The following is a 41,899-nucleotide window of genomic DNA, read 5'->3' on the forward strand; positions in this document are numbered from 1 at the left end:
CGGATGCGAGACCTTGAGCGTGCCGGATACCATGCCGCCGTTGCGCGTGCTGCCGCCTTCGCCGAGGTCGCCCGCCTCGACGACCAGCACCTTGGTGCCGGCGCGGGCCAGCCGCAGCGCGGCGTTCAGACCGGTATATCCGGAGCCGATGACCGCGACGTCGATCGCGCCGGATGGCAGCGGCTGGTCGGTGCCGCGGTCTCGGGCCTCCCACCAGTACGGACTTTGAGATATAGCTGAGCCGGTTCCGCCCTCGAGCCGCACGACATTCCCCTCCGATTCACGATATGCGAACAAAGTTCGTCTATAGCGAAATTGACGCATAGGCAAGGGCGCGCGTGCGGGCTTGAGCCGCCGTTCACGGCCGGTTTTTGGAGGCGGACGGAGGGCGGGCGGCCCTCCGTCCCATTCTCGCTCAGTTCAGCGCGGCGCGGACGAACGACTCGTCCGTTTGGGTTTCCGCGGCCAGGAAGGCGGCGACTTCCGGGCTGATCTCGCCACCACCGGCACCGGCGACGGCCTTGCGGATCAGGCTGGTGCGCAGCCGGGTCATGTCCATGTCGCGGACCTTGATGCGGCCCGGATGATCCGGAATGATCACGTTCTTGCCGGGCACTTCCTGTTCGGAATCGCCACGCAGGATCTCGACGCCGCGGGCACGGGCGAAGGTCAGCTGGGCCGAGGGCTGCTTGCCGGCGCCGGCATACTCGGTCTCCTGCACGACGATCGTCCGGTCCTCGTCCATTTCCTGGGCGAGGGCGAACGCCGCCGCCAGCGACACGTTGCCGGCGGGGCCGCGCTCCAGGCCCTCCAGCCGCGCCAGCGCTTCGGTCACGTAGAACACCTCGCCCTGCTTCAGCAGCAGGTAGCGGTCCATGTAGCGCAGCACGCGGGCAGCGTTGCGGGGCACGTCGGTGCGGTCCGGCCAGCCGGCGAACGGGATGCCGAAGCCGGTGTGGCCGGTGGTGAAGTGCTTGCGGTTGAAATCGACGTCGCTTGCCATGTGCAGGCCGGAGAGATCGACGCTGGCGCCGATCACCTGCGTGGCGGTGGCGCCCGCCTTGCGCAGGCCGCGCGCCGTGCCGGTGAGGTTGCCGCCGCCGGCATGGGTGCAGATCACCACGTCGGGCATGCGTCCGACGACGCTCTGCATCTGCTCGACGATCTCGAAGCCGAGCGGCTCGACGCCGGCGATGGCGAAGGGCGTATAGAGCGAGGCGTTGAAGAAGCCCGTCTCCTCCAGCACGCGCAGGAAGCTGTAGAAGAGCTCCGGCCCGACCGACATCTGGCGGACTTCAGCGCCGTAGATCTCGCAGGCGCGCCCTTTTTCCAGGATCTCCGGCTGGCCGATGCCCAGGCTGTCGAAGACCTCCTGCACGACGATGCAGCTCATGCCGCGGCGTGCCGCCTGGCTGGCGACGGCGGCTCCATAATTGCCGCTGGTGGCGGAGACGACGCCCTTGAAGCCGGCGCGCTGCGCGTGATGCAGGCTCAGCGAGGCGCGCCGCGCCTTGTAGCTTCCCGACGGATTGGAGGCCTCGTCCTTGACGAAGATGCGCGCGCCCTTGCCCTTCGGCGCCAAGCGACGCGCCAGCTGCGTCAGCTGGCGCAGCTCGATCAGCGCGGTGCTCCCGATGCCCGAGGCGGCCTGGACCTGGCGGATCTCCTCGATCGAATAGGGGACCAGCCCCATCAGCGCCTCGTAGTCGAAGGCGATCGGGTCGCGCATGAAGGGCTGGTAGTCGAGCCCGAGCGAGCCCAGCATGATCGCGGGCTTGCGCGCCATGACGCTGTCATAGTCGTGCTCAGTCATGTCAGGCCTCCGCGCCGTTCGATTTCATCAAGGCGACGAGCTCGTCGCCGGCAGCCAGCAGCTCGGGCACGGCCCGACCGAAGTCATGGCCATAGGCGGGATTGTCGGCGATCAGGACGCCCGACAGGATCGTGCCGATCGCCGTGCGGATGCGGACCGTGTCGCCGAGCTCGGCCGTTTCCTCCAGCAGCCAGCCCTTCACGCGCATCTCGAGCGGCACGCGGCGGGTTTCTTCGGGCAGCGAGGCGGGCCGCTGATGCGGCTCCAGGATGATGTCGTGGATTTGCACCCAGTTTCCAAGTTTGGACAAACGCCGCTCTCCTCTCCTAGCTGGCAAAATGACGGGGGCTGTTCACGGGCAGGTCCGTCACAGCGAGCAGCCCCGGCTGCGCCGCGGACAGGTACTCGATCGCGTTCACGGCAGCCGCGGCGGTGCCGTCGCCGCCCTTGATCTCGGGAGTGATCGTCATGCGGATGACCTGGTCCCCGGTGATGACGATCTCGTCCGAGGTCTGCAGTCCCTCCGTCTCCGGGCAGATCTGCTGGGGATGCTCAAGCCGCAGCACCTCGCGGCCATCGGAAAAGGCGGTGATGCAATGCACGCAGCCGGCGACCTGGCCGGGCTCGACGGTGACATGGGGGGTCTCGCGCCGCGCGGTGGCCAGGATCGGCGCCCGCGTCTCCTCGAGCCGATCGATCGTCCAGTTCAGATGGCGGGCGATGAGGGCGACGGATTGGAGGAAGCCGACATGACCGACCACCGAGCCGTCGGCGACGGCGGCTTCGAATGCTTCGGGGCTGAGGCCGACGCCCTGGCTGGTCAGCACCGTCGGACCGAAGGCGGAGAGGCTGTTTCGGCGCACGGCGCGAATGTGGCTGACATGGCCGCACGGCACCGTCAGCGCCAGGACGAGCATATCCATGGCGAAGCCGGGGTTCACGCCGGTGCCCATGATCCGCACGCCGTGCCGGCGCGCCGCCTCGTCGAGCCGCAGCGCGGCCGCCGGATCGGCCGCCGACGGGCAGGACATCTCCTCGGCGATCGAGATGACGTCATGGCCGTGCGCGGCGCATTGCTGGATGGCCGGCTCCACACTGGCGAGGAAGGATGCCGTCGCCTGCAGCACGACCCCATGGCGGATGCTCGCCAGCACGGCCTCGGCGTCATTGCTGACGCGGACGTCGCAGGCCGGTGCGTCGGGGCCGAGCAGCTCGGACAGCGTCTTGCCGACCGACTGCGGATTGAAGTCGATCGCGCCGGCGATGACGTAGCCGCGCTTGAGTACGAGCGTGGCGATCTTCCGCCCCATGGCGCCCAGACCGAAGATGATGATCTGGCGGCGTTCTTCTTGTTTCATGTCTTCCTCGACAGGTTTGTCGCTTGTCCCGTGTCGCTGGCCCGGTGGAGAACGCGACAGCCGCGTGCGCGCAGCCGCCCGCCTCGGCAGAGTGCCGAACGACCGAAAGTCTTGTTGTTCGAATGCTTTGGTAGTCAGTGTCTCTTGGCGATGAAGCGCGCGAATTCCTCGCTCTTCGGCGCCGAGAACATCGCGTCGGGCGCGCCTTGCTCGGCGATCCGCCCTTCGTGCAGAAACACGACTTCGCTCGATACCGCGCGGGCGAAATCCATCTCGTGCGTGACGACGATCATGGTCCGGCCTTCCTCGGCCAGGTCGCGCATGACCTTGAGCACCTCACCGACGAGCTCGGGATCGAGCGCCGAGGTCGGCTCGTCGAACAGGATGGCGTCCGGCTCCATCGCCAGGGCGCGGGCGATCGCCACGCGCTGCTGCTGTCCGCCCGAAAGCTGCGAGGGATACATGTCCATGCGCTGACTGAGGCCGACGCGGGCGAGCAGCGCCTCGGCCCGCTCGCGCGCCTCCGCGACCTTCTGCTTCTTCACATGGACCGGCCCTTCCATGACGTTTTCGAGGACGGTGCGGTGGCTCCAGAGGTTGAACTGCTGGAAGACCATGCCGAGCCGGGCCCGGATGCGCTGCACGTGTCGGGCGTCGGGGCCGCGATCGCCACCGAGCTTCACCTCTTCGCCATGCACGACGAGGCGGCCGGAGGTTGGCGTTTCCAGCAGGTTGAGGCAGCGCAGGAAGGTGCTCTTGCCCGAGCCCGAGGCGCCCAGGATCGAAATCACGTCATGCGTGCGGGCCTGGAGCGAGATCCCCTTCAGCACTTCGACGGCGCCGAAGGACTTGGTGATGTCTTCCGCCTTCAGGACGAGTTCGGGCTGGCGGTCGGCAGGCTTGGCCGCGGGCGACGAAATCATGGCGAGGCTCCGGGAAGGGGGGAACTGGGGTGCATGTGGCGCGCCAGGCGCAATTCGATCAGGCGCCACAGCAGGACGATGCAGGCGGTGATCATCAGGTAGATCGCTGCCGCCCAGATGTAGATGGCGAAGTCGAAGCTATGCAGGAAGATCTGCCGCGATCGGCCCATCAGGTCGAAGACGGTGACGACCGAGGCTAGCGCCGAGCCCTTGACGAGAATGATCATCTCGTTGCCGAGACCCGGCCAGGCGAAGCGCACGGCGTGCGGGAAGATCACCCGGCGCAGGATCTGGCGATAGGTCATGCCGACGGCCTGCGCGGCCTCGACCTCGCCGCGCGGGACAGCCTGGATGCCGCCCCGCAGGATCTCCGCCTGGTAGGCGGTCGTATACATCACCAGCACGAGCACGCAGCAGTTGAACGGCTCGCGGATGAAGCCCCAGAGGCCCCATTCCTGGAAGAACGGCCGGAACTGGCCGGATCCGTAGAAGACGAGGAACAGCTGCGCCAGAAGTGGCGTGCCGCGCACGAAGGACACGTAGAGCCGCAGCAGGCCGCCGGCCACCGGGCCGGCATGGACCCGCCCGAGCGCCAGCAGCGGCGTGATCACGACCGAGATCAGGGCCGCCGTCACCGTCAGTTTCAGCGTCATCGCCGTGCCGTCGAGCAAGCGCGGCCAGTTCGCCAGGAGAGTGCCGATGAGATCCATGGGTCAGGCCCTCGCCACGCCGCGGTTCGCGCGTCGCTCCATGCGCGCCAGGGCCGTCTCTGAGAACAGGCAGAGGACCCAGTAGATGGCGCAGGCGACGAGATAGAAGGTGAAGGGCTGCTTGGTGACGCCGACGGCGACCTTCGTCATCCGCATCAGGTCGTTGACGGCGATGATCGAGACCAGCGACGTGTCCTTGAGCAGTCCGAGCCACAGATTGCCGAGCCCCGGCAGGGCGAAGCGCCAGAGCTGGGGGAGCTTGATGCGCCAGAAGATCTGCGCCGGGCTCATGCCGATGGCCTGGCCCGCCTCGATCTGCCCGCGTGGAATGGCGATGAAGCCGCCGCGAATGACCTCGGCGGCGAAGGCGCCGAAGACCAGCGCCAGCGCCGTGGTGCCCGCGACGAAGGGGCTGATGTCGAACCCGGCGCCGCCCGGCGCGAAATGCTGCGAGAACGACTTCAGCGCCAGGCCGACGCCGTTATAGACCATGAACAGCGTCAGGATCTCCGGCAGGCCGCGCATCAGTGTCGTGTATCCGACACCGACGGCACGGAGCATGAAGCTCCGCGCCATCAGGAGCTGCGCAACCCCGAAGCCGATCAGCAGCCCCACGGGCAGGGTCGCCGCGGCCAGACGGACCGTCACGCCCAGCCCGCTGAGCAATTCGTCGCCCCAGCCGGTGTTCCCGAAAGAGAACTGATCAAACATGCAAACCGATCCCCCGGCCGGAGCGCATCGACTACTGAAGCGTGTAGATGTCGATGGTGAAGTACTTGTCGTTCAGCTTCTTGAAGGTTCCGTCGGCGCGGATCTCGGCGATCGCCTTGTTCACGCGCTCGCGCAGGGCGGTGTCTTCCTGGCGCAGCGCGATGCCGGCGCCTTCGCCGACAAAGGCCGGGTCGACGATCGGCGGCCCGGCGACCTCGCAGCAGGCGCCTTCCTCGGTCTTGACGAAGTCGATCGAGGGCAGGAGATCGCCCAGCATCACGTCGATGCGGCCGTTCGACATGTCGAGATTGAGCTCGACCTGCGAGGGGTAGAGGCGGATATCGGCGTCCGGATACTTGGCCTGAACGTATTCCGCCTGCGTCGATCCGGTCTGGGCGCCGATGACCTTGCCCTTCATCGTCTCGTTGCTGAATTCCGTCATGCCGGAATCCTTGGCGACGATGTGGGTCATGGCGGTCTTGTAGTAGGGATCGCTGAAGGCGACCTGCTTCTTGCGCGGCTCGGTGATGTTCATCGAGGCGACGATCAGATCGTACTTCTTGGTCAGGAGACCGGGAATGATGCCGTCCCAATCCTGCGCGACGAACTCGCAGTCGGCGCCGATGCGCTTGCAGAGTTCCATGCCGAAATCGATGTCGAAGCCCTCGATCTTGCCGTCGGTGCCGACATAGTTGAATGGCGGGTAGGCCGCTTCCGTGGCGAGCTTCAGCGATTCAGCCGAGGCCGTGGAAAGGGACGCGCACAGAGCCGCGCCGCGAAGCAGCGTCTTCAGATAGGTCTTCATGATATCTCCGGTTGGTGTTTGTTCTTGTTGTTATGTTGCGATGTGGACGAGCGGGTTGCCGACATGGCCAGTGAACGCGCCGTAGAGCCGCGCGGTCTTGAGCAGCCGTTCCTCGGCCTCTTCGCCAAGGGCGAGGAAGATGTCGTTCAAAAGCAGGTTCGAGAGGATCGCCAGATGGGCGGTCGAATCCCAGAACTGCTTGAACTGGGTCGACACGGAAAACATCTCGTCGCTGTTGTCGGCGCCCCAGTTGCAGAACTGGTCGGTCATCAGCGTGACGGCAACGCCATGGGCGCGGGCCTCTGACGCCAGCACCTTGGCCTGGCGGGAATACCGCCGGCCCTCGAACATCACGAGGCAGGCTTCGCCTTCATGGGCGAGCAACTCGGCGAAATTGCCGGCGGCCAGATCCAGCAGCTGCACGCCGTCGCGCAGATATTGCAGCTGGTTGGCGAAATACATCGCGAGGCCCCGATCGGTCTGGAAGCCGACGACGAAGACGCGCGGACACTTCGCCAGCCGCTCCACCACGCGCGGCCAGTTCGGGCTGTGGGCATATTCGTAGACGTGCACCAGCCCAGCCATCTCCATCTCGAGCGCCTGGGCGATGCGCTCCTCACGCTGGCTCGAGGCGTTGCGCAGCTGGTCGAGTTGATCCTTGATCAGCCAGGGCTGGTCGCCGATGTCGTCTTTCAGGTGTTCCTTGAGATCCTTGAAATTGGCGTAGCCGATCGCCCGGCAGAAACGTCCGACGCTGGCTTCGCTGACCTGGATGCGCTCCGCCAGGCTCGCGGCGGTTTCGAAGGGGAGATCCTTCAGGCTGTTCAGCATGAACGTCGCGATCGCCCGCGCGGAGCGCGTTCCGGTGTTCGCCGCGTGCGTCAGGCGCGTCCTGATGGAGTGCGTGGTCTGCATGTCGGTCACGTCGGTCCTCGTTCGATCTTGAAAGATTATCGTCAGAATTTTGATTCTGCAAGTTTTACGTCATTATGGCGATGTTGCGGTTTGCGCCATGGATTTCCGGCGAATAGCACGTCGCGCCGCACGGGGCGGCGTGCAGTGACGTCAGGCCGGTTCGTCGGGGGAGGGAGGATGACTGGCTTCGAGGAGCGGCGGGGATTTCCCCGGCCGGCTCAGCGGGCAAGGCTCGCGCTGGTTGCCGCGCGCGGCCCGGCCGTGGATAGTTCGGCCTTCTCCATCACCCACCCCGAACGATTCTCGAACGAGAGAGGACATTTCATGATCACTCGCCTGCACCAGAACCAGCGCATGAGCGGCGTCGTCACCTGGCCCGCCAGCGGCTCGATGGTCGTCGTCTCCGGCCAGGTCGCCGATGACAAGACGCTCGACGTCGCCGGCCAGACCGCCGACGTCCTGGCGAAGATCGACCGCCTGCTGGCTGACGCCGGCGTCTCCAAGGCCGATGCCCTCTACGCCTATATCTGGCTGCCGGACATTGGGGATTTCGACGCCATGAACGCCGTCTGGGACAAGTGGCTCGCCCCCGGCTCGGCGCCGGCCCGCGCCACCGTCGAGGCCAAGCTCGCCGATCCGGCGCTCAAGGTCGAGATCCAGGTCTTCGCCCACAAGGCGTCGTAAGGATTGACCGGCCGGACGATCGCGTCCCGCCGGCACCGTCTTGAGATGGGAGGACGGCCCGAGGGCCGTCCTCTTTCTGTTTCAGGCTCTCAGCCGCATGCGGGCGTTCTCGAAGGGCAGGCCTTCGTCGTCGTGCTCGCGGCGCGACAGTTCCGTGAAGCCCAGCCGGCTGTAGAACGACATCGCCTGAAGGTTGCGCGTGTAGACTTCCAGCTCCAGCTCGCCCTTGAGCGCCAGGGCGTGCGCGACCAGCCGTCTGCCGGTGCCGAGGCCCTGGTGCCGTGGCGAAACGAACAGGCCGCCGACGAAATGGTCGAGCAGGCTGATGAACCCGACCGCCTGTCCCTGGTGGCTGGCCACCCAGGTCTCGGCGCTGGGAAGATAGAGCGTTTCGATCAGATGGCGCTGCGCTTCCAGGCGCTGCGCGCCGAGAAAGTCGTGTGCCGAGGTGGAGGCGTCGAACCAGATGGCCGACAGCGCCTCGAGGTCCGTGGCCCCGTCATAGGCACGGATCGTCAGATCTGCGGAGTGCATGATTTATCCAAAGAAGTGAATGCGAACAAAGACAGCGTCCATTCGGACGCCTCGGATCCCGCGTCGGGCGGTTCAGATGAGGTCTCTGCGCATTCGTCTCCTTCTTCTGGATCCGTCTCTAGAGCAGGCCGGCGGCGGGGGCAAGCACGGCTCCGTGAAATTGACGCGCCCGGATGGCGATGGTCCCTCAGAGGTCGACTTCGTCCTCGAGGCCGAGCGCCGCGATCTCGGCGACGGCGCGCATCAGGATCGCGGCGGTGTGGTGCTGGGCGACCGACGAGGCGCGGATCTTCGTCGCGATCGCCGCCTTGAGGGCGCGCCGGGCGTCGTTCAGTTCGGGTACGACGCCGGGAATGTCGCGGTCGGGGCGGTCGTCGCGCTGGCCCGTCTCGCCGCGGCCGAGCCAGGCGCGGGTGCGGGCGATGCGCCGGCCGATGGTGTCGAGATGCTCCAGGATCGCGTCCGCCGCCGCCCGCTGGTCGGCGAGATGCCGCCGGCCGGCCGCCGAGATCACGTAGACCCGCTTCTGCCCCTCGGGCGAGACGCGGGCGTGGCCGGCTTCGTCGATGGCGGCCAGCGTCGGGTAGACGACGCCGGGGCTCGGGCTGTAGCTGCCCGAGGTCAGCTCCTCGATCGCCTTGATGACCTGGTAGCCGTGGCAGGGGGCCTTTTCGAGCAGTGCGAGCACGACGAGGCGCAGGTCGCCATCCGCCACCATGCGGCCGATGCGCAGGCCGCCCGCCCGGCCGCGATAGGCGCCGCCGGCCGCGCCGCCCGGATCGGTCTCGAAGGCGACCGGGCGCCTTCCGCCGTGTTCGAGGCCGGCATCGTCGCGTCGGTCGTCCGTCGCTCTCGGGTCCATGGTATCGATTTCTGCCGGGTGTCGTGCCCGGCGCTTCGCGGAGGCTGTGTCGTTACGATATATCGTACGATATGTTTCTTCGCAAATTCCGCCGCGGTTCGGGCCGGGGGGGGGGGCGTGGCGGGTCGTGGCGGGACGTCGCGGCGCGGATGGGGCGGTCCGGCAACGCGAAAGGCATCCTCGCGGGCCGCCGCGCGGCCGAACCCGTCGGACCTCGCCATGCTCGGCGGTCCCGCTTTTCCCAAGCTTTCCGCGCATCGGCGCGTCGGCGCTCGCATGTGTGGCGGCCGTCATTGTAAGATGGCGCGCCGTTCCCATGATGTGCGGCGGGTCCGACACCTGAGATGAGCGACGCAGCGCAAATGGACATGCCGACCGCGATACCGAGCCCCGCCACCCGGGAGATCCCGCTCGACGAGCGGCGCTGGCGCAAGACGCTGTTCGGCATGCTGCTCGATTCGCGCGACCGATTCGGCGGCAAGCGCGAAGTGATCGAGGACAATCAGCGCAAGCCGCTCACCTTCGATCGCGTCGTCATCGGCGCGATGGTGCTGGGCCGGGTCTTCGCCCGCCTGACCGAGAAGGGCGAACGCGTCGGCGTGCTGCTGCCGAACGTCGCCACCGTGGCGCCGGTCTTCTTTGGACTCGTCGCCTTCGGCCGCGTGCCGGCCATGCTGAACTTCTCGGCCGGGCCGAAGAACCTGATGGTCGCCTGCAAGGCGGCGAAGATCCGCCATGTCGTCACGTCGCGGCGCTTCATCGCCGAGGGCAAGCTCGACGAGCTGATCACGGCGCTCGGCGAGCATGTCGAGATAATCTGGCTCGAGGACATCGGCAAGTCGGTCAGCAGCTTCGACAAGGTGCGGGGCGTGGTCTCGGCCTGGTTCGCCCGCCGGCTGCATGGCTGGTCGGGCGCGAAGCCGGACGATGTCGCCGTGCTCCTCTTCACCTCCGGCTCGGAGGGGGCGCCGAAGGGCGTGGCGCTGACGCACGCCAACGTGCTCGCCAATGTCGAGCAGTTCCTGCGCACGCTTGAGCTTCGCCCCGACGATTCGCTGTTCAACCCGCTGCCGGTGTTCCATTCCTTCGGCATGACGGTCGGCCTGATCGCGCCGTTCGCGATCGGCATGCGCGTGTTCTTCTATCCGACGCCGTTGCACTACAAGCAGATCCCGGCGCTTGTCCGCGACAGCGGCTCCACCATCCTGATCGGCACCGACACCTTCGCCGCCGGCTGGGGTCGCATGGCCGAGGACGGCGATTTCGCGAAGCTGCGCCTCGTCGTGCTGGGCGCGGAGAAGATCAAGCCGACGACGCGGACGCTCTGGCGCGACCGCTTCGGCATCGAGCTGTTCGAGGGCTATGGCGCGACCGAGGCGGCGCCCGTGGTTTCGGCCAACACGCCGCTCTACCACAGGGACGGCACCGTCGGCCGGCTGCTGCCGGGCATGTCCTATCGCATCGAGGCGGTGCCGGGCCTCGACGAGGGCGGCCGGTTCTGGATCACGGGACCGAACGTCATGCTCGGCTACATGCGCGAGAGCGCGCCGGGCGCCCTGGAACGCACGCCGGATGGCTGGCACGATACGGGCGACATCGTCAGCCTCGACGCCGAGGGCTACATCACCATTCGCGGTCGCGCCAAGCGCTTTGCCAAGATCGGCGGCGAGATGATCTCGCTCGCCGCGGTCGAGGCCTATGCGGCCCAGGTCTGGCCGGACAACGTGCATGCCGCCGTCTCCGTGCCGGACGAGCGCAAGGGCGAGCAGATCGTGCTGGTGACCGAGCGGCCGAATCCGGACCGCAACGCGCTGATCGCGTCCGCCAAGGCGCATGGCGTGCCGGAGATCATGGTGCCGAAGCGGATCGTCACGGTCGCCGCCCTGCCGATCCTCGCGACCGGCAAGACCGACTACCCGGCGATCGCCGAGCTGGCGCGCGGCTAGCGCGGGCTGGCGATCTCGTCCGGCTGCCAGCCATAGATCCAGTCATAGCGGCGCAGCAGCCGTTCGCCGCCGAGCGCCGTCATGGTGACGTCGCGCGCCGCCGCCATCGGGCCGCCGAGGTGATAGATCTGCCCGGCCTGGCGAGCCATCCGCCAGACCCGGGTCGCGCGCGGGCGGCGGATCGCCTCGTAGCGCCGGAGCGCCTCGGGAACCGGCGCCGCCGCCAGCTTTTCCGCGAGAACATCGGCATCCTCGATCGCCATGGCGGCGCCCTGCGCCAGGAAGGGAACCATGGCGTGCGCCGCGTCGCCGATGAGGGCCACGCGCCCCTGCACCCATTGCCCGCGCGGGTCGACCTCGGTCAGGCACCAGCGCGTCCAGTTGAGGTCGAGCGCGGTGATGCGACTGATGAAGCGCGTGCTGTCGCGGTCGAAGCGATGCCGCAACTCCTCGGCATTGCCCGGCGCGCTCCAGTCCGGCCCGTCCCAGTCCTCCTCGATGACGAGGATGACATTGACGAGGCGGCCGCCGCGCACCGGATAGATGACGACATGGGCGGCGCGGTTCAGAAGCACCGTGGTGCGGCCCTGCGGCAGGTCGCGCGGCACCAGGCCGATCGGGATCGTGGTGCGCCAGGCGGTGCGGCCGCCCGGCTTCGCCGCCGACGCGCCGGAAACGGCGGCCCGCAGCGTCGAGCGGACGCCGTCGGCGGCGATAAGGCAGTCGAGTTCATGCGGGGTGCCGTCGGCGGTCAGCGTGACGGCGCCGGCGGACTGGCTGGCGGTAGTGGCGCCGGCACCGAGCTTCAGCGTGATGCGCGGCTCGGCGCGCGCCGCGTCGAGCAGCAGTCCCTGGAGATCGGCGCGATGGAGCAGGCGATAGGGCGCGCCATAGGCCGCGCGTGCCGATGCGCCGAGTGGCAGGCTGACGAGCGGCTCGCCGGTGCGGCCGGAGCGCATGTCGATCGCTTCGGGCAGCACGGCGGCGCGGTCGAGCGCCTCGGTAAGGCCCAGCCGCTCCAGGATCCGCCCGGCATTGGGCGAGACCTGGAGGCCGGCGCCGACTTCCGACAATTCGCTGGTTCGTTCGAAGATCGTCGAGGCGATGCCCCGACGGGCAAGGGACAGGGCCGTCGTCAGACCGGCGATGCCCGCGCCTGCGATGCCGACGCGGAGGGACGTCATGGCAGGGTCAGGCGGCAACCGGTTCGACGAAGAGGTGGCCCGGCGGCAGCGTCTCGGGGCCGTGCAGGCGATCGTTGAAGCGGTACAGCGTCGAGCAGTAGGAGCAGACCTTCTCCGCGTCGTCGCCCATGTCGATATAGATGTGCGGATGGTCGAAGGGCGGCTTGGCGCCGACGCACATGAATTCCTTCACGCCGATCTCAACTTTCTCGACGCCGGAATCATTGTGGAAGTGGGGAATCACATGGGCGGCCATGGCGCGGATCCGTCGGTTTGAAGCAGTTGTGGCGGGACCATAGCGTCGCGGTGGCGCAATGAACAGGGCGCCCGCGCCGCCGGCGCGGCGACACCTTGGCGCGGTCGGCACGATCCGGCATAAGGACGGGACCTCGATCGCGGATCCCCCCATGCAAAGCTTTTCCTCCAACGGCGTGTCGCTTTCCTATCTGGACGAGGGTGCCGGCCCGCCGATCCTCCTGATCCACGGCTTCTCGTCGAGCATGAAGGTCAACTGGATCAATCCCGGTTGGGTCGACACGCTGGTCAAGGCTGGCCGGCGCGTCATCGCCTTCGACAATCGCGGCCACGGCGCCAGCGACAAGCCGCATGACGTCGCCGCCTATCGCGTCGCCGTCATGGCAGAAGACGCCCGCAACCTGTTGAACCATCTCGATATCGCGCGTGCCGACGTGATGGGCTACTCGATGGGCGCACGCATCGCGACGATCCTGGCGCTGACGCATCCGGCGATGGTCAAGTCGCTCATCCTGGGCGGCCTCGGCTACGGCATCGTCACCGGCGTCGGTCCGTGGGGGCCGGTCGTCGACGCGCTCCGTTCCGAAGAGCCCGAGACGATCACCGACCCGGTCGGGCTGATGTTCCGCAAGTTCGCCGACCAGACGCGCAGCGACCGCGTCGCGCTCGCCGCCTGCATGCAGGCGACGCGGCAGCCGATTTCGGCCGATGATCTCGCGACGCTGCGGGTGCCGACCCTGATCGCGGTCGGCGAGAAGGACGAGATCGCCGGCTCCGCCGCCGACCTCGCGGCGATCATTCCCGGCGCCGAGGTGCTCGATATCCCGAAGCGCGACCACATGCTCGCCGTCGGCGACAAGGTCTACAAGGCCGGCGTGCTCGAGTTCCTGACTCGGCGGGGGCTCGGCTGAGCGAGAAAAACCACGTTGCGCCAGAGGGTTGGCGCATGCGGCGGACATTCTGATTCATCCCGGCGGGCGGGCGGCGCGAGGATCTTGCGCACCGCTTTGCCGGGCGATCCCTCGGAATTCCGTTGCAATTTCGCGTCTGGCCGATATGTCTTCGGGCCTCCGTGGACCGCCTTCGCCAGGAGGCGATCGGACGCATCCGGGCCCCGGGGATGTCGGTTTTTCGACATCGTCACCCCATGTTAGGGTGGGCCCACGAAATGGCTGCGATGATGGATGGCAGCGAAGGAGACATCAATGTCGGCCGTGAATTCCCGCATGATCGGCGAGGCGCTCGCCAGCTTTGATCCGCTCTGGTCCGACATGCGGAACCAGGCCGAGGAGATCATGCGCGCGGAGCCGGCGCTGGCGAGCTTCGTCTATGCGACCGTCCTCAATCACGAGCGGCTCGAGGACGCGGTCGCGCACCGGATCGCCGAGCGCCTGCACCATCGCGACCTCTCCGCCGAATTCATCCGCCAGGCCTTCGCCGAGGCCTTCGCCGCCGATCCGGCGATCGCCAGCGCCGTGCGCGTCGACATCCAGGCCGTCTACGACCGCGATCCCGCCTGCAACCGCATCATCGAGCCGGTGCTCTATTTCAAGGGCTTCCACGCGATCGAGACGCATCGCCTGGCCCACTGGCTGTGGAGCGAGGGCCGCAAGGACTTCGCCTATTACCTGCAGAGCCGCTCCTCGACGATCTTCCAGGTCGACATCAATCCGGCGGTGCCGATGGGCAAGGGCATCTTCCTCGACCACGCCACCGGCCTCGTCGTCGGCGAGACTGCCGTGATCGAGGACGACGTCTCGATCCTGCAGGGCGTGACGCTCGGCGGCACCGGCAAGGAGACGGGCGACCGGCATCCCAAGGTCCGCCATGGCGTGTTGATCGGCGCCGGCGCCAAGATCCTCGGCAATATCGAGATCGGCCATTGCTCGCGCGTCGCGGCCGGCTCGGTCGTGCTGCATTCCGTGCCGCCGAACACCACCGTCGCCGGCGTGCCGGCCCGGGTCGTCGGCAAGGCGCCCTGTGCCGAGCCCGCGCGCATGATGGACCAGATCCTGCCGGATCAGGCATAATAGTGCCATTGTTTTCATGGGTTGTGGCGGCGCCGCCGGGGTGTGCCGCGACGGGTCGTGACGCCTGATGCGCCGCGCCAATGCCCCTTCTTTCCCCGCATGAGCAGGAGATCAAATTGGATCGCAAAGAGGTCCAGAAGCTCGAGAGCTTCTTCCAGCGCCGTTTCAACGTGAAGGGCATCAGCGTTCGTCCGCGCCCCCGCAAGGACGATTCCGCCGAGGTCTATTTCGGTGACGAGTTCGTCGGCGTGCTGTTCCGCGACGACGAGGAGGGTGAGCTGTCTTACAACTTCACCATGGCGATCCTCGACATCGACCTCGAAGAGGCCTGAGCCGACGCGGGAGGGTTTCCTCCTGCTCCGCACGTCCGCGCCGCGCGCCTTGCGGCGCGCGCGATCGTGCCGCGCCACGCAAGCGGCTCTCCCTGGAGCCCAGGTTTCCCGCCCGGGCCCATTCCTCAAGCCGCGCGGACCGTGCCATGCCCATCCATGCCCTTGACGGTATTTCTCCCGAGCTCCCGCCAGAGGGCCGCTATTTCGTCGCACCCGACGCCCGCCTGATCGGCAGGGTGACGCTCGGCGACGAAGCCGGTATCTGGTTCGGCGCGGTATTGCGCGGCGACAACGAGCGCATCTCCATCGGGCCGCGCTCGAACGTGCAGGAGCATTCCGTGCTCCACACCGACATGGGCTTTCCGCTCACCATCGGTTCGGGCTGCACCATCGGTCATCGGGCGATCCTGCATGGCTGCACCATCGGCGACAACACGCTGATCGGCATGGGCGCGATTGTCATGAACGGCGCCAGGATCGGTTCGAACTGCGTCATCGGCGCCGGTGCCCTCGTGCCCGAGGGCAAGGTCATTCCCGATGGTTCGCTGGCGGTCGGCATGCCGGCCAAGGTCATCCGCGCGCTGGACGAGGCCGCCTTCGCGCAGCTCCGCGCCGGCGCCGACCACTATGTCGCCAACTGGCGGCGCTACGCGGCCGGGCTCGAATAGCCTTCCCTTCGCGAACGAGAGAAAAGCCCGCCGGACCGGCGGGCTTTTTGCTGGCGCGGAAACCGTTCAGCGGCACTCCTGGCCGGGTTGCAGCGGCCGGCGCACCTGCTGGGCGAGCACGAACGGGTTGTCGGTGTTGACGTTGCCGCCCGGTCGGTAGCGGCAGACCCATTGCGTGCCCTGGTGGCCGTCGATGTCGCAATTGGCGCGACCGCAGCCGAGGAAGCCAGTGTCCTTCCAGACCACCTGGGTGAAGTGGCCGTTGACGCGCTGGCAGTTCTGGGTGAAGCCGCCGACGAAGACGGGATTGTCGAAATTGTAGTTGGCGATCTCGCAATACCAGGACTGTTCGAACGCGTCGCGATCGGACAGGGCCGGCAGGACGGGCTGGCCGTCCTGCACCCACCAGGCATTGGCCAGGTTCTCGCCGGTGCCGGCGGGAATGGCGGGATCGTGCTTGTTCACGACGCACTGGCTGGCATAGACTTGGGCCGACTTGGCGAGCGTCTCGCACCATTTCAGCTTGGGAGCGCAATGCTCCGCCCGCCGTTCATTGTGCGCGTCGAGCATCTCCCGCCATTCCGCCGGCACCTCGTCGCCGGCTTCCCCGCAGTCGACCACGACCTCCGGCGGCGGCTTGACCTCGATCTGCTTGAAGGTGTCGCAGACCAGGCCGATGGCGTTGACGTGGCGGCCATAGCGGATGCGGATGCCGGTGACGGCCTCGCCGCTCGGGCACATCTGGAAGATGTTCGGGAAGAACGGCACGTTGCTGCCGAGATCGAGATTGTGCCGGTCGGCGCTCGTCGTCGAGTCGCACTCGAAGATCATCAGTCGGACCTGGCGGTCGCCCGGCGTCATGATCAGGCCGACGCCGCGGATGATGAAGCCCGGCAGGCATTTTCCGCTCGACGCGCTGCCGCCCATGCCGCCGCGCGGCGGCAGGACGTCCTTGGCGAGGCCGGTCGCGCCCGTGCTGGCGTTCACCGGCGCGCAGGTCAGCGCCATCTGGTCCAGCCACGCGCCGGAGCGGATGCTGGCCCCGACGAGATATTCGCCGGCCGGGCAATTGTCGGTGACGTCGGCATCGCCGGCGGCGCCATGTGGCGGGAAGGTGGTGAGGGCCTGGGCCTGCCCTGGCTGGGCGAGCATTGCGGCGGCCGCGATCAGGCAAAGCGCCAGAATCGCGCCAGCGTTCCATCTGGAGCGAGCGTTCGACATCAACCGATTACCCCCTGTGAAATAGGCTGGATCGGAAATGCGGAGGCGCCAGAATAGTCGCGAAGTGACGTTAGGGAAAGTGGCGTTCGGCGGCGCCGGGTGGCCGAGTGTGGCGGACGGCGTCCGGAGCACGGACGGGAAGCGGCCGGGCGATACGCGGCGCCTGGAAAGAGCGGGCCGCGGCGAGGGATCAGGCCGGGGTAGGGCCTGACGCGCTGTTCAGCGGCGGATGCTGCCGACCAGCGTCGCGCGGTCGTCCTCGATCATGACCCAGCGGCCGCTGTTGCGCTCGGACTGGCGCTTGATGAACTGGTAGTCGGTCTCGCCCCAGAGCTTGATCTTGGGCTCCAGATTGTCGAGCACCAGGTCGCCGCGATCGGTGCGCACGGTCAGCACCGCGTGGCCTTCGCCGTTGGTCTGGCGCACGACCGTGATCAGCAGCGCGCCGGCGGGCCAGCCGCCATCGATCAACTCGCGTCGCTTCAGTAGAACGAAGTCTTCGCAGTCGCCTTTACCGTCTTCCGGATAGGTCCAGTATTCCTGACGACCATAGAATTCTTCGTCGGTAACCGGCTCGATCGCCGTATTGACGTTGTCGTTGACGGCGATCAGCTGGTTCCAGCGCTGGACGGTGAGCTGGACCGCGTCGTTGTTGCGCGTCGTTTCGTTGCATTCGGCCGGCATGCGCGAGCACAGCTCGTGATGGCCGACCGGCTGGCTGGTCTTGCCCATGACCCGCATGAAGGCGGGGTGGTCCTGCGCGGCGGCGCCGGTCATCAGGCTGAGAACCAGAGCAAGCCCGGCAACGATACTCGATACTCGTACAAACGACATGCAACCCGTCCTCTTGTCCGGGGAAGACTATGCCATTTAGACTTTTACTCCGTTCTAAGCCAAGTCCCATGTTTCTAATCGAAATCTCATCGAATTTGATCTGCAGTTTAAGCTTTCGATTAATGAACGATTAACCATTAGATCTTGGTTAACTGTTTCCTGGGCGTGGACAATGTCGCCTGGGTCGTTTGATGAAACTGGCGGAATCGCTGGCGTTGCGGGCCGGCTGTGGTGCGGCCGCCACAGCATGGTGAATAAATTGTGAATAATCGACCCGGGGCGCGACCGGGTGGCCCCTTGCGGGCGCCCCAATCCGCTCGGCGTCCCGCGATCGGGCGGGATCGCCGGTGCTGAGATCAGCGCCGGCCGCCCTCGAGGACGACGAGGCGGGGGCGGGGTTCGGGTATCACCGCCGCGCGCTCGCTGGCGCGGGGAGAGGCGGCCGGGGCCGGGCGGTCGGCCGAGGCCGCGCGCGACGCCGGGGCCGGCAGCGTGCCGGATGGCAACCGCCCGGTCGCGACGATGTCGAGCTGCCGTATCGGGTGCAGGCCGAGCCAGGTGGGATGCCCGGCCGGCGCGAGCAGGCCGAGGACGCGGTCGATCGCGCGGCCGTCCTGGCTCATCGGCAGCAGGATCATTTCGGCGCCGACCGCCTGGCCGCGGCCGTTGATGGCGGCGACCCGGAGCGCGATGGCGGCCGCCTCGGCGGTCACGGCCAGCAGCGCCTCGGCGGCGCGGGCGATGTCGGCCCGCGCCCAGAGCGCGAGAAAATCCTCGTCGCGCAGTTCGCGGCCGAAACTGGCGCAGAGGCGCGTGCCGGCGAGCCGGAACGGCATGGCGGCGCGCTGCGCGGCGTCGAGGATGAAGACGTCGCCGAGCAGCGGCACGATGTCCGCCGGTGCGATGGCGCTGCGCAACGGCGCCGGCGCGCTGCCGCGCTGGCGGGTCCAGTAGGCGTAGAGCGCCGCGATTGACGGATCGAGCTGGCTGTCCATGAGGTCTTCGGGATGGTCCGGTTCCGGGAGGGAGCGGGGTCGCTGCGACCGCGAAATTAAGGCGCTCATAGCATGTCGCCCGGCCCGGCGGGGCGACTGCCTTGGGTTACGGTTACGCACAGATTGACGGCAATTTGAGATTGATCTCAATTTTGAAGCGTGTAACGTTAGGTTCTGTTCACGGGGCGTCTTATGCCGGGGGGCTAGACGGGGCGTGACGAAAGGCCGTCCGTGCGCGCCCGCTTCGAGCAGCGCGCCGGACGGCCGACTCGTTTCTGGGCCCTCGTTTTGCGCCCGGCATGACGTCGCCACCCTGATCTTCCGGATCCCCTTTTCTTTCCGGTTTCCGCCCGCCTGGCAGGGCTTCCGCGTGCGGCTGCGGCGTCGCTCCGCTTGCGCCCTCCGCGCGGTCCGATTATGCCGGTGCCATGAGCCCCAGAAGCGAACGCGCGGCGCGCGAGCCGGTCTTCAACCTGCCTGCCGTGATCATCGCCTCGCTGGTGGTGCTCGCCGCCGTGCATGCCGTGCGGATCTACGTGCTCTCCGAGGAGCAGGCGAGCTGGCTGATCGCCACCTTCGCCTTCATCCCGATCCGGCTGACCGGTCCGGAGATACCGGGCTTCTACTGGCCGGGCGGCGCGGCCGGCGATGTCTGGACCTTCTTCAGCTACGCCTTCCTGCATGGCGACTGGATGCATTATGCGGTGAACGGCCTCTGGCTCGCCGCCTTCGGCACGCCGCTGGCGCGCCGCTTCGGGACGTGGCGCTTCCTGTCCTTCTCGCTGCTTGGCGCGGCAGCCGGCGCCGCCGCGCATCTCGCCCTCTATCCCTCCGGCGCGGCGCCCCTGATCGGCGCCTCGGCGGCGATCTCGGCCCAGATGGCGGCCTCGGCCCGCTTCGCCTTCTCCGCCGGCGGCCGGCTCGGCGGCGGCATCACGCGGCCCGACGCCGATTTCCGCCCGGCGCTCAGCGTGGTGGAGATGGCGCGCGACCGCCGCATCGTCGCCTTCCTCGGCGTCTGGTTCGTCTTCAACCTGGTCTTCGGGCTGATCTTCACGCCGCCCGGCGTGACGACGAGCTCGATCGCGTGGGAGGCGCATCTCGGCGGCTTCGTCTTCGGCCTGCTGGCGTTTCCCTGGTTCGATCCGGTCGGCCGGGCGCGCCGCTAGCGCCCGTCGCGGGCCGTCCGCGAAAGCGCGCGCCGCCATCGCGGCTTTCCTTGCAAAGCGCGGCCCGCCGTCCCATCATCGGAGCGGATGGAAGGCCGCTGCGGAACCTCGCCTCGGCCGACCTTCGGAAGGTTGGCATGTCAGCGATGCCGCCGTGGCGCGCGCCCATGCCAGGGGCCGGACCGCTCCAAGGACGATCTGCGGCCGCCCCGCTTGAACAGGGAGCCGACGTCCATGACCGTAGCTGCCATTTTGTCCAGGAAGGGCCGGGAGGTTGTCACCGTCGCCGTCGATCGCTCAATCGCCGACGTGATACACATGCTGGCCGAGTACCGGATTGGCGCCGTCGTCGTCGCCGATGACGGTGGCCGGATCCTCGGCATCGTCTCGGAGCGCGACGTGGTGCGGGCCCTGGCACGCGGGCCCGGCGCGCTTGACGGCGTGGTCGCGAGCATCATGACGGCGAAGGTCGTCACCTGCCGAGACCACGACACGATCAACGAGGTGATGGCGCGCATGACCGAGGGCCGTTTCCGCCATCTGCCCGTCGTCGAGGACGGCCGGCTCGCCGGAATCGTCTCGATCGGCGACGTGGTGAAGGCGCGGATCGAGCAGGTCGAGCGCGAGGCCGACGAGATGCGGGCCTATATCGCGATGGCCTGAGCGGCGTCAGAAGCGTTTTCGAGCGAAGTGGACACCGGTTCGCGTCAAGAAAACGCGCCTCGACACCGAGCCGGAGCTTTCGCCGTTTCCAGGGAAGCGGCGGAGGCTCTAGCCGCCATAGACGGCCTTTGGATCGAACAGCGGCGCGTCGCCGGTGAAGTCGAGCGCCAGCGTCGGGCTGACCTTATGCCCGACCGGCACGGTGCGGTAGAAGCAGCCCTTGCGGCCGGTGTGGCAGTTCGCACCCGTGCCGGCCGTCGTCACCTTGATCAGCACGGCGTCCTGGTCGCAATCGACCCGCATCTCGCGGACCGTCTGCGCATGGCCGCTGGTCGCGCCCTTGTGCCAGAGCTCCTTGCGCGAGCGGCTCCAGTACCAGCCCTCGCCGGTCTCGATCGTCTTCGCCAGCGCCTCGGCATTCATCCAGGCGAGCATCACCACCTCGCTCGTCTCGAAATCGGTGACGACGGCCGCGATCAGGCCGTCGGCGCCGAAGCGCGGCATCAGAATCGCGCCTTCCTCGACCTCGGCATGCGAACCCGGCGCGGCGAAGCGGGGCATGGCGGGGCTGGTGTTCGTCGTTGTCTCGGTCGTCGTCATGGCAATCTCCGGATGTCGCCTTCGCCTTAGCGCCGGCGCGGCGGCGGGGAAAGGGGGCAGGGGGGCGTCAGCGCCCCTGCACCAACTGCAGGAAGCGGGCGCGCTCGGCGGCGTCCTTGTGGAAGACGCCGGTGAAGCTCGTCGTGACGGTCGAGACGCCGGACTTGCGGGTGCCGCGCATCGAGACGCAATGATGCTCGGCCTCGAGCATCACGGCGACGCCACGCGGGGCGAGGCCCTTGTCGACCGCCTGGGCGATCTGGTTCGTCAGGCGCTCCTGCATCTGCAGGCGGCGGGCGAAGATGTCGACGACGCGGGCGAGCTTCGACAGGCCGACCACGCCGCCCTTCGGATAATAGGCGATGTGCGCCTTGCCGATGAACGGCACCATGTGGTGCTCGCAATGCGAGAAGAACGGGATGTCGCGCACCAGCACGATGTCGTCATAGCCGCCGGCTTCGTCGAAGACGCGGTCGAGCGTCTCGGCCGCGTCCTCGTGATAGCCGCGGTAGAATTCGCCAAAGGCCTTCGTCACCCGCTTCGGCGTGTCGATCAGGCCTTCGCGCGTCGGGTCGTCGCCGGCCCAGGCGATCAGCGTGCGGACGGCGGCCTCGGCCTCCTCGCGGCTCGGCCGGCGGGGGGCGTGCTCGGGCTGGCCCTTGGTCTCGGGGCTCTTGGCGTCCATCGTCTACTCCATGCAGGTATGCGCGCGACATGCCATGCCGCGCGGCGGCGTCGGGGGCGCCGCAGCGTGTGTCGCACTCCTACTATCTGGTCGGTCCGCTGGCGAGTTTCTATATTGGCGGCAGGAGGTCGCAATGATCGACGACATCTACAACGCGCGGATCCTCGAATTCGCCGGCAATATTCCCCGCCTCGGCCGGCTCGACCATCCGGACGCGAGCGCGACCGCGCATTCCAAGCTCTGTGGCTCGACCGTGACCGTGCATCTCGCCATGGACGGCGACGTCGTGACGGATTTCGCGCATGAGGTGCGCGCCTGCGCGCTCGGCCAGGCTTCCAGCTCGATTCTGGCGCGCCATGTCGTGGGGGCCGATGCGGGCGAGCTGCGCGAACTGCGCGCCGCCATGCTGCGCATGTTGAAGGAGAACGGCCCGCCCCCCGAGGGGCGTTTCGCCGATCTCCGCTTCCTCGAGCCGGTTCGGCACTACAAGGCCCGCCATGCCTCGACCATGCTCACCTTCGATGCCGTGGTGGACGCCATCGGCCAGATCGAGGCGAAGCGGGAAGAGGCGCTCGCCGCGGGATGATGATCCGCCGGTTCGGCCGGCTCTGAGCGGAAAGGCGAAGCCCATGCCGTTGTTCAGTCATCACCGCACCATGCCGGTCGTCGCCGGCCTGCTTGTCGGCGTCGCGCTCGGCTGCGGCCCGGCGCTGGCGTTGTCGTCGGACGCGCAGGCGATCGTCGAGCGGGTCAGGGCGACGACGCCGGACCTGCACCCCGTCTGCTCCGATCGGGGCGCGCTGACCAAGGTCGTCACGGCCGCGACCATCGCGCTCGCCGAGGCAAAGAAGATCAACAGCGACCACGCGACCGCGCGGGCCGCGGGCCAGGAGGCCGGACGCTATCTGTACCTGCACTGTCCGTCATAGCGCGGCCGTTCGCTGCGAGCGCGTCGGCCCGGCGGCAACCGCCCGGTCGGGCCTCGCGGCCCTGCCGGGCCGGCTCGGCATCGGGCTGATCCGGCTCTACAAGCTGATGCTCTCGCCCTTCATCGGCCAGAATTGCCGCTATCTGCCGACCTGCTCCAGCTATGGCGAGGAGGCGATCCGCCGCCATGGCCTCTGGGCCGGCGGCTGGATGACGCTCGCGCGTTTCCAGCGCTGTGGCCCCTTCGGTGCGTCCGGCTACGATCCCGTGCCCGAAACGCCGGCGCCGGGCGCCAGCTGGTACCGGCCCTGGCGCTACGGCCAGTGGACGGGGAAGCATATCGATCCGGCAACACGGCTGGACGTCTAGAGCCCGTCAGCGCTTCATGGAAACGCTGACGGGCTCTAGCTCTTTGCCTGATCGCGTTTCCTTCACGCGAACCGGCATCCACTTCGCTCGAAAACGCTCTAGCGGGATCGCGGGGCGGCCTCGTCCGCGTAGGGGCGGGCGGCGTCGAGGATCCAGGCGCGGAAGGCGCGTGTCGCCGGCGTCGGAGTCGACGATTTGAGGCTGGTCAGCCAGTAGCTGCCATTCGTCACCGTCGTTTCGAAGGGCTGGACGATCGCGCCGTCGCCGAGCTGGCGGCGGAACATCAGCGGCGGCGCCAGCGCCACGCCGATGCCGAGCAGCGCCGCCTCCACCATGGTGCGCGAGGAATCGAAGACCGGCCCCTTCACGGGCGGCGGCGCGACGCCGGCGGCCTCGAACCAGCTCGGCCACTCGTCGGCGCGATAGGAGCGCAGTAGCGTCTCGGCATGGAGATCCTGCGGCCCGGCGAGCCGCGCGGCGATCTCGGGAACGCAAAGGACGGAAAGCGGCGCGGCGAACAGGCGCCCGGCCTCGGTGCCGTGCCAGGCGCCGTCACCGAAGCGGATCGCGAAATCGAGGCCCTCGGCGGCGATGTCGACCCGGTTGTTGTTGGTCGACAGACGCAGATCGACAAAGGGGTTGGCGCGCTGGAACTCGGGCAGTCGCTCGATCAGCCAGCCGACGGCGAAGGTGCCGACCGCGCCGACATTCAGCACCTCGCGGACATGGCCGCCCTCGAATTGCTCGAGCACGCCGGCGATCCGGTCGAACGCCTCGCGGAGCGTCGGCAGCAGGGCCTGTCCCTCGTCGGTCAGCGACAGGCCGCGTGGCAGGCGACGGAACAGCGGCGAGCCGAGCCGTTCCTCCAGCGCCTTGACCTGATGGCTGACGGCGGCCTGCGTCACCGAGAGCTCGATCGCCGCGCGGGTAAAGCTCAGATGGCGGGCCGAGGCCTCGAAGGCGCGCAGCGCGTTCAGCGGCAGATGCGGGCGGACCATAGCAGGGCCTCGGGGTTCGTGATCCTAGTTTTCCTCATGGCTTGCCACAGTTATCATCGTTTGTCCGCCTCGTGCACCCGCCCTAGGAAGGAGCCGGAAACGATCAACGGAGATGGCTTGGATGCTCGACAGACGGCAGTTTTCAAAAGGTCTCATGTTCTCGGCGGGCGCGGCGCTGGTCGGCGGGCCGGGGCTCGCGACGTCAGCGATGGCATCAGAGAAATTCGTGTGCACGGTGATGGTCGATGTCGCGACCGGCAAGGCCATCCGCCGCGACGGTCCGGCCGAGCGGCGCTTCTCGCCCTGTTCGACCTTCAAGTTCCCGCTCGCCGTAATGGGCTTCGATTCCGGCGTGTTGCAGGATCCCACGCATCCGCTCTGGGACTATCGGCCGGAATTCCAGGTCACGATGGAGCAGCAGAAGAAGCCGTCGGATCCGACGATCTGGCTCCGGGATTCGATCGTCTGGTACTCGCAGGAGCTCACCCGCAAGCTGGGCGATGCCCGCTTCCGCGCCTATGTCGAGCGCTTCGGCTATGGCAATGAGGACGTCTCGGGCAATCCCGGCAAGGATGACGGGCTGACGCAATCCTGGCTGATGTCGTCGCTGGCGATCTCGCCGGACGAACAGGTCGCCTTCGTGCGCCGCTTCCTCGGCCGCGAGCTCGCCGTCTCCGACCATGCCTATGCCGCGACCGAGGCGAGCCTCGCCCGCTATCCGGCCGAAGGCGGCTGGACGCTGACCGGCAAGACCGGCAGCGGCTTTCTCCGCACCGCCAAGGGAGCGACGGATCGCAGCCGGCCGATCGGCTGGTTCGTCGGCTGGGGCGACAAGGACGGCCGCCGCGTCGCCTTCGCCCGCTTCAACCTCGGCAACCAGCGCTCGAAGACCTATGGCGGCATGATCGCGCGCGATGCGATGACGAAGGAATTCGGCCGCCTCGCCGGCGGCTGAGCGCGGCGCCGGTCGGGATGGAGCAGGGGCGGGCGGGGCGTTTCGGCCTTCGCCCGCGCCGCCGTTTCGGGCGCCCGGAAGCTTGCCTGCCGCGCCGCCATCGTATAGCCGTCTCGCACCGGCAGTATCGACCGGTGAGCGAGGGCCGGACCTCGCTTTTCCTTCAGCCTAACCGCTTACCCGCGTTCGTCTGCGGGAGTGAGCAGGAGAGACACATGATCAATCTGACATTTCCCGATGGTTCCGTTCGCCAGTTCGAAGCCGGCGTGACCGGCAAGGCGATCGCCGAGGGCATTTCCAAGTCGCTCGCCAAGAAGTCCGTCGCCATGACGCTCGACGGCGTGGTGACCGACCTTTCCGATCCGATCACCCAGGACGCCCAGCTCGAGATCGTGACGCGCGACGACCCGCGCGCGCTCGAGCTGATCCGTCATGACGCCGCGCATGTGATGGCCGAGGCCGTGCAGGAGCTCTATCCCGGCACCCAGGTTACCATCGGCCCGGTGATCGAGAACGGCTTCTACTACGACTTCGCCCGCAACGAGCCCTTCACGACCGAGGATCTGCCGAAGATCGAGCAGAAGATGCGCGAGATCATTTCGCGGAACGCTCACTTCACCAAGGAGATCTGGTCGCGCGACAAGGCCAAGCAGGTATTCGCCGACAAGGGCGAGGCCTTCAAGGTCGAGCTGGTCGACGCGATCCCGGCCGGCCAGGACCTGAAGATCTATTTCCAGGGCGACTGGTTCGATCTCTGCCGCGGTCCGCACCTGGCCTCGACGGGCCAGATCGGCTCGGCCTTCAAGCTGATGAAGGTGGCGGGCGCCTATTGGCGCGGCGACAGCAACAATCCGATGCTGACCCGCATCTATGGCACGGCCTGGCATGACCAGGTCCAGCTCGACGCCTATCTCCACATGCTGGAGGAGGCGGAGAAGCGCGACCACCGCAAGCTCGGCCGCGAGATGGACCTGTTCCATTTCCAGGAAGAAGGTCCGGGCGTCGTCTTCTGGCACGCCAAGGGCTGGTCGATGTTCCAGGAGCTGATCGCCTATATGCGGCGGCGCCTGCGTCCGCTTGGTTACCAGGAGGTTAACGCTCCGCAGCTGCTCGACAAGTCGCTCTGGGAGACCTCGGGCCACTGGGGCTGGTACAAGGAGAACATGTTCGCGGCGCAGTCGGCCGGCGACGATACCGAGGACGAGCGCGTCTTCGCGATCAAGCCGATGAACTGCCCCGGCCATGTGCAGATCTTCAAGCACGGCCTGAAGTCCTATCGCGATCTGCCGCTGCGGCTTGCCGAATTCGGCAATGTCCACCGCTACGAGCCCTCGGGCGCGTTGCACGGGTTGATGCGCGTTCGCGGTTTCACGCAGGACGACGCGCACATCTTCTGCACCGAAGAGCAGATGGCCGAAGAGTGCCTGAAGATCAACGACCTGATCCTGTCGACCTATGCCGATTTCGGCTTCGACGAGATCGTCGTCAAGCTCTCGACCCGCCCCGAGAAGCGCGTCGGTTCCGACGCCGTCTGGGATCACGCCGAAGAGGTGATGATGCGGGTGCTGAAGACGATCGAGGAGCAGTCGGGCGGCAAGATCAAGACCGGCATCCTCGAGGGCGAGGGCGCGTTCTACGGTCCGAAGTTCGAATACACCCTGCGGGATGCCATCGGCCGTGAATGGCAGTGCGGTACGACGCAGGTCGACTTCAACCTGCCGGAGCGCTTCGGGGCCTTCTACGTCGATTCAGACGGCGAGAAGAAGACGCCGGTGATGATCCATCGCGCCATCTGCGGCTCGATGGAGCGTTTCCTCGGCATCCTGATCGAGAACTTCGCCGGTCACTTCCCGCTGTGGTTCGCGCCGCAGCAGGTCGTCGTCACGACGATTACTTCCGAGGCGGACGAGTATGCCGAGGAAGTGCTGCAGAAGCTTCGCAATGCGGGGCTTCGGGCCGAGATCGATCTTCGCAACGAGAAGATCAACTACAAGGTCCGCGAGCATTCGGTCGCCAAGGTGCCGGTGATCCTGGTCTGCGGCAAGCGCGAGGCCGAGGAGCGGACGGTCAACATCCGCCGTCTTGGCTCGCGCGACCAGGTCTCGTCGACGCTGGACCAGGCGATGGTGAATCTCGTCGCAGAAGCCACGCCGCCGGATCTGGCGCGCCAGAAGCTTCTGGCCTGACAAAAAAGACTGCGGCCGGGGTTTCCCTCGGCCGCGTCTCGCCTGCAGTACTGACTACATTCCCGCAGGCGACGGAGTGCCTGCTACGGGCCCCACGAGAAGCTGAAGCCGCCGGTGCCGGCCGCGCTGCCCTGCTCCGAACCGCCGGAGGTGCCGCCACCGCCATGGCCGCCGCCGAACAGGCCGCCACCGCCGCCGCCGCCACCCGCGTGATAGGTGCTGCCGGCGCCGCCGATCGAGCCGCCGAGGGCGCCCGCCGCGCCGACCGAACCCCAGCTAGTGCTGGTGGCGGAGGTCGTCGTGGTCGAGTAGCTGTCGGAGGAGCTGGTGCTCGAGCCCGTGCCGCCGCCGCCACCACCGCCGAGGCCGCCGCCGCCGCCACCATTGGCCGATGAGGAGGTGGAGGACGTGCCGCCCGCCGTCTGGGTGGCGGAGCTTGTCGCCGAGGCGGCCATCGCGGCCGACGCGGTGAGTGCGAAGATCGCAGAAGTCGCCACGCCGACGAGAATATTGCGATATTTGGTCATAATATACTCCCTTTATTGACGCTTCGGTTAGTCTTGTGTGCGCCCCGTTGTCGAAAGCGCATGTTCTATTTTATGAAAATATTAGGTAATTCAAAATGAAGTCTGATAATATTACTGTGATCTATATTTGATATCGTGATCATATGGGCGTTATATCGCTGCGACTAATTGCGGTATTCGCAGTGATATTTCCACTCGCGCTGCTGGCTCCAAGTCTTCGGCTTGTAGTTGGCGCAGTTTATGTCCGACGACGAGCCGCCAGCACCAAACAGCCTGGCGAAGAATCCGGGCGGGTTCGGATCTGGGCCCGGGCCTGGACCTGGACCTGGTCCCGGGCCGCCGTCGGGACCGCTGGCATAGGCGCCGGCGATCGTGCCGACCTTGGCTGTGTGTGTGGCATGGGCGTTGATGTCCCAACCCTTGCCGGTCGAAGTCGAGCCGCCATAGGCCAGGCCCTGGGCCGTGCCGGTTCCGGATGTGGATGCATTCGCGTTGCTGGTCGAGGTGCCGTTGGCTCCGGCGCTGGCTCCGCCGCCGCCACCTGAGCCGTTGGAATTGCCGCTCGATGTGTTGGAGGCGCTCGCCGAGCCGCTGGGACCCGATGAAGAGGCGCTCGAGTTGCTGCCGCTGCTGCTGGAGGCCGAGCCTGCCGCGAAGGCGGCGCCGCCGAAGGAATAGACGGCAAGCAGTGCGACCGAGACGATGAGCGTGGATCTGGTGATGGAAGAGCGATGCATGATGAAAAAGACTCCCCTGAAAATCCGTTTCCTCGAAAAGGCGAGGGACCGCGATGGTTTGCGCATTGTGTCCCTAGGGCTTGCCGGTATCGCAGCGGTACTGCCACTTCCGGACGACGCCGTTCTCCTTCTTCCACTCGACCACCATGCAACTCGTGCTGTCGCCCGATCGGGTGGTAGTGACGCTGATGCCGTGGTCGCCGTTGCTTTCGGCCCAGGCGGAAGCGCTGTTCTGCTGGGAGGTGGTGCCGCTCGTCGCGGCCGAAATCTCCCTGTCGAGCGCCCAGGGCTCGTTCCCGGGGCCGGTGTTGCTGGCCGAGGCTATGCCTGCCGAGGCCAGAAGGGTGGTGCAGCCGAACAAGAGAGCCGCGACCAGAATGCTTCGATGCGTGCGCATGACGTGCTCCTGGCTTCGGTGGCGAGACTATCGCGCCGCGCGGAAGGGTTTGCAGAAGAGCGTCTTCTGCTTCTGGCTCCACGCGCAGTCGGCGACGCCATTCACGCCGCTGATGCGCACCGCGCGCAGGCCCGTCATCACGCCCTTTTTGCCCCAGTTGGCGCTTGCGAAGGAGCTGCTCGAGGCGCTGGACGTGCCGGTCGGGGTCTGGCCCTTGGCGTATGCGGTCGCGCGCGCCCAGGCCGAGGCGTTCTTCTGGGTCGCCTGGGCGAAGGCCGTCGCGGCGGCCTCGGCGGCCGAGCGGACGTCCTTGGCCGTGAAGGCGCTGCCCGCGGCGAACGTGCTCGACATCGCCGTGGCGCTCTTGCGGCTGGAGATCGCGACGGAATAGGTGCCCGAGTCCGTATAGGCCATGGAGATCGAACCGCCGCCGCGCAGCTTCTGGTTGACGACGGTGCCGCCGGTCGCGCTGGTCTTGTTGTTCTTGCCGCCTTCGGCATAGGCGCTGGTCTCACTTCCAGCCGAAGTGTAGGCTTTCGGCGTTTCGCCGGCGATCGCCACGGCGGTCACCGTCGTGCCGGCATTCGCTGAGGTGTCGTCGGTGGGGGTGGTCGCAGTCGCCCCGGCTGCGCCGGTCGCGGACGACCAGGCCTTCATCGTCCCGTCTTCGTTCGAGACACCGGCCGTGGCGCTGGTTCCGGCACCGGCGCTGGTGGCCTGGCCGCCCTCCGACTGGGAGGATTGCGCGCCGCCGCTGCTCGTACTCTCGCTCGAGCTGCCGGTGTTGCCGCCCGAGTTGCTGGAGGGACTGGAGCTCTCGCTGCTGGTCGCTCCGCCACCGTCTCCCTCGGCATTTGCGAGGGACGGGGAAACAATCAATAGCACTGCCGCCAAGGCAATGAATCGCGATGTCTGCCCAGGTGAGTGGGCGACTCCATCCCTTCGCCAAAACATGATTTAAACCCCTACGCCGAAATAAAAATAACATGGATCAATGAGGGGGAGTCCCCTGCCTAGACCTCCCTCTTGGAAATGTCAGATTACTTCATCTTATTGGTGTATTGAAGCGGCGGCATAAGCGCGCTATCGGGATGTATTTCCGAGATTGAGCGTGAGGATCTACTTACGGGGATGGGTTTGTTCGATATTGTTGCGGGTGTCGTTCTGGTCTTGATCAAGGTGCCGTCTTGTCGCTGCGGCGTAGCGACGGGCATCCCGCAACCGAGGGGCGCGAGATGGTTCGAAAGTTGTTTCCAATTTTCGTTGGATCGGGGCCCTCCTTTCGTTTGACCTCATCTGTGTCTTTTCTGCGCATGTCTACCCATTGATGCGATGAAAGGCGTGGCCCTCCGAAATCGTTTCAATGTAACGGGAAATAACGCAGTTGTGAGAGTACGCTAGCGCGGCTTAGCTTCCGCTGCGGAAGTCGCCGGAAGACCGAATCGCAGCGGCGACAGATACTTGGTGCGTGACTCGGAGACCGCGCCGGCTGGGGGAGCTCGTCAGCCTCTCGTTGGGCCTTGGTGCGAAGTGTTAATCATGAAGAAGTAGAACGGTGGCTGTGGAAGGTGAACGCGGCCGTCCGCTCATGGTGCGGGAACCCGGCGGGGCACGCGATCCGTGCGGTGTCGCGAAGCCGGCGGGCCTGGGCTCGGGGCGCGTTTTCCCGGGGAGGGTCAGCGGTCCCCGCGGCGGCGGCTACTTCGACAGCACCTCGATTTCGCGGTTCAGGCCGGGCTCGACCTTGAAGTTGCGCTCATGGATCTGGTTGTCGTGCTTCGCGATGGCCGTGTAGTCGCCGATGGCGAGCACCACGTCGGGAAATGCGCCGGCGCTGTCGAAGACGGTTTCGCCGGCGGGAGTCATCACGGTCCAGGACGTGTTGGCCAGCGCCTCGCCACCGCTTTCGGAGACGAGCTTCAGCGTGATGCGCGCGGCCTGGTGGAACATGCGCATCTCGGTCAGCTTGCCGGCCTCGACGCGGACATCCGCCCGCGCGATGGCGTTGGCGTCGCCATAGCGGCTGACGATATGGTAGGTACCGGCGTTGAGGCGCACGATCTCGTCGTCGCGCAGTCCCGGGACGATGGCGCTGCGCTCCTCGCCATTGCCGGGCTCGTCGGTGAAGATGTCGAACTTCACGAGGTTCGGGAGAGGGGCCTGGTCCTTGCCGACCAGCGCGTCGAGCTTCAGTCCGCCGGCGTTGAGGACGAGCGTGTCGTGTTCCTCGCCGCCGCCGACGCTGATCTCCTTCATCGCGCCGGCGCGGCCATAGGCGGCATGCACGATATAGTCGCCCGCCTTCAGCGGCAGGCTGACCGTGCCGCCCGATGATTCCCGCACCAGCGGCAGCTTGCCGTCCGCGCCGGGCTGCTTGCCGAAGACGCGCCAGACCACGCCCTTCGGGATCGACGGACCGTCAGCGATGAGCTTGGCTTCCAGTGTCAGCCCCGGCTGCGGCCTTCCCTCGGTCGCGCGGGGCGCCGGGTCCGACTTGTCGGATTTCAAGAGCGCGGCCGGATCGGTCTGGTCGGGCAGGAGCGGGGCGAGCGACAGCGGCTCGGCCGGGGCGGCGCCGTCGGGAATATCGGCGGGCGGAACCGGTCCGTCCTGGGCCTGGGCCGGCGTGAGCACCGTCGCCCATCCCAGCAGCGCCAGGGAGGCGGCCGGCCTGATGAAATGCAGCAAACGTCGTGATGCGTGCCCGTGCAATTCCTGACCCCAGTTCCGGTCGTGCTTGATACGCTGCCATCGGCCGGCGATCCCGACCGGATTCGGATGAATCTGACCGGGTGGCCTTATCAGCCGGATCAGCGTGGCGATTTCAAGACTTTTGGAGCCCGGGGCCGCGCTCGGGTCCGGGCATGGCGCCATCCTGCGGGGAAAAGCCGTTATCCGGCGGCGCGCGGCGTCGGTGCGGGAGGGGCGGGCGGCCGGTCGCGGGCTTGCAATGGCGGTCGATTCGTCCGATGTCTGGCCCAGCCAGCCGGGCCTTGTGGCTCCCGCAAGCCGTCCGCCATGTCCCCCATCAAGCCAGCGGCCCCCATGACCGAAACCATCAAGCTTCTGAAGACACGACGCTCGTTCCCGTCGATGAACCTCGTCGAGCCCGGCCCGAGTCCGGAGCAGCTCACCGACCTCCTGACGATCGCCAGCCGGGTGCCGGACCACGGCAAGCTGGCGCCGTGGCGCTTCATCCTGTTCCGCGGCGACGTCCGCGCCGCCGCCGGCGAAGCGACGGCCGCCGTGCTCCTGAAGAACCGGCCCGACATCGACGAGAAGTCGCTTGCCCACGAGAAGAACCGCTTCCTGCGTTCGCCGCTCGTCGTCGCCGTCGTCAGCCGCGCCGCGCCGCATGTGAAGATCCCGGAATGGGAACAGCTGATGTCGGCCGGCGCCGTGGCGATGAATCTGATCGTCGCCGCCAACGCGATGGGTTTCGCTACCCAGTGGCTCACGGAATGGGTGACCTATGACGCCGAGGCCCGGCGCGTGCTCGGTCTCGCCGAATCGGAGCGTCTGGTCGGCCTCGTTTACATCGGGACGCCGAACACCGAGCCGTTCGAACGGCCGCGCCCGGCACTCGCCGACATCGTCAGCGAGTGGACGCCGGCCGGCTGAGCCGATCCGTCTCTCTGGTTGATCGCGAGGCGTCCGGCTGGTCCGGGCGCCTCTTTCGTTCTGGCGTCAGTAGCGGAACTGCTCGGCCAGGATCCGCTCGTCCCAGCTGTGGTCCGGATCGAACAGGATCAGGCTCTTGGCGCGTCGGTCCTGCTTGATGGCGATCTTCAGGACGGACTTGATCTCCGTATGGTCGGCGACCGCGTTGACGGGCCTCTTTTCCGGCTCCAGCACCTCGACCGAGACGGTGACGCGGTCCGGGATCAGCGCGCCGCGCCAGTGGCGGGGCCGGAACGCGCTGATCGGCGTCAGCGCCAGCAGCGGCGCGTGGATCGGCAGGATCGGTCCGTGGGCGGAGAGGTTGTAGGCCGTGGAGCCGGCGGGGGTCGAGACCAGCACGCCGTCGCCGATCAGCTCGGCCAGCCGCACCTGGTCGTCGATCGAGATGCGCAGCTTCGCCGTCTGGTAGGACTGTCGGAACAGCGACACCTCGTTGATGGCATAGGCGCGATGCTCGTTGCCGGCGGCGTCGAGCGCGTCCATGCGCAGCGGATGCAGTGTCGAGGGCACGGCCGCATCGAGCCGCTGTCGCAGCTCGTCGACGTGGAACTCGTTCATCAGAAAGCCGACCGAGCCACGGTTCATGCCGTAGATCGGCTTGCCGGAATTCATGAAGCGGTGCAGCGTCTGCAGCATGAAGCCGTCGCCGCCGAGCGCCACGATGACGTCGGCGCTTTCCGGATCGACGCCGCCATAGAGCGCGGTCAGGCGCTGCTGCGCCTCGAGCGCATCCGGCGTCGCGCTGGCGATGAAGGCGATCGGCCCGTGCCGCGCTGGTTCGATCGCCATGTCATCCTCCCGGTCGCGGCGCTCGCGTCGCGGCCGTTTGGTCCGCTATCACAGCGGCCTATCATGAAGGCGCTGCCTTTCCAAACCCTTGCGCTCTATTGCCGCTCAGGTGATCGCCACGTCGAGCGTGCCGATGCCCTCGATCGTCGCGGTGACGATGTCGCCCCGCGTGAGGCCCCCGACACCGGCCGGCGTGCCGGTGAAGATGAGATCACCCGGCGCCAGCACGAACCAGCGCGACAGATGCGCGATGATCTCGGGCACCGACCAGATCATGTCGGCGATGTCGCCGTCCTGGCGCGGCGCGCCGTTGACGGTGGCGGTCAGCCGTCCCGTCGCCGGATGGCCGATCGCGGCGACCGGCACGATCGCGCTAATGGGGGCGGAGGCGGCGAACGCCTTGGCCGTTGCCCAGGGCCGCGCCGCCTTCTTCGCCTCGGCCTGCACGTCGCGGCGGGTAAGGTCGAGGCCGACGGCGTAGCCATAGACATGGCCGAGCGCGTCCTCGGCGGCGATGTCGCTGCCGCCCGAACCGAGCGCCACCACCAGCTCGACCTCATGATGGAGGTCGGCTGTCTGCGGCGGGTAGGGGACGGGCGTGCCGGCCTCGACGAGATCGTCGGGGTTCTTCAGGAAGAAGAAGGGCGGTTCGCGGTCTGGATCGTGTCCCATCTCGCGGGCATGGGCGGCGTAGTTGCGACCGACGCAATAGACGCGGTGGACCGGGAAGCGCGCCGCCGAATCGCGAATTCCGAGCGTAGTTGGCGGGGGCGGCGGGAACGCGTAGCTCGGTTCGGTCATGTCGGCTTCCTGAAATGAAGGTCGCCCAGTCTGAGCCGAGCCGTTGCGGCGGTGCAAGTGTTTCGGGCATTTGGCCGATGCGACGCAGTTGTCAGTTGCGGCCGGGCGGCGTGGGCGCTAGTCCTCCGGGCTGTGGAGCGGGGGCTCCACGCGATCCAACGAGGCCAGTGAACCATGTCAGTCGACCCCGCGCGTTTCGTGCTCACCCTGTCGTGCGGCGACCGCCGAGGTATCGTCGCCGCCGTGGCCAACTGCATCGCCTCGCAGGGCTGCAATATCGTCGAGAGCGCCCAGTATGGCGATCCGGACAGCGGCCGCTTCTTCATGCGCGTTTCGTTCTCGGGTCTCGCCGACACCACCGTCGAGAGTTTCTCGCGCGGGTTCGAGCCGGTCGCGACAGCCTATGATTTCGTCTGGCGGCTACATGACCTGCGCGTGAAGCCGCGCGTCATGATCCTCGTATCGAAGATGGGGCACTGCCTGAACGACCTGCTCTATCGCAACTCGATCGATCAGCTGCCGATGGAGCTGGTTTCCGTCGTCTCCAACCACGAGACGATGCGCCGCCGCGTCGAGGGCGAGGGGCTGCCGTATCACTATGTTCCGGTCGACGGCCGCAGCAAGGCCGAGCAGGAGGCCGAGATCCTCGGCCTGATCGAGGCGCAGCAGATCGATCTGGTCGTCCTCGCGCGCTACATGCAGGTGCTGTCCGACGACATGTCGGCGCGTCTCGCCGGCCGGGTGATCAACATCCACCACTCGTTCCTGCCGAGCTTCAAGGGCGCCAAGCCCTATCACCGCGCGCATGATCGCGGCGTCAAGCTGATCGGCGCGACGGCGCACTATGTCACCGCCGAACTCGACGAGGGTCCGATCATCGAGCAGGATGTCGGCCGCGTCGATCATTCGATGTCCGTCGAGGAGCTGATCGCCATCGGCCGCGACATCGAGAACACTGTGCTGGCCCGTGCGGTCAAGTTCCATCTCGAGCATCGGGTCCTTCTCAATGACACACGGACTGTCGTCTTCCGATAAGGCCGCGGCCGTCATCGACGGCAAGGCGGTTGCCGCCGAAATCACGGCCAGCGTGGCGGTCGAGACCGCGCGGCTCGTCGCCGCCGGCGGGCGCGCACCCGGCCTCGCGGTCGTCCTCGTCGGCGACGATGCGGCAAGCCAGGTCTATGTCGGAGCGAAGGGCCGCAAGGCGACCGAGCTCGGCTTCCACTCCGTCCAGCACACGCTGCCGGCCGACACTGCAGAGGCCGATCTGCTGGCGATCGTCGCCGAACTCAACGTTGATCCGTCGATCCACGGCATCCTCGTGCAGCTGCCGCTGCCGCGCCACATCGACACGATGAAGGTGATCGAGGCGATCGATCCGGCCAAGGACGTCGACGGTTTCCACCCGATCAATGTCGGGCGTCTCGCGATCGGCGAGCGCAGCCGCGCGCTGGTGTCGTGCACGCCGGCCGGTTGCCTGGTGCTGATCAAGCGGGTGCTGGGCGCCGATCTCGCCGGCCGCGACGCGCTGGTCATCGGCCGCTCCAACATCGTCGGCAAGCCGATGGCGCAGCTTCTCTTGCAAGAGAGCTGCACCGTGACGGTGGCGCATTCGCGCAGCCGCGACCTGCCGGAGCTCGCCCGCAAGGCCGATATCATCGTCGCCGCCGTCGGACGGCCGGAGATGGTGCGCGGCGACTGGGTCAAGCCCGGCGCCGTCGTCATCGACGTCGGCATGAACCGGATTCCGGCGCCCGAGCGCGGCGAGGGCAAGACGCGCCTCGTCGGCGATGTCGCCTATGACGAGGCGGCGGCGGTCGCGGGCGCGATCACGCCGGTCCCCGGCGGCGTCGGTCCGATGACGATCGCCATGCTGATGGCGAACACGCTGGTGGCCGCCTGTCGTGCGGCCGGCCAGCCGGAACCGCAGTTCTAAGACACCCATCGATCGGGTTCGACATTGGGGTCACCTCTCCCGCGGGAGAGGTGACGGAGGCCGTGTCGAGTTAGCTCAGCCGGCCCTGGCGCGCGCGCCGGCGCTCGCGGTGCATGATGTAGAGCCCGCTGGCGATCACGATCGCTGCGCCCAGGATCATGACCGGGTCCACGGCCGTGCCGAACAGCAGCACGCCGTAGAGGATGGCCCAGAGGATCATCGAATACTGCATCGGCGCGATCACCGAGGCGGGCGCGAGCGACAGCGATTTCGCGACGAAGAACTGGGCGCTGCCCATCAGTAGGCCGGTGCACGCGAACAGCGCCATGTCCGGCAGGGTCGGCATGCGGAAGGTCAGGATCATGCCGGGCAGGCTGACGACGATCAGCCCGGCGACGACGGCGAGCACCATCACGGCATGCGCCTCCTCGCGGGCGATCCGGCGCATGACCAGCACGGTGAAGGCGCCGAGGCCGGCGCCGACCAGAGCGGCGGCGTGGCCGGCATGCAGTGTCTCGAAGCCGGGCCGCACCATGACGAGGATGCCGACGAAGCCGACGAGCACCGCGCCCCAGCGATGCAGCCCGACCTTCTCGCCGAGGATCGGGATCGACAGCAGCGTGACGAAGAGCGGCGTGCAGAAGGCGATCGAATAGCTCTCTGCCAGCGGCAGCTGCGAGAAGCTGTAGAAGCCGAATACCGTCGCCGTGCCGGCCAGCACCGCGCGGGCCAGCACCAGGCGCGGGTGATGCACCCGCAGCCGGAGGAAGCTGCCTTTCCGGAGGACCATCACGGTCAGCGGGATCAGCGCGAACAGCGCCTGGCTGACGATGATCTGGAAGACGGAGTAGCGGGAGGTCAGGAGCTTCACGATCGCGTCGCTGGTGGCGAACATGATGTTCCCCGACAGGGCGATCAGGATGCCGGCGACGACGCGCTCGGCCTGTTCATTGGTGGCAGGCAGGATGGCGGTCATGGGGCAGCCACCCGAATTGGCGGCTGATGCAGGCCCGCGTCTGTGGGAACGCGGCACTGCGCGGCAATGGTGGACACGTCGGCCTCGGACGGTATGCAGGGCGGCAAACCGGCAGGCGGACTCGCCAGCCATGGTTGCAGCCTGATGCAAACCCCGGCTGACGGCGGAATCAAGGCGGATTCGCGCGGGGGCGCGACATTGAGAGCTTCCCCCGGGGGGCTGTGGCGGAAATGCCGCGTATCCCGCGGCTCCGCCACATTGGCGGGTGGGGGAAAACCGGTCAGGATGCGCCACCACGATTCGAGAGGTCCCCATGCATTCCAACAAACGGATACTGGTTACCGGAGGGGCAGGGTTCCTGGGCTCGCATCTTTGCGACCGCTTGCTGGCGCGCGGCGACGAGGTGCTCTGCGCCGACAATTTCTTCACCGGCTCGCGCCGCAACATCGAGCATCTGATCGGTCACAAGCGCTTCGAGTTGATGCGCCACGACGTGACCTTCCCGCTCTATGTCGAGGTCGACGAGATCTACAATCTCGCCTGTCCCGCTTCGCCGGTGCACTACCAGCATGATCCCGTGGCGACGACCAAGGTCAGCGTGCACGGCGCGATCAACATGCTCGGCCTCGCCAAGCGCGTGAAGGCGAAGATCCTGCAGGCCTCGACCTCCGAGGTCTATGGCGACCCGTCCGTGCATCCGCAGACCGAGGATTACTGGGGCAACGTCAACCCGATCGGCATCCGCTCCTGCTACGACGAGGGCAAGCGCTGCGCCGAGACGCTGTTCTTCGACTACTGGCGCCAGCACAAGCTGCGCATCAAGGTGATGCGGATCTTCAACACCTATGGCCCGCGCATGCATCCGAACGACGGACGCGTGGTGTCGAACTTCATCGTGCAGGCGCTGCGCGGCGAGGACATCACCATCTATGGCGAGGGCGAGCAGACGCGGTCCTTCTGTTATGTCGACGACCTGCTCGACGGCATGATCCGCCTGATGGAGACGGGGGACGAGGTGACCGGGCCGATCAACATCGGCAACCCGAACGAATTCACCATCCGCCAGCTGGCGGAGCGGGTGATCGCGTTGACCGGCTCGTCCTCGAAGCTGGTGTTCCAGCCGCTGCCCTCCGACGACCCGCGCCAGCGCCAGCCCGACATCACGCTGGCCGGAAAGACGCTGGGCTGGAAGCCGACGATCGAGCTGGACGAGGGGCTGCGGCACACCATCGCCTATTTCGACGGCCTGCTGGCGGAGACGGCCGCATGAGCGCCGGTTTCGAGGTCAATGAGCGCATCGCGGCCGACAGCGTGTTCGTCGCGGAGTGGCCGCTCTGCCAGCTCCGGCTGATGGATGATCGCCGCTTTCCCTGGCTGCTGCTCCTGCCGCGCAAGCCGGGCCTCGAGGAATGGACGGAGCTTGCCGAGGACGAACTCGCCGTGCTGGCTGTCGAGATCAAGCAGGCCTGTGCCGCGCTCGGCGCAGTGGCGAAATTCGACAAGCTCAATGTCGGCGCGCTCGGCAACATCGTCCGCCAGATGCATGTCCACATCATCGGCCGCTCGGTCGGCGACGCCGCCTGGCCCGGCCCCGTCTGGGGGCAGGGGACCCGCGAGCCCTATTCGCCCGAGGCGCGCGAGGCTCTCGTCGAGCGACTGCGCGCACTGCCTTCCGACGCCGACTGAGGGCGGTCAGCGAACGACGCAGCCTTTCGGGTAGCCGACGCGCTTGCAGTAGACGACGCGCGGCGCCGGTCGGGCGACGCAGCCTTTGACGTAGACGCCGTTCTGGCAATAGACGACCGGTGCGGCGGGCCGGACCACGCAGCCGACCGGATAGCCGACACGCTTGCAGTAGACGACGGCCTCGCTCTTGGTGGTCATCGAGACGATCCCGAGCCCGGCGAGGCCGAGCGCGAGACCGGCCAAGGACAGGCGGCCGGCCAGCCGAAATGCAGTGGACCCGTTCAGGGGCATGGAACCCTCCCAGCTCGCGACGGCGAGCCATGGCCCGCGTGCGGCTCGCAGCCTTACCATGCGGAAGGTTTGGCTCGCCAGTTGGGTTGTTCCCATGCGCGGCGATGGCGGGGAGGGCATGTCTGTTGCCGCCGCATCGGAGCCGCGCCAGGATCGTCACCCTTGTGGAAGGACCGGACGGGACCATGGCCATGCATTTCCTTTTCGACGGGCCCGACGATTCGGCCGCGACGATTCTCCTGGCGCATGGCGCCGGCGCGCCGATGGATTCGGCGTCGATGACCGCCGCGGCGGCAGCGCTCGCCAGGACCGGCTTCCGGGTTGCCCGATTCGAGTTCGCCTATATGGCGGCGCGGCGAGTGGGCGTCCGCAAGCCGCCGCCGCGCGCCGACACGCTGATTCCTGAATACCGGGCGGCTGTCGCGGCACTCGGCGCGAAGGCGCCCCTGATCATCGGCGGCAAGTCGATGGGCGGGCGCGTGGCCAGCATGGTGGCGGATGGGCTGTTCGCGGAACGGGCGATCGCCGGCCTTTTGTGCCTCGGCTACCCCTTCCATCCGCCCGGAAAGCCGGGGCAGCTGCGGACCGCGCATCTCGCCGACCTCGAGACCCCGACGCTGATCTGCCAGGGCACGCGCGACGAGTTCGGCACGCGGGACGAGGTTGCCGGATATGCCCTGTCGCCGCGAATCGAGATCCTCTGGCTGGAGGACGGCGACCACGACTTGAAGCCGCGCAAGACCGTCTCCGGCTTTTCGACTGCGGATCACCTCGCCACGATGGCGGCAGCCGTCAGCGATTGGGCGCGGCGGCTCGGCGCGGCACCTTGGGGGCGAAAGTGATTCTCGACGAGGGGAATGGTGCCGGTTGAGGGGATTGAACCCCCGACCTTCGGTTTACAAAACCGCTGCTCTACCGCTGAGCTAAACCGGCCCGGTGACGGGTGTAGTGACGAGGGCCCCCGCCGGTCAAGGTGGGGCCCCCAGATTCTCGCGGATTGCCGCCCATTGTGGACGGCGGGCTGGCGTGCGAATCGGGCGCGGACGTCAGCCGGTGGCCGTGCCGAGATGGCGGTGGGCGAGGTAGAGCGAGAGAACGGCGGCGTTCGACACGTTGAGGCTCTTGATAGCGCCCGGCATGTCGAGCCGCGCGACGACGTCGCACCGGTCGCGCGTCAGCCGGCGCAGGCCCTTGCCCTCGGCGCCGAGCACGAGCGCGATCTTCTCGCCCTGCATGCCGTCCTCGATCGAGGTCGTGCCTTCGCTGTCGAGGCCGACGCAGGTGAAGCCCATGTCGCGGAGATCGGTGAGCGCGGTGGCAAGATTCGGCACCTCGATCATGGCGATGTGCTCGAGCGCGCCGGAAGCCGACTTGGCGAGAACGCCGGTCTCGGTCGGGGCGTGGCGGCCGGTGGTGACCAGCGCGTCGGCGCCGAAAGCGACGGCCGAACGGAGAATCGCGCCGACATTGTGCGGATCGGTGACCTGGTCGAGCACCACGACGAGGCGGGCGTCGCCCAGGGCGTCGAGGGGGAGGGGCTCCAGCGGCGCCACTTCGACCGCCACGCCCTGGTGCACCGAATCCGCGCCGAGCAGCTTGTCGAGATCGCGCGGCGAGGTGTCCCGGAGGCCGGCGGGGAGGGTGGCGCCTTCCTCGACCAGCCGGCTGGCCGCGTTCTGGGTCGCCAGAAGCTGCAGGACCTTGCGCCGGGGATTCGCGAGCACCGCCGCGACGGCGTGCACGCCATATATCCACAGCTGATCCGGCCGGCGCTCGGCCGGGGCGTTGGAGCCGAAACGGCGCTGGCCATGATGGCCGGGTTTGCCCTTGCCACCGCGGAAATGCCCGGGTTGCCGTTGCGATCTGCTTTGTTTGTTTTCGTCGGTCATGCCCCGCTTATACGGGCGCGCCGCGAAACCGGCAATCGAACCGGCTCGCGGATTCCCGGCCATGCACCGAAGCCGTGGAAGTTGGATGGATATGCGTTGACAGGGCGAAACAAGCTCGCCATAAGACGCCCATCGAACGGCCCGCCACGGTGGGTTTGTCCGGTGAATGCCTGAACGATGACGCTCTGCCGAAGTGATTTGGAGGAGTGCCCGAGTGGTTAAAGGGGACGGACTGTAAATCCGTTGACTTAGTCTACGTTGGTTCGAATCCAACCTCCTCCACCATTTCGACGGAACGTTAGCGTGCGGGTGTAGCTCAATGGTAGAGCAGCAGCCTTCCAAGCTGAATACGAGGGTTCGATTCCCTTCACCCGCTCCATCAACTGAGCCTTGGCGCTGCATGCGCGGTTTGAACGCGAAGCGCGGCAAGTTGGTGGTGCAGTTCGAGCCGTCCGGCTCGTAGTAGCGAGACGACAGGAAGCGACGTCGATGGCAAAAGAGAAATTCGAGCGCACTAAGCCGCACTGCAACATTGGCACGATCGGCCACGTTGACCATGGCAAGACGTCGCTGACCGCGGCGATCACCAAGACGCTGGCGAAGGCCGGTGGCGCGACGTTCCGCGCCTACGACCAGATCGACGCGGCGCCGGAAGAGAAGGCGCGCGGCATCACCATCTCGACCTCGCACGTCGAGTACGAGACGGCCAACCGTCACTACGCCCACGTCGACTGCCCCGGCCACGCCGACTACGTCAAGAACATGATCACCGGCGCGGCCCAGATGGACGGCGCGATCCTGGTCGTGTCGGCCGCCGACGGCCCGATGCCGCAGACCCGCGAGCACATCCTGCTCGC

General features: G+C 67.2%; 49 protein-coding genes and 3 tRNA genes (1 of these 52 cut by a window edge). 22 read left to right on the top strand and 30 right to left on the bottom strand.

The genetic code is table 11. From position 1 onward, the window contains the following. The 9 genes from G539_RS0108605 to G539_RS0108645 all read right to left on the bottom strand — a co-directional run. Positions 1-264: the 5' portion of an NAD(P)/FAD-dependent oxidoreductase gene (locus tag G539_RS0108605; RefSeq protein WP_029074836.1), read on the bottom strand. 1,041 nt of this gene lie to the left of the window's left edge; the window shows 264 of its 1,305 coding nt (coding positions 1-264); its start codon is at positions 262-264; its stop codon lies off the left edge, out of view. 151 nt (positions 265-415) lie between these two features. Further along, on the bottom strand, positions 416-1,813 hold the full coding sequence (ortB, locus tag G539_RS0108610) for a 2-amino-4-oxopentanoate thiolase subunit OrtB (RefSeq protein ID WP_029074837.1): 1,398 nt from the start codon (positions 1,811-1,813) through the stop codon (positions 416-418). A 1-nt stretch (position 1,814) separates the two neighbouring features. Then, a complete protein-coding gene (gene ortA, locus G539_RS0108615) occupies positions 1,815-2,123 on the bottom strand; it encodes a 2-amino-4-oxopentanoate thiolase subunit OrtA (RefSeq protein ID WP_029074838.1) in 309 nt (102 codons plus the stop codon). Positions 2,124-2,139: 16 nt separating this feature from the next. Continuing rightward, a complete protein-coding gene (locus G539_RS0108620; RefSeq protein ID WP_029074839.1) occupies positions 2,140-3,171 on the bottom strand; it encodes a hypothetical protein in 1,032 nt (343 codons plus the stop codon). A gap of 134 nt (positions 3,172-3,305) precedes the next feature. Further along, complete coding sequence (locus tag G539_RS0108625) at positions 3,306-4,094, bottom strand: ABC transporter ATP-binding protein (RefSeq protein WP_051231215.1); 789 nt, start codon at positions 4,092-4,094, stop codon at positions 3,306-3,308. After that, on the bottom strand, positions 4,091-4,804 hold the full coding sequence (locus tag G539_RS0108630; RefSeq protein WP_029074841.1) for an ABC transporter permease: 714 nt from the start codon (positions 4,802-4,804) through the stop codon (positions 4,091-4,093). The genes G539_RS0108625 and G539_RS0108630 overlap by 4 nt, the downstream gene beginning before the upstream one ends. 3 nt (positions 4,805-4,807) lie before the next feature. After that, on the bottom strand, positions 4,808-5,515 hold the full coding sequence (locus tag G539_RS0108635) for an ABC transporter permease (protein WP_029074842.1): 708 nt from the start codon (positions 5,513-5,515) through the stop codon (positions 4,808-4,810). A gap of 31 nt (positions 5,516-5,546) precedes the next feature. Next, a complete protein-coding gene (locus tag G539_RS0108640) occupies positions 5,547-6,323 on the bottom strand; it encodes a transporter substrate-binding domain-containing protein (protein ID WP_425402349.1) in 777 nt (258 codons plus the stop codon). Positions 6,324-6,350: 27 nt separating this feature from the next. Next, the gene (locus tag G539_RS0108645; RefSeq protein WP_035830826.1) at positions 6,351-7,235 is read right to left on the bottom strand and encodes a MurR/RpiR family transcriptional regulator; all 885 of its coding nucleotides are present in this window, start codon (positions 7,233-7,235) and stop codon (positions 6,351-6,353) included. 324 nt (positions 7,236-7,559) lie between these two features. On the opposite strand from G539_RS0108645, the gene G539_RS0108650 reads away from it, so the two are divergent. After that, complete coding sequence (locus G539_RS0108650) at positions 7,560-7,919, top strand: RidA family protein (RefSeq protein ID WP_029074845.1); 360 nt, start codon at positions 7,560-7,562, stop codon at positions 7,917-7,919. Between the two features lie 81 nt (positions 7,920-8,000). Here G539_RS0108650 and G539_RS0108655 read toward each other — a convergent pair whose 3' ends face one another. Both G539_RS0108655 and G539_RS27400 read right to left on the bottom strand, forming a co-directional pair. Continuing rightward, positions 8,001-8,453 carry a GNAT family N-acetyltransferase gene (locus tag G539_RS0108655; protein ID WP_029074846.1) on the bottom strand — a complete coding sequence of 151 codons (453 nt, stop codon included), beginning with the start codon at positions 8,451-8,453 and terminating at the stop codon, positions 8,001-8,003. A gap of 187 nt (positions 8,454-8,640) precedes the next feature. After that, complete coding sequence (locus tag G539_RS27400; protein WP_051231217.1) at positions 8,641-9,315, bottom strand: PadR family transcriptional regulator; 675 nt, start codon at positions 9,313-9,315, stop codon at positions 8,641-8,643. A 362-nt stretch (positions 9,316-9,677) separates the two neighbouring features. Here G539_RS27400 and G539_RS24180 point away from each other — a divergent pair, with 362 nt between their 5' ends. Next, complete coding sequence (locus tag G539_RS24180) at positions 9,678-11,261, top strand: AMP-binding protein (protein ID WP_051231218.1); 1,584 nt, start codon at positions 9,678-9,680, stop codon at positions 11,259-11,261. Here the strand turns inward: G539_RS24180 and G539_RS0108670 are convergent. After that, positions 11,258-12,445 (bottom strand): FAD-dependent monooxygenase, encoded by a 1,188-nt coding sequence (locus G539_RS0108670; protein WP_035830586.1) that lies wholly within the window; start codon positions 12,443-12,445, stop codon positions 11,258-11,260. The genes G539_RS24180 and G539_RS0108670 overlap by 4 nt on opposite strands. A 7-nt stretch (positions 12,446-12,452) precedes the next feature. After that, the gene (locus tag G539_RS0108675) at positions 12,453-12,701 is read right to left on the bottom strand and encodes a zinc-finger domain-containing protein (RefSeq protein WP_029074848.1); all 249 of its coding nucleotides are present in this window, start codon (positions 12,699-12,701) and stop codon (positions 12,453-12,455) included. Between the two features lie 151 nt (positions 12,702-12,852). On the opposite strand from G539_RS0108675, the gene G539_RS0108680 reads away from it, so the two are divergent. From G539_RS0108680 to G539_RS0108695, 4 genes are all read left to right on the top strand, one after another. Beyond that, a complete protein-coding gene (locus G539_RS0108680; RefSeq protein WP_029074849.1) occupies positions 12,853-13,611 on the top strand; it encodes an alpha/beta fold hydrolase in 759 nt (252 codons plus the stop codon). A 294-nt stretch (positions 13,612-13,905) separates the two neighbouring features. Continuing rightward, positions 13,906-14,730 (top strand): serine O-acetyltransferase, encoded by an 825-nt coding sequence (gene cysE, locus G539_RS0108685; RefSeq protein WP_210162796.1) that lies wholly within the window; start codon positions 13,906-13,908, stop codon positions 14,728-14,730. A 116-nt stretch (positions 14,731-14,846) separates the two neighbouring features. Further along, positions 14,847-15,062, top strand: a complete 216-nt coding sequence (locus G539_RS0108690; protein WP_029074851.1) for a DUF3126 family protein — start codon at positions 14,847-14,849, stop codon at positions 15,060-15,062. Between the two features lie 146 nt (positions 15,063-15,208). After that, on the top strand, positions 15,209-15,730 hold the full coding sequence (locus tag G539_RS0108695; RefSeq protein ID WP_029074852.1) for a gamma carbonic anhydrase family protein: 522 nt from the start codon (positions 15,209-15,211) through the stop codon (positions 15,728-15,730). A gap of 66 nt (positions 15,731-15,796) precedes the next feature. Here G539_RS0108695 and G539_RS0108700 read toward each other — a convergent pair whose 3' ends face one another. The 3 genes from G539_RS0108700 to G539_RS24185 all read right to left on the bottom strand — a co-directional run bounded on the left by G539_RS0108700 (position 15,797) and on the right by G539_RS24185 (position 18,780). After that, a complete protein-coding gene (locus G539_RS0108700; RefSeq protein WP_169516622.1) occupies positions 15,797-16,882 on the bottom strand; it encodes a CAP family protein in 1,086 nt (361 codons plus the stop codon). A 288-nt stretch (positions 16,883-17,170) separates the two neighbouring features. Continuing rightward, positions 17,171-17,785, bottom strand: a complete 615-nt coding sequence (locus G539_RS0108705) for a transglutaminase-like cysteine peptidase (protein WP_035830589.1) — start codon at positions 17,783-17,785, stop codon at positions 17,171-17,173. Positions 17,786-18,141: 356 nt separating this feature from the next. Further along, positions 18,142-18,780: a PAS domain-containing protein gene (locus G539_RS24185; RefSeq protein ID WP_051231220.1), complete on the bottom strand. Its 639-nt coding sequence runs from the start codon at positions 18,778-18,780 to the stop codon at positions 18,142-18,144. A gap of 428 nt (positions 18,781-19,208) precedes the next feature. On the opposite strand from G539_RS24185, the gene G539_RS0108715 reads away from it, so the two are divergent. Together G539_RS0108715 and G539_RS0108720 are read left to right on the top strand one after the other, a co-directional pair. After that, the gene (locus G539_RS0108715; protein ID WP_029074855.1) at positions 19,209-19,949 is read left to right on the top strand and encodes a rhomboid family intramembrane serine protease; all 741 of its coding nucleotides are present in this window, start codon (positions 19,209-19,211) and stop codon (positions 19,947-19,949) included. A 234-nt stretch (positions 19,950-20,183) separates the two neighbouring features. Then, on the top strand, positions 20,184-20,612 hold the full coding sequence (locus G539_RS0108720) for a CBS domain-containing protein (protein WP_029074856.1): 429 nt from the start codon (positions 20,184-20,186) through the stop codon (positions 20,610-20,612). 108 nt (positions 20,613-20,720) lie between these two features. Here the strand turns inward: G539_RS0108720 and hisI are convergent, their stop codons facing one another. Further along, the gene (gene hisI, locus G539_RS0108725; protein WP_425402345.1) at positions 20,721-21,212 is read right to left on the bottom strand and encodes a phosphoribosyl-AMP cyclohydrolase; all 492 of its coding nucleotides are present in this window, start codon (positions 21,210-21,212) and stop codon (positions 20,721-20,723) included. 67 nt (positions 21,213-21,279) lie between these two features. After that, positions 21,280-21,897, bottom strand: coding sequence for a GTP cyclohydrolase I FolE (folE, locus tag G539_RS0108730; protein ID WP_029074858.1), 618 nt, complete (start codon positions 21,895-21,897; stop codon positions 21,280-21,282). Between the two features lie 133 nt (positions 21,898-22,030). Here folE and G539_RS0108735 point away from each other — a divergent pair, with 133 nt between their 5' ends. The 3 genes from G539_RS0108735 to yidD are packed head-to-tail and all read left to right on the top strand — an operon-like array spanning position 22,031 to position 23,193. Further along, on the top strand, positions 22,031-22,483 hold the full coding sequence (locus tag G539_RS0108735) for an iron-sulfur cluster assembly scaffold protein (RefSeq protein WP_029074859.1): 453 nt from the start codon (positions 22,031-22,033) through the stop codon (positions 22,481-22,483). Positions 22,484-22,526: 43 nt separating this feature from the next. Next, positions 22,527-22,826: a hypothetical protein gene (locus tag G539_RS0108740; protein WP_156911901.1), complete on the top strand. Its 300-nt coding sequence runs from the start codon at positions 22,527-22,529 to the stop codon at positions 22,824-22,826. Then, positions 22,801-23,193: a membrane protein insertion efficiency factor YidD gene (gene yidD, locus G539_RS24190; RefSeq protein ID WP_084639889.1), complete on the top strand. Its 393-nt coding sequence runs from the start codon at positions 22,801-22,803 to the stop codon at positions 23,191-23,193. Before G539_RS0108740 ends, yidD begins: the two co-directional genes overlap by 26 nt. 98 nt (positions 23,194-23,291) lie before the next feature. Here the strand turns inward: yidD and G539_RS0108750 are convergent, their stop codons facing one another. Next, complete coding sequence (locus tag G539_RS0108750; protein WP_029074861.1) at positions 23,292-24,191, bottom strand: LysR family transcriptional regulator; 900 nt, start codon at positions 24,189-24,191, stop codon at positions 23,292-23,294. A 121-nt stretch (positions 24,192-24,312) separates the two neighbouring features. Between G539_RS0108750 and blaOXA the strand changes: the two genes are divergently transcribed. After that, positions 24,313-25,146 (top strand): class D beta-lactamase, encoded by an 834-nt coding sequence (gene blaOXA / locus G539_RS0108755; protein WP_342665057.1) that lies wholly within the window; start codon positions 24,313-24,315, stop codon positions 25,144-25,146. A gap of 215 nt (positions 25,147-25,361) precedes the next feature. Then, the gene (thrS, locus tag G539_RS0108760; protein ID WP_029074863.1) at positions 25,362-27,332 is read left to right on the top strand and encodes a threonine--tRNA ligase; all 1,971 of its coding nucleotides are present in this window, start codon (positions 25,362-25,364) and stop codon (positions 27,330-27,332) included. 83 nt (positions 27,333-27,415) lie between these two features. Here thrS and G539_RS27015 read toward each other — a convergent pair whose 3' ends face one another. The 5 genes from G539_RS27015 to G539_RS0108790 form a co-directional block, all read right to left on the bottom strand. Further along, the gene (locus tag G539_RS27015; protein ID WP_029074864.1) at positions 27,416-27,859 is read right to left on the bottom strand and encodes a hypothetical protein; all 444 of its coding nucleotides are present in this window, start codon (positions 27,857-27,859) and stop codon (positions 27,416-27,418) included. A gap of 164 nt (positions 27,860-28,023) precedes the next feature. Beyond that, positions 28,024-28,596: a hypothetical protein gene (locus G539_RS27020; RefSeq protein ID WP_169516623.1), complete on the bottom strand. Its 573-nt coding sequence runs from the start codon at positions 28,594-28,596 to the stop codon at positions 28,024-28,026. A gap of 73 nt (positions 28,597-28,669) precedes the next feature. After that, positions 28,670-28,993 carry a hypothetical protein gene (locus G539_RS0108775; protein WP_156911904.1) on the bottom strand — a complete coding sequence of 108 codons (324 nt, stop codon included), beginning with the start codon at positions 28,991-28,993 and terminating at the stop codon, positions 28,670-28,672. Between the two features lie 27 nt (positions 28,994-29,020). Continuing rightward, positions 29,021-29,887 carry a hypothetical protein gene (locus G539_RS0108780; RefSeq protein ID WP_169516624.1) on the bottom strand — a complete coding sequence of 289 codons (867 nt, stop codon included), beginning with the start codon at positions 29,885-29,887 and terminating at the stop codon, positions 29,021-29,023. A gap of 804 nt (positions 29,888-30,691) precedes the next feature. Continuing rightward, complete coding sequence (locus tag G539_RS0108790) at positions 30,692-31,627, bottom strand: hypothetical protein (RefSeq protein ID WP_156911905.1); 936 nt, start codon at positions 31,625-31,627, stop codon at positions 30,692-30,694. 411 nt (positions 31,628-32,038) lie between these two features. Here G539_RS0108790 and G539_RS0108795 point away from each other — a divergent pair, with 411 nt between their 5' ends. Beyond that, positions 32,039-32,614 (top strand): nitroreductase family protein, encoded by a 576-nt coding sequence (locus tag G539_RS0108795; protein ID WP_029074869.1) that lies wholly within the window; start codon positions 32,039-32,041, stop codon positions 32,612-32,614. A gap of 66 nt (positions 32,615-32,680) precedes the next feature. Here the strand turns inward: G539_RS0108795 and G539_RS0108800 are convergent, their stop codons facing one another. After that, positions 32,681-33,463: an NAD kinase gene (locus tag G539_RS0108800; protein ID WP_029074870.1), complete on the bottom strand. Its 783-nt coding sequence runs from the start codon at positions 33,461-33,463 to the stop codon at positions 32,681-32,683. 105 nt (positions 33,464-33,568) lie between these two features. Then, positions 33,569-34,264: a fumarylacetoacetate hydrolase family protein gene (locus G539_RS0108805; RefSeq protein ID WP_029074871.1), complete on the bottom strand. Its 696-nt coding sequence runs from the start codon at positions 34,262-34,264 to the stop codon at positions 33,569-33,571. Positions 34,265-34,438: 174 nt separating this feature from the next. Between G539_RS0108805 and purU the strand changes: the two genes are divergently transcribed. After that, on the top strand, positions 34,439-35,299 hold the full coding sequence (gene purU / locus G539_RS0108810; RefSeq protein WP_029074872.1) for a formyltetrahydrofolate deformylase: 861 nt from the start codon (positions 34,439-34,441) through the stop codon (positions 35,297-35,299). Then, positions 35,271-36,200 carry a bifunctional methylenetetrahydrofolate dehydrogenase/methenyltetrahydrofolate cyclohydrolase FolD gene (gene folD / locus G539_RS0108815; RefSeq protein ID WP_029074873.1) on the top strand — a complete coding sequence of 310 codons (930 nt, stop codon included), beginning with the start codon at positions 35,271-35,273 and terminating at the stop codon, positions 36,198-36,200. Before purU ends, folD begins: the two co-directional genes overlap by 29 nt. Before the next feature lie 70 nt (positions 36,201-36,270). Here the strand turns inward: folD and G539_RS24195 are convergent, their stop codons facing one another. Continuing rightward, the gene (locus tag G539_RS24195; protein ID WP_051231221.1) at positions 36,271-37,176 is read right to left on the bottom strand and encodes a DMT family transporter; all 906 of its coding nucleotides are present in this window, start codon (positions 37,174-37,176) and stop codon (positions 36,271-36,273) included. Positions 37,177-37,489: 313 nt separating this feature from the next. Between G539_RS24195 and G539_RS0108825 the strand changes: the two genes are divergently transcribed. Together G539_RS0108825 and G539_RS0108830 are read left to right on the top strand one after the other, a co-directional pair. Further along, entirely contained in the window at positions 37,490-38,446 is a 957-nt protein-coding gene (locus G539_RS0108825; RefSeq protein ID WP_029074874.1) for a UDP-glucuronic acid decarboxylase family protein, read from the top strand. Then, entirely contained in the window at positions 38,443-38,862 is a 420-nt protein-coding gene (locus G539_RS0108830; RefSeq protein WP_029074875.1) for an HIT domain-containing protein, read from the top strand. The genes G539_RS0108825 and G539_RS0108830 overlap by 4 nt, the downstream gene beginning before the upstream one ends. Before the next feature lie 6 nt (positions 38,863-38,868). Here the strand turns inward: G539_RS0108830 and G539_RS26135 are convergent, their stop codons facing one another. Next, positions 38,869-39,153, bottom strand: coding sequence for a hypothetical protein (locus tag G539_RS26135; RefSeq protein WP_156911906.1), 285 nt, complete (start codon positions 39,151-39,153; stop codon positions 38,869-38,871). Positions 39,154-39,338: 185 nt separating this feature from the next. Between G539_RS26135 and G539_RS0108840 the strand changes: the two genes are divergently transcribed. Then, a complete protein-coding gene (locus G539_RS0108840; protein ID WP_029074876.1) occupies positions 39,339-39,995 on the top strand; it encodes an alpha/beta hydrolase family protein in 657 nt (218 codons plus the stop codon). Between the two features lie 16 nt (positions 39,996-40,011). On the opposite strand, the gene G539_RS0108845 is transcribed toward G539_RS0108840, so the two are convergent. Further along, a tRNA-Thr gene (locus tag G539_RS0108845) sits at positions 40,012-40,086 on the bottom strand. Positions 40,087-40,199: 113 nt separating this feature from the next. After that, positions 40,200-41,042, bottom strand: a complete 843-nt coding sequence (gene rlmB / locus G539_RS24205; protein WP_084639891.1) for a 23S rRNA (guanosine(2251)-2'-O)-methyltransferase RlmB — start codon at positions 41,040-41,042, stop codon at positions 40,200-40,202. 200 nt (positions 41,043-41,242) lie between these two features. On the opposite strand from rlmB, the gene G539_RS0108855 reads away from it, so the two are divergent. The 3 genes from G539_RS0108855 to G539_RS0108865 all read left to right on the top strand — a co-directional run. Further along, positions 41,243-41,327: transfer RNA gene (locus G539_RS0108855), tRNA-Tyr, on the top strand. A gap of 20 nt (positions 41,328-41,347) precedes the next feature. Beyond that, positions 41,348-41,421, top strand: a tRNA-Gly gene (locus G539_RS0108860). Positions 41,422-41,531: 110 nt separating this feature from the next. Continuing rightward, positions 41,532-41,899, top strand: a 368-nt coding sequence (locus G539_RS0108865; RefSeq protein WP_029074877.1) for a GTP-binding protein, incomplete at its 3' end; no start/stop codon positions are given.

Source organism: Kaistia adipata DSM 17808 (assembly GCF_000423225.1).
Taxonomy (GTDB): Bacteria; Pseudomonadota; Alphaproteobacteria; order Rhizobiales; family Kaistiaceae; genus Kaistia; species Kaistia adipata.

Bases quoted from the DNA above. Each gene is read 5' to 3' on its own strand.
- G539_RS24185 (WP_051231220.1), bottom strand. From the start codon at position 18,780: ATGGACAGCCAGCTCGATCCGTCAATCGCGGCGCTCTACGCCTACTGG.
- G539_RS0108625 (WP_051231215.1), bottom strand. From the start codon at position 4,094: ATGATTTCGTCGCCCGCGGCCAAGCCTGCCGACCGCCAGCCCGAACTC.
- G539_RS27400 (WP_051231217.1), bottom strand. From the start codon at position 9,315: ATGGACCCGAGAGCGACGGACGACCGACGCGACGATGCCGGCCTCGAA.
- folD (WP_029074873.1), top strand. From the start codon at position 35,271: ATGACACACGGACTGTCGTCTTCCGATAAGGCCGCGGCCGTCATCGAC.
- purU (WP_029074872.1), top strand. From the start codon at position 34,439: ATGTCAGTCGACCCCGCGCGTTTCGTGCTCACCCTGTCGTGCGGCGAC.
- G539_RS0108645 (WP_035830826.1), bottom strand. From the start codon at position 7,235: ATGCAGACCACGCACTCCATCAGGACGCGCCTGACGCACGCGGCGAAC.
- blaOXA (WP_342665057.1), top strand. From the start codon at position 24,313: ATGCTCGACAGACGGCAGTTTTCAAAAGGTCTCATGTTCTCGGCGGGC.
- thrS (WP_029074863.1), top strand. From the start codon at position 25,362: ATGATCAATCTGACATTTCCCGATGGTTCCGTTCGCCAGTTCGAAGCC.
- G539_RS0108735 (WP_029074859.1), top strand. From the start codon at position 22,031: ATGATCGACGACATCTACAACGCGCGGATCCTCGAATTCGCCGGCAAT.
- G539_RS0108705 (WP_035830589.1), bottom strand. From the start codon at position 17,785: ATGTCGTTTGTACGAGTATCGAGTATCGTTGCCGGGCTTGCTCTGGTT.
- G539_RS0108655 (WP_029074846.1), bottom strand. From the start codon at position 8,453: ATGCACTCCGCAGATCTGACGATCCGTGCCTATGACGGGGCCACGGAC.
- G539_RS0108800 (WP_029074870.1), bottom strand. From the start codon at position 33,463: ATGGCGATCGAACCAGCGCGGCACGGGCCGATCGCCTTCATCGCCAGC.
- rlmB (WP_084639891.1), bottom strand. From the start codon at position 41,042: ATGACCGACGAAAACAAACAAAGCAGATCGCAACGGCAACCCGGGCAT.
- G539_RS0108635 (WP_029074842.1), bottom strand. From the start codon at position 5,515: ATGTTTGATCAGTTCTCTTTCGGGAACACCGGCTGGGGCGACGAATTG.
- G539_RS0108750 (WP_029074861.1), bottom strand. From the start codon at position 24,191: ATGGTCCGCCCGCATCTGCCGCTGAACGCGCTGCGCGCCTTCGAGGCC.
- G539_RS0108840 (WP_029074876.1), top strand. From the start codon at position 39,339: ATGGCCATGCATTTCCTTTTCGACGGGCCCGACGATTCGGCCGCGACG.
- G539_RS0108720 (WP_029074856.1), top strand. From the start codon at position 20,184: ATGACCGTAGCTGCCATTTTGTCCAGGAAGGGCCGGGAGGTTGTCACC.
- G539_RS27015 (WP_029074864.1), bottom strand. From the start codon at position 27,859: ATGACCAAATATCGCAATATTCTCGTCGGCGTGGCGACTTCTGCGATC.
- G539_RS0108695 (WP_029074852.1), top strand. From the start codon at position 15,209: ATGCCCATCCATGCCCTTGACGGTATTTCTCCCGAGCTCCCGCCAGAG.
- G539_RS0108740 (WP_156911901.1), top strand. From the start codon at position 22,527: ATGCCGTTGTTCAGTCATCACCGCACCATGCCGGTCGTCGCCGGCCTG.
- G539_RS0108650 (WP_029074845.1), top strand. From the start codon at position 7,560: ATGATCACTCGCCTGCACCAGAACCAGCGCATGAGCGGCGTCGTCACC.
- G539_RS0108620 (WP_029074839.1), bottom strand. From the start codon at position 3,171: ATGAAACAAGAAGAACGCCGCCAGATCATCATCTTCGGTCTGGGCGCC.
- folE (WP_029074858.1), bottom strand. From the start codon at position 21,897: ATGGACGCCAAGAGCCCCGAGACCAAGGGCCAGCCCGAGCACGCCCCC.
- G539_RS0108715 (WP_029074855.1), top strand. From the start codon at position 19,209: ATGAGCCCCAGAAGCGAACGCGCGGCGCGCGAGCCGGTCTTCAACCTG.
- cysE (WP_210162796.1), top strand. From the start codon at position 13,906: ATGTCGGCCGTGAATTCCCGCATGATCGGCGAGGCGCTCGCCAGCTTT.
- G539_RS0108630 (WP_029074841.1), bottom strand. From the start codon at position 4,804: ATGGATCTCATCGGCACTCTCCTGGCGAACTGGCCGCGCTTGCTCGAC.
- G539_RS0108700 (WP_169516622.1), bottom strand. From the start codon at position 16,882: ATGCTCGCCCAGCCAGGGCAGGCCCAGGCCCTCACCACCTTCCCGCCA.
- G539_RS0108675 (WP_029074848.1), bottom strand. From the start codon at position 12,701: ATGGCCGCCCATGTGATTCCCCACTTCCACAATGATTCCGGCGTCGAG.
- G539_RS24195 (WP_051231221.1), bottom strand. From the start codon at position 37,176: ATGACCGCCATCCTGCCTGCCACCAATGAACAGGCCGAGCGCGTCGTC.
- G539_RS24180 (WP_051231218.1), top strand. From the start codon at position 9,678: ATGGACATGCCGACCGCGATACCGAGCCCCGCCACCCGGGAGATCCCG.
- G539_RS0108775 (WP_156911904.1), bottom strand. From the start codon at position 28,993: ATGCGCACGCATCGAAGCATTCTGGTCGCGGCTCTCTTGTTCGGCTGC.
- G539_RS0108825 (WP_029074874.1), top strand. From the start codon at position 37,490: ATGCATTCCAACAAACGGATACTGGTTACCGGAGGGGCAGGGTTCCTG.
- G539_RS0108830 (WP_029074875.1), top strand. From the start codon at position 38,443: ATGAGCGCCGGTTTCGAGGTCAATGAGCGCATCGCGGCCGACAGCGTG.
- hisI (WP_425402345.1), bottom strand. From the start codon at position 21,212: ATGACGACGACCGAGACAACGACGAACACCAGCCCCGCCATGCCCCGC.
- G539_RS27020 (WP_169516623.1), bottom strand. From the start codon at position 28,596: ATGCATCGCTCTTCCATCACCAGATCCACGCTCATCGTCTCGGTCGCA.
- G539_RS0108795 (WP_029074869.1), top strand. From the start codon at position 32,039: ATGACCGAAACCATCAAGCTTCTGAAGACACGACGCTCGTTCCCGTCG.
- G539_RS26135 (WP_156911906.1), bottom strand. From the start codon at position 39,153: ATGCCCCTGAACGGGTCCACTGCATTTCGGCTGGCCGGCCGCCTGTCC.
- G539_RS0108680 (WP_029074849.1), top strand. From the start codon at position 12,853: ATGCAAAGCTTTTCCTCCAACGGCGTGTCGCTTTCCTATCTGGACGAG.
- ortB (WP_029074837.1), bottom strand. From the start codon at position 1,813: ATGACTGAGCACGACTATGACAGCGTCATGGCGCGCAAGCCCGCGATC.
- G539_RS0108805 (WP_029074871.1), bottom strand. From the start codon at position 34,264: ATGACCGAACCGAGCTACGCGTTCCCGCCGCCCCCGCCAACTACGCTC.
- G539_RS0108670 (WP_035830586.1), bottom strand. From the start codon at position 12,445: ATGACGTCCCTCCGCGTCGGCATCGCAGGCGCGGGCATCGCCGGTCTG.